This is a genomic window from Ruoffia sp. FAM 20857 (assembly GCF_045528645.1).
GTDB lineage: Bacteria > Bacillota > Bacilli > Lactobacillales > Aerococcaceae > Ruoffia > Ruoffia halotolerans.
In genome coordinates, this window is record NZ_JBGQRB010000008.1 from 1 (window position 1) to 57,671 (window position 57,671).

The 57,671-nt window shown below is 34.6% G+C and carries 52 protein-coding genes and 1 other annotated feature (1 of these 53 running past the window's edge); of the genes, 44 read left to right on the plus strand and 8 right to left on the minus strand.

All coding sequences use genetic code 11. From position 1 onward, the window contains the following. The first annotated feature begins 202 nt into the window (after positions 1 to 202). The 12 genes from ACEN4N_RS02980 (at position 203) to ACEN4N_RS03035 (ending at position 12,207) form a co-directional block, all read left to right on the plus strand. Complete coding sequence (locus tag ACEN4N_RS02980) at positions 203 to 424, plus strand: YozE family protein (RefSeq protein WP_407090181.1); 222 nt, start codon at positions 203 to 205, stop codon at positions 422 to 424. Between the two features lie 14 nt (positions 425 to 438). Beyond that, positions 439 to 1,158 carry a purine-nucleoside phosphorylase gene (gene deoD, locus ACEN4N_RS02985; protein WP_407093644.1) on the plus strand — a complete coding sequence of 240 codons (720 nt, stop codon included), beginning with the start codon at positions 439 to 441 and terminating at the stop codon, positions 1,156 to 1,158. 20 nt (positions 1,159 to 1,178) lie between these two features. Further along, positions 1,179 to 2,636, plus strand: a complete 1,458-nt coding sequence (locus tag ACEN4N_RS02990; RefSeq protein WP_407093645.1) for a S41 family peptidase — start codon at positions 1,179 to 1,181, stop codon at positions 2,634 to 2,636. Continuing rightward, the gene (gene lepB / locus ACEN4N_RS02995) at positions 2,633 to 3,226 is read left to right on the plus strand and encodes a signal peptidase I (protein ID WP_407090178.1); all 594 of its coding nucleotides are present in this window, start codon (positions 2,633 to 2,635) and stop codon (positions 3,224 to 3,226) included. The genes ACEN4N_RS02990 and lepB overlap by 4 nt, the downstream gene beginning before the upstream one ends. 13 nt (positions 3,227 to 3,239) lie before the next feature. Next, positions 3,240 to 4,103, plus strand: coding sequence for a ribosome biogenesis GTPase YlqF (ylqF, locus tag ACEN4N_RS03000; RefSeq protein WP_407090177.1), 864 nt, complete (start codon positions 3,240 to 3,242; stop codon positions 4,101 to 4,103). Continuing rightward, positions 4,096 to 4,893 (plus strand): ribonuclease HII, encoded by a 798-nt coding sequence (locus tag ACEN4N_RS03005; protein ID WP_407090176.1) that lies wholly within the window; start codon positions 4,096 to 4,098, stop codon positions 4,891 to 4,893. Before ylqF ends, ACEN4N_RS03005 begins: the two co-directional genes overlap by 8 nt. A gap of 68 nt (positions 4,894 to 4,961) precedes the next feature. After that, positions 4,962 to 5,867 (plus strand): DNA-processing protein DprA, encoded by a 906-nt coding sequence (dprA, locus tag ACEN4N_RS03010; protein ID WP_407090175.1) that lies wholly within the window; start codon positions 4,962 to 4,964, stop codon positions 5,865 to 5,867. Positions 5,868 to 6,054: 187 nt separating this feature from the next. Next, entirely contained in the window at positions 6,055 to 8,115 is a 2,061-nt protein-coding gene (topA, locus tag ACEN4N_RS03015) for a type I DNA topoisomerase (RefSeq protein WP_407090174.1), read from the plus strand. 274 nt (positions 8,116 to 8,389) lie between these two features. Continuing rightward, positions 8,390 to 9,310, plus strand: coding sequence for a tyrosine recombinase XerC (xerC, locus tag ACEN4N_RS03020; RefSeq protein WP_407090173.1), 921 nt, complete (start codon positions 8,390 to 8,392; stop codon positions 9,308 to 9,310). Between the two features lie 2 nt (positions 9,311 to 9,312). Continuing rightward, complete coding sequence (hslV, locus tag ACEN4N_RS03025) at positions 9,313 to 9,840, plus strand: HslVU peptidase proteolytic subunit (protein WP_407090172.1); 528 nt, start codon at positions 9,313 to 9,315, stop codon at positions 9,838 to 9,840. A gap of 33 nt (positions 9,841 to 9,873) precedes the next feature. Continuing rightward, complete coding sequence (gene hslU, locus ACEN4N_RS03030; RefSeq protein ID WP_407093646.1) at positions 9,874 to 11,295, plus strand: ATP-dependent protease ATPase subunit HslU; 1,422 nt, start codon at positions 9,874 to 9,876, stop codon at positions 11,293 to 11,295. A gap of 21 nt (positions 11,296 to 11,316) precedes the next feature. Continuing rightward, positions 11,317 to 12,207 carry an aldose 1-epimerase family protein gene (locus tag ACEN4N_RS03035; RefSeq protein ID WP_407093647.1) on the plus strand — a complete coding sequence of 297 codons (891 nt, stop codon included), beginning with the start codon at positions 11,317 to 11,319 and terminating at the stop codon, positions 12,205 to 12,207. A 75-nt stretch (positions 12,208 to 12,282) separates the two neighbouring features. Here the strand turns inward: ACEN4N_RS03035 and plsY are convergent, their stop codons facing one another. After that, entirely contained in the window at positions 12,283 to 12,912 is a 630-nt protein-coding gene (gene plsY, locus ACEN4N_RS03040; RefSeq protein WP_407090169.1) for a glycerol-3-phosphate 1-O-acyltransferase PlsY, read from the minus strand. Positions 12,913 to 13,177: 265 nt separating this feature from the next. Between plsY and parE the strand changes: the two genes are divergently transcribed. The 3 genes from parE to ACEN4N_RS03055 all read left to right on the plus strand — a co-directional run bounded on the left by parE (position 13,178) and on the right by ACEN4N_RS03055 (position 18,767). After that, positions 13,178 to 15,277: a DNA topoisomerase IV subunit B gene (gene parE / locus ACEN4N_RS03045; protein ID WP_407090168.1), complete on the plus strand. Its 2,100-nt coding sequence runs from the start codon at positions 13,178 to 13,180 to the stop codon at positions 15,275 to 15,277. Further along, the gene (parC, locus tag ACEN4N_RS03050; protein ID WP_407090167.1) at positions 15,267 to 17,762 is read left to right on the plus strand and encodes a DNA topoisomerase IV subunit A; all 2,496 of its coding nucleotides are present in this window, start codon (positions 15,267 to 15,269) and stop codon (positions 17,760 to 17,762) included. Before parE ends, parC begins: the two co-directional genes overlap by 11 nt. A gap of 75 nt (positions 17,763 to 17,837) precedes the next feature. Further along, positions 17,838 to 18,767, plus strand: coding sequence for a manganese-dependent inorganic pyrophosphatase (locus tag ACEN4N_RS03055; protein ID WP_407090165.1), 930 nt, complete (start codon positions 17,838 to 17,840; stop codon positions 18,765 to 18,767). Between the two features lie 101 nt (positions 18,768 to 18,868). On the opposite strand, the gene ACEN4N_RS03060 is transcribed toward ACEN4N_RS03055, so the two are convergent. Further along, positions 18,869 to 20,575, minus strand: a complete 1,707-nt coding sequence (locus ACEN4N_RS03060; RefSeq protein WP_407090163.1) for an NFACT family protein — start codon at positions 20,573 to 20,575, stop codon at positions 18,869 to 18,871. A gap of 438 nt (positions 20,576 to 21,013) precedes the next feature. On the opposite strand from ACEN4N_RS03060, the gene ACEN4N_RS03065 reads away from it, so the two are divergent. From ACEN4N_RS03065 to nrdH, 5 genes are all read left to right on the plus strand, one after another. Then, positions 21,014 to 22,015, plus strand: a complete 1,002-nt coding sequence (locus ACEN4N_RS03065; protein WP_407090161.1) for an ABC transporter substrate binding protein — start codon at positions 21,014 to 21,016, stop codon at positions 22,013 to 22,015. An 8-nt stretch (positions 22,016 to 22,023) separates the two neighbouring features. Further along, positions 22,024 to 22,914, plus strand: a complete 891-nt coding sequence (locus ACEN4N_RS03070; RefSeq protein WP_407090159.1) for an ABC transporter permease — start codon at positions 22,024 to 22,026, stop codon at positions 22,912 to 22,914. Between the two features lie 16 nt (positions 22,915 to 22,930). Next, positions 22,931 to 23,722, plus strand: a complete 792-nt coding sequence (locus ACEN4N_RS03075; protein WP_407090157.1) for an ABC transporter ATP-binding protein — start codon at positions 22,931 to 22,933, stop codon at positions 23,720 to 23,722. 29 nt (positions 23,723 to 23,751) lie between these two features. Next, on the plus strand, positions 23,752 to 24,609 hold the full coding sequence (locus ACEN4N_RS03080) for an LD-carboxypeptidase (protein ID WP_407093648.1): 858 nt from the start codon (positions 23,752 to 23,754) through the stop codon (positions 24,607 to 24,609). A 134-nt stretch (positions 24,610 to 24,743) separates the two neighbouring features. After that, entirely contained in the window at positions 24,744 to 24,971 is a 228-nt protein-coding gene (gene nrdH, locus ACEN4N_RS03085; RefSeq protein ID WP_407090153.1) for a glutaredoxin-like protein NrdH, read from the plus strand. A 77-nt stretch (positions 24,972 to 25,048) separates the two neighbouring features. Here nrdH and ACEN4N_RS03090 read toward each other — a convergent pair whose 3' ends face one another. Further along, complete coding sequence (locus ACEN4N_RS03090) at positions 25,049 to 26,212, minus strand: AraC family transcriptional regulator (RefSeq protein ID WP_407093649.1); 1,164 nt, start codon at positions 26,210 to 26,212, stop codon at positions 25,049 to 25,051. Positions 26,213 to 26,428: 216 nt separating this feature from the next. Here ACEN4N_RS03090 and ACEN4N_RS03095 point away from each other — a divergent pair, with 216 nt between their 5' ends. The 10 genes from ACEN4N_RS03095 to ACEN4N_RS03140 all read left to right on the plus strand — a co-directional run bounded on the left by ACEN4N_RS03095 (position 26,429) and on the right by ACEN4N_RS03140 (position 39,115). Beyond that, positions 26,429 to 26,890 (plus strand): PTS sugar transporter subunit IIB, encoded by a 462-nt coding sequence (locus tag ACEN4N_RS03095; protein WP_407090221.1) that lies wholly within the window; start codon positions 26,429 to 26,431, stop codon positions 26,888 to 26,890. A gap of 159 nt (positions 26,891 to 27,049) precedes the next feature. Then, complete coding sequence (locus ACEN4N_RS03100) at positions 27,050 to 27,673, plus strand: thermonuclease family protein (protein WP_407093650.1); 624 nt, start codon at positions 27,050 to 27,052, stop codon at positions 27,671 to 27,673. Positions 27,674 to 27,699: 26 nt separating this feature from the next. Continuing rightward, a complete protein-coding gene (locus tag ACEN4N_RS03105; protein WP_407093652.1) occupies positions 27,700 to 31,197 on the plus strand; it encodes a pyruvate carboxylase in 3,498 nt (1,165 codons plus the stop codon). An 88-nt stretch (positions 31,198 to 31,285) separates the two neighbouring features. Beyond that, positions 31,286 to 32,386: a CapA family protein gene (locus ACEN4N_RS03110; protein WP_407093653.1), complete on the plus strand. Its 1,101-nt coding sequence runs from the start codon at positions 31,286 to 31,288 to the stop codon at positions 32,384 to 32,386. A 154-nt stretch (positions 32,387 to 32,540) separates the two neighbouring features. Then, positions 32,541 to 34,157: an LPXTG cell wall anchor domain-containing protein gene (locus ACEN4N_RS03115; protein ID WP_407093655.1), complete on the plus strand. Its 1,617-nt coding sequence runs from the start codon at positions 32,541 to 32,543 to the stop codon at positions 34,155 to 34,157. A 65-nt stretch (positions 34,158 to 34,222) separates the two neighbouring features. Continuing rightward, the gene (locus ACEN4N_RS03120) at positions 34,223 to 34,582 is read left to right on the plus strand and encodes a thioredoxin domain-containing protein (protein ID WP_407093656.1); all 360 of its coding nucleotides are present in this window, start codon (positions 34,223 to 34,225) and stop codon (positions 34,580 to 34,582) included. A 92-nt stretch (positions 34,583 to 34,674) separates the two neighbouring features. Continuing rightward, positions 34,675 to 34,881: a binding site (T-box leader), on the plus strand. A gap of 109 nt (positions 34,882 to 34,990) precedes the next feature. After that, complete coding sequence (locus tag ACEN4N_RS03125; RefSeq protein ID WP_407093657.1) at positions 34,991 to 35,638, plus strand: amino acid ABC transporter permease; 648 nt, start codon at positions 34,991 to 34,993, stop codon at positions 35,636 to 35,638. A gap of 92 nt (positions 35,639 to 35,730) precedes the next feature. Continuing rightward, positions 35,731 to 36,405: a LysM peptidoglycan-binding domain-containing protein gene (locus tag ACEN4N_RS03130; protein WP_407093658.1), complete on the plus strand. Its 675-nt coding sequence runs from the start codon at positions 35,731 to 35,733 to the stop codon at positions 36,403 to 36,405. 693 nt (positions 36,406 to 37,098) lie between these two features. Next, positions 37,099 to 38,454, plus strand: a complete 1,356-nt coding sequence (locus tag ACEN4N_RS03135) for an N-acetylmuramoyl-L-alanine amidase (RefSeq protein WP_407093660.1) — start codon at positions 37,099 to 37,101, stop codon at positions 38,452 to 38,454. Positions 38,455 to 38,518: 64 nt separating this feature from the next. Next, the gene (locus ACEN4N_RS03140) at positions 38,519 to 39,115 is read left to right on the plus strand and encodes a hypothetical protein (protein ID WP_407093661.1); all 597 of its coding nucleotides are present in this window, start codon (positions 38,519 to 38,521) and stop codon (positions 39,113 to 39,115) included. Between the two features lie 10 nt (positions 39,116 to 39,125). On the opposite strand, the gene ACEN4N_RS03145 is transcribed toward ACEN4N_RS03140, so the two are convergent. Continuing rightward, positions 39,126 to 39,635, minus strand: a complete 510-nt coding sequence (locus ACEN4N_RS03145; RefSeq protein ID WP_407093663.1) for a GNAT family N-acetyltransferase — start codon at positions 39,633 to 39,635, stop codon at positions 39,126 to 39,128. A gap of 88 nt (positions 39,636 to 39,723) precedes the next feature. Between ACEN4N_RS03145 and ACEN4N_RS03150 the strand changes: the two genes are divergently transcribed. From ACEN4N_RS03150 to ACEN4N_RS03160, 3 genes are all read left to right on the plus strand, one after another. Beyond that, complete coding sequence (locus ACEN4N_RS03150; RefSeq protein ID WP_407093664.1) at positions 39,724 to 40,398, plus strand: uracil-DNA glycosylase; 675 nt, start codon at positions 39,724 to 39,726, stop codon at positions 40,396 to 40,398. Between the two features lie 70 nt (positions 40,399 to 40,468). Next, the gene (locus tag ACEN4N_RS03155) at positions 40,469 to 40,936 is read left to right on the plus strand and encodes a hypothetical protein (RefSeq protein ID WP_407093666.1); all 468 of its coding nucleotides are present in this window, start codon (positions 40,469 to 40,471) and stop codon (positions 40,934 to 40,936) included. A 64-nt stretch (positions 40,937 to 41,000) separates the two neighbouring features. Next, positions 41,001 to 41,996: an NADPH:quinone reductase gene (locus ACEN4N_RS03160; RefSeq protein WP_407093667.1), complete on the plus strand. Its 996-nt coding sequence runs from the start codon at positions 41,001 to 41,003 to the stop codon at positions 41,994 to 41,996. A gap of 68 nt (positions 41,997 to 42,064) precedes the next feature. On the opposite strand, the gene ACEN4N_RS03165 is transcribed toward ACEN4N_RS03160, so the two are convergent. Further along, complete coding sequence (locus tag ACEN4N_RS03165) at positions 42,065 to 42,214, minus strand: hypothetical protein (RefSeq protein ID WP_407090211.1); 150 nt, start codon at positions 42,212 to 42,214, stop codon at positions 42,065 to 42,067. 184 nt (positions 42,215 to 42,398) lie between these two features. On the opposite strand from ACEN4N_RS03165, the gene ACEN4N_RS03170 reads away from it, so the two are divergent. Beyond that, positions 42,399 to 43,394 (plus strand): ornithine cyclodeaminase family protein, encoded by a 996-nt coding sequence (locus ACEN4N_RS03170; RefSeq protein ID WP_407093668.1) that lies wholly within the window; start codon positions 42,399 to 42,401, stop codon positions 43,392 to 43,394. 55 nt (positions 43,395 to 43,449) lie between these two features. On the opposite strand, the gene ACEN4N_RS03175 is transcribed toward ACEN4N_RS03170, so the two are convergent. Then, a complete protein-coding gene (locus tag ACEN4N_RS03175) occupies positions 43,450 to 44,406 on the minus strand; it encodes a glutathione S-transferase family protein (protein ID WP_407093670.1) in 957 nt (318 codons plus the stop codon). Positions 44,407 to 45,570: 1,164 nt separating this feature from the next. Between ACEN4N_RS03175 and ACEN4N_RS03180 the strand changes: the two genes are divergently transcribed. The 8 genes from ACEN4N_RS03180 (at position 45,571) to ACEN4N_RS03215 (ending at position 53,075) form a co-directional block, all read left to right on the plus strand. Next, positions 45,571 to 45,735 carry a hypothetical protein gene (locus ACEN4N_RS03180; RefSeq protein WP_407093671.1) on the plus strand — a complete coding sequence of 55 codons (165 nt, stop codon included), beginning with the start codon at positions 45,571 to 45,573 and terminating at the stop codon, positions 45,733 to 45,735. 613 nt (positions 45,736 to 46,348) lie between these two features. Continuing rightward, on the plus strand, positions 46,349 to 47,386 hold the full coding sequence (gene aroF, locus ACEN4N_RS03185; RefSeq protein ID WP_407093672.1) for a 3-deoxy-7-phosphoheptulonate synthase: 1,038 nt from the start codon (positions 46,349 to 46,351) through the stop codon (positions 47,384 to 47,386). Beyond that, positions 47,386 to 48,486 carry a 3-dehydroquinate synthase gene (gene aroB / locus ACEN4N_RS03190; RefSeq protein ID WP_407093674.1) on the plus strand — a complete coding sequence of 367 codons (1,101 nt, stop codon included), beginning with the start codon at positions 47,386 to 47,388 and terminating at the stop codon, positions 48,484 to 48,486. Before aroF ends, aroB begins: the two co-directional genes overlap by 1 nt. After that, complete coding sequence (locus ACEN4N_RS03195) at positions 48,464 to 49,345, plus strand: shikimate dehydrogenase family protein (protein WP_407093675.1); 882 nt, start codon at positions 48,464 to 48,466, stop codon at positions 49,343 to 49,345. Before aroB ends, ACEN4N_RS03195 begins: the two co-directional genes overlap by 23 nt. Before the next feature lie 24 nt (positions 49,346 to 49,369). Beyond that, positions 49,370 to 50,578: a chorismate synthase gene (gene aroC, locus ACEN4N_RS03200; protein ID WP_407093677.1), complete on the plus strand. Its 1,209-nt coding sequence runs from the start codon at positions 49,370 to 49,372 to the stop codon at positions 50,576 to 50,578. Further along, entirely contained in the window at positions 50,571 to 51,866 is a 1,296-nt protein-coding gene (aroA, locus tag ACEN4N_RS03205) for a 3-phosphoshikimate 1-carboxyvinyltransferase (protein WP_407093678.1), read from the plus strand. The genes aroC and aroA overlap by 8 nt, the downstream gene beginning before the upstream one ends. A gap of 21 nt (positions 51,867 to 51,887) precedes the next feature. Further along, the gene (locus ACEN4N_RS03210) at positions 51,888 to 52,379 is read left to right on the plus strand and encodes a shikimate kinase (RefSeq protein ID WP_407093680.1); all 492 of its coding nucleotides are present in this window, start codon (positions 51,888 to 51,890) and stop codon (positions 52,377 to 52,379) included. A gap of 75 nt (positions 52,380 to 52,454) precedes the next feature. Continuing rightward, on the plus strand, positions 52,455 to 53,075 hold the full coding sequence (locus ACEN4N_RS03215; RefSeq protein WP_407093682.1) for a carbonic anhydrase: 621 nt from the start codon (positions 52,455 to 52,457) through the stop codon (positions 53,073 to 53,075). A 52-nt stretch (positions 53,076 to 53,127) separates the two neighbouring features. Here the strand turns inward: ACEN4N_RS03215 and ACEN4N_RS03220 are convergent, their stop codons facing one another. Beyond that, entirely contained in the window at positions 53,128 to 53,973 is an 846-nt protein-coding gene (locus ACEN4N_RS03220; RefSeq protein ID WP_407093683.1) for a cytochrome b5 domain-containing protein, read from the minus strand. Between the two features lie 750 nt (positions 53,974 to 54,723). Here ACEN4N_RS03220 and trkA point away from each other — a divergent pair. Together trkA and ACEN4N_RS03230 are read left to right on the plus strand one after the other, a co-directional pair. Next, complete coding sequence (gene trkA / locus ACEN4N_RS03225) at positions 54,724 to 56,076, plus strand: Trk system potassium transporter TrkA (RefSeq protein ID WP_407090200.1); 1,353 nt, start codon at positions 54,724 to 54,726, stop codon at positions 56,074 to 56,076. Between the two features lie 10 nt (positions 56,077 to 56,086). Next, positions 56,087 to 57,538: a TrkH family potassium uptake protein gene (locus tag ACEN4N_RS03230; RefSeq protein WP_407090199.1), complete on the plus strand. Its 1,452-nt coding sequence runs from the start codon at positions 56,087 to 56,089 to the stop codon at positions 57,536 to 57,538. Positions 57,539 to 57,646: 108 nt separating this feature from the next. Here ACEN4N_RS03230 and ACEN4N_RS03235 read toward each other — a convergent pair whose 3' ends face one another. Further along, on the minus strand, positions 57,647 to 57,671 hold the final stretch of the coding sequence (locus ACEN4N_RS03235; protein ID WP_407093685.1) for an FMN-dependent NADH-azoreductase. 623 nt of this gene lie beyond the right edge of the window; 25 of the gene's 648 nt are visible here — the last part of the coding sequence; the start codon falls outside the window, past its right edge — the gene reads right to left on this strand; its stop codon occupies positions 57,647 to 57,649.

The following is a 57,671-nucleotide window of genomic DNA, read 5'->3' on the forward strand; positions in this document are numbered from 1 at the left end:
TTAACCCGAAGCCACCGCGGTTTCCAGCAAGCTGAAGCAGAGCTATGGGAAATGTTTGGAACACTAGCAGAGAGCTGATTTTTTTACAGAAGGAATTCTTTATTTACACAAACTTCTTGACGCTCCCTTGTTTTGATTATTTAAATACGATGTTATAATAAATTCATGACTTATTAAGGATAAATTGAAAGTAGGTAAATTAATGCGACCTTCGTTTTACGAATATATTCTTAGATATGTGAATCATGATGCTAATGATCCAGTTAGTCGTCTTGCAAATCGCATACATTCCGATCAAAGTTTCCCAAAGAAGAGTGAAAGCTTTGACGAAGTATCAACATACTTGGAATCATCGCCAGAGTATAGTAAATTATTAGTCATTTTTGATGATACTTGGCAATCATATCAATTTGATAATTTTTAAGGAGGAATAATATAATGAGTGTACATATTGGAGCAAAAAAAGGTGACATTGCAAAAACAGTTCTATTTCCAGGAGATCCATTAAGAGCGAAATTTATTGCGGAGACATTCTTAGAGAATGTAACACAATACAATACCGTTCGTAATATGTTTGGTTATACAGGAGAATATAATGGAGTAAAAATATCAGTTCAAGGATCTGGTATGGGTATCCCTTCTGCGATGTTATATGCCGAAGAGTTATATACTGAATATGAGGTTGAAACTATTATCCGTATTGGTTCTGCTGGTGGTATGAAAAACGAAGTTAAAGTTCGTGATATTGTATTTGGTCAGGGAGCAACGACAGATTCAAGTATCTTACAAAATATCTTTAACGGACAAGTACATTATTCCGCCATCGCTAATTTCGATGTTTTAGATATTGCTTATCATTTAGCGACCGAATCATTAAGTGAAGATGATATCCATGTTGGAAATATCTTATCAAGTGATCGTTTCTATAATGAAGAGATGGACAAGAAAAAATTAGCAGATTACGGTGTTTTAGCGGTTGAAATGGAAGCAGCAGGACTTTATGCTGTTGCAGCAAAACATAACCGTAAAGCTTTGGCTATGTGTACAATAAGTGATCATCTAATCACAGGTGAGGAAACAACAGCTGAAGAACGTCAAAATACATTTACACAAATGATGAAAATCGCTTTAGAAACTGCAGTGAAACTAGATAAATAGAAAAAAACTGAGGTGAGAATATGAAAAAAAGCTTTAAATATGGGTCTATTGCCTCGATCGTTGTTATTTTCGCCTTTGTATTTTTCAGTTCATCTTCATTGACAGAAGTTCAAGGTTTTGAATGGTTGTTTGGTGATGAAGAAGCGAATGTAGAGGAACTGAGTGACGAAGATATTCAAAATTTTATGGATAATTACTATGCCATTCAACAATTTTATATTGAGGATGTAAGTAAAGATCAATTAATGGAAGGTGCACTGAAAGGGATGGTAGATTCTATCGAAGATCCTTATTCAGAGTATTTAAATGCCCAAGAATCGGCGGATATGAATGAAACTGTTGAAGGTTCTTTCCAAGGTGTCGGAATTCAAATTATGGCGAGCGATGACAAAATTGTCATTGTAACGCCTATTGATGGGACACCAGCCAGTGAAGCCGGAATTCAACCAAATGATATAATTCTTGAAGCGGATGGTACTGAGTTAACAGGGATGGATACGAATGAAGTAGTTGATTTAATTCGTGGTCACGAAGGAACCACAGTGAATTTGTTAATTCAACGTGGTTCTTCGGAATTTAATGTTGAATTAGAACGCGCCGAAATTCCAATCACAACAGTTACAGGTGAGTTGGATGAAGAAGATGCTACCATCGGAAATGTTCAAATTACTCAGTTCAATGGTACGACCTATGATGAATTAGTATCAGCTGTTGAAGATTTACGAGAACAAGGTGCAACCTCCTTTGTATTCGATTTAAGATATAATCCTGGTGGATTATTAGATCAAGGATTAGCTATCAGCAATATGTTCTTAGAAGACGATGAAATTATTATGCAAATGGAAGAAAGTGGGACAACAACTTCCACGTATGTTGCGAATGATTCAGAATACGGAGACTTCCAAATTACTGAACCATATGTCTTGTTAATTAATGAAGGTAGTGCGAGTGCCAGTGAAATTTTAACTGCTGCAATTAAAGAAAATACTGACGCACCTATTGTAGGTACAACTAGTTTTGGTAAAGGTTCGGTACAAACTATCTTAAATCCGACTGATTTCGGAGAGTTAAAACTAACTTTTGCGCGTTGGTTAACACCAAGCGGTGAGTGGATTCATGAAGTAGGGGTTGAACCTACGGTTCAAGTAGAAGGTCATCTAATAGAAACGTCAATTATACTGAACTCTGAAGAAGTACTTGTTTTAGGCGATGGCTCTGATCAAGTTGAATCGCTTACAAATATGTTAGATGCGTTTGGCTATGAAGTGAATGTCGGAACATACTTTGATGAATCAATACAAACAGCTGTCGAGCAATTTCAAGAAGATAATGATTTAGAAGTCACTGGCGAAGTGACGGGAGAAACTGCCACGACTTTAAATACAAAGGCTAGAGAATATATTCAAGAAAATGACGCTCAATATGATGCTGCCGTGGATGTGTTAGTTGAGTTAGTTTCTAAAGGTGAAGCAGCATGAGCTTGCTCAAATATCTAATTAATGAATTAGTGAGTATCATATTTGCCGTATTGGTTGCAGTGCTAATATTTTTAGCACTGCGCCATTATGTTTTACAGCCGTTTCAAGTTGAAGGTAGTTCAATGGAACCACAATTACATAATCAAGATCAAATGGTTATGTTGAGAAATAAAGACATAGAACGCTACGATGTTGTAGTATTTCCAGACCCTAGAGGTTCGGGGGATTCATATGTGAAACGGATTATTGGAGAACCTGGAGATGAGATATACTTTTCAAATGATACATTATATTTGAATAATCAACCGGTTGAAGAACCGTATTTAGAACCCCTCAAATCAGAAACTGAGGGGAAATTTACTGAAGATTTCAGTTTATGGGATACTTTAGGTTTGACGGAAGTTCCAGAAGATTATTACTTTGTAATGGGGGACAATCGACCCTATTCGGGTGATAGCCGTCAGTTTGGACTCATTCAAGCCGAAGATATTCAAGGTGTAACTAATTTTGTCTACTTTCCTTTCGAGCGATTTGGTAAGATAGAAGAGTATAATTTAACAGAGGATGGAACAGTAAACATTTTAGAATAGAGGTGGATATTTTATGTCATCAAATATTATACAGTGGTTTCCCGGACATATGGCGAAAGCAAGGCGTGAAGCTACAGAAAAAATGCATCTAGTTGATGTTGTTATTGAATTAGTTGACGCTAGAATTCCAGAATCAAGTCGTAATCCGATGATTAATGAGATTGTTGGAAACAAACCAAGAATTATTGCATTGAATAAAAGTGATTTAGCTGATAGTGAAGTAACGAATCTATGGTTAGACTATTATGAATCACAAGATATACCTGCTGTCGCGATTGACTCGCAACACAATAAGGGTTTACGAAAACTTCAACAAAGAATCCAGGCAATTATGGCGGATTACTTTGAGAAGCAAAAAGAACGCGGCGTTAAACCAAGGGCTATTCGTTTGATGATTCTTGGAATTCCCAATGTTGGTAAGTCTACTTTGATTAATCGTTTTGTTGGGAAAAACCAAGCGCAAACAGGGAACAAGCCAGGGGTCACAAAAGCCCAACGTTGGTTAAAAATTAATAAAGACTTTGAATTATTAGATACACCTGGTATTCTATGGCCTAAATTCGAAGATCCGAATGTGGGAACTAAATTAGGTATTACAGGTGCTATCAAAGATACATTATTATATATGGATGATCTTGCTTTATTTTTACTTGCATATTACCAAGAGAATCACGTAGATCTTTTAGTAAACCGATATAATGTGACTCAAGACGATGTATTAAATAATACACCGGTTGACTTATTAATTAAAATAACAGAAAAAATGAACTTGAGAGATGACTACGAAGCTGCAAGTCAACGAATTATTTTTGATTATCGAAAAAATAACTTAGGTTCAGTGACATTAGATAAAGTAGAGCAAGTAACAAATGAGTAAAATGACCATTAAAGACATCAAGGAATTGTTATCTAATGAAGAATTGACTGATGCTCAATTGACTGAGTTAAAACTCGACGAACGCAAAGGTGTTCAGAAATTATTAAAGCAATTCGAAATTAAAAAACAAAACTTAGCAAAACAATTACTTGAGCATCAGACAAGATTAGAATTCGAACTTGATCTTTATGACAAGCAAAATCTAACGTATATTGCGGGAATTGATGAAGTTGGTCGAGGTCCACTTGCTGGACCGGTTGTTGCGGCCAGTGTTATATTACCTCGAGATATGGACAAACTTGTTGGAATCAATGATTCAAAATCATTATCACACGCTAAACGTGTTGAATACGCAAAATTAATTAAAGAAGAGGCTGTTGCTTACAGTATTATTGAAATAGATAACTCTGTTATTGATAAAGTCAATATATTGGAAGCTACTAAGATAGCGATGTTAAAAAGTGTAAGTGAGCTGCTAATTAAGCCACAACACTTGTTGATTGATGCACTTAATTTGAACACTGATATTCCACAAACTAAAATAATTAAAGGTGACGAACGATCGATTTCTATTGCAGCAGCAAGTATCATAGCAAAAGTACATCGTGATGAACTAATGTTAAGTTATCATCAGTTATATCCGGAATTCGAATTTGATAAAAATATGGGTTATGGGACAAAAAATCACTTAGATGCCTTACAACAATTTGGCTATACTCCGATTCATAGACAGTCATTTTCACCCGTAAGTCATACGACATCAATATATAATAGAAGAAAGACGAAATAATTTAAATTATTTCGTCTTTTTTTAATGGATTTGTCTCTTTTTTTTGTATATATATATGGAGGTGTAATATGAAATTAAAAATTAAAGAACAACTTATTTTTCTAAAAGCAAAAAATGTATCGCACAAAGTTTTGGCGACCTACTTAGAAGTTATTATGGATTATCGATTATTAAGAGAAGAACTTGAACCCCTAGAGTGTCAAAAAATATTGATTGAGGTTAGACAAACAAAACAAGTAAAACTAACAGTGGAAGCAAATTTTAATCATATTCGTTTAGCCGATTTAACGACTTTAACTCAATTAGCACAGTATTCCATTATGATCGGTGAATATCATTATCCGATGTTATGGTATCATACGGCACAGCCACCTATACTTGTCTTTTACAGAGGAGACATAGGGCTTATAAGGGAACCGAAAGTATCTGTCATTGGAACACGACAAATGACTACTTACGGAAAGACAGTCACTCGTGAGATTATAAATGCCTTGTCAAAAGAAACATGGGTGAGCGTATCAGGATTAGCCTTAGGTGTAGATGCTTCAGTTCATGAGTATAACCTTGAACATCCCAATGGCAGAAGTATCGCGATCATTCCTTGTGGCTTAGACTATTATTACCCAAGAGCGAATAAATACATTCAAAAAAGAATGGAACAACAGGACCTCATTCTAAGTGAATATATGCCAAATATAAAGCCAATGAAACATCATTTTGTATTGAGGAATCGGTTAGTTGCCGGCATATCCAAAGCAACCATTGTCATTGAAGCAGCACAAAGAAGCGGTAGCTTAATTACTGCTAATTATGCTTTGCAGTATAACCGCGAAGTCTTTGCTGTACCTGGACGTATCACAGATGATCAATCAAGAGGTTGTAATGACTTAATCCAAATCGGAGCGACACCCGTATTGGATATTCCATCGATGATTGATGAATTAAAGGAAATCTTTCAAATGCAAGGCTATTAATTTAATGACACGTATATATATAAGAAAAAATTCATTTAAACTTTAATTTATTGTCTATATAATGGATAGAAAAATATAAAGTTGAAATTTAATATTTGACATCAATATCAGAATGGACTAATATGTTTACGATTTTATAAATTAAACATATCCAAAAATAAAAATAATTTAAAGGAGTTGATTGAGGGTGGCATATAAATACTTAGTCATCGTCGAATCACCAACCAAAGCTAAAACAATAGATAAATATTTAGGAAGAAACTATAAAGTTGTAGCGAGTAAAGGTCACTTAAGAGATTTACCAAAAAGTAAGATGGGGATTGATTTTGAAAATAATTTTGATCCTCAATATATAACTATACGTGGCCGCGGTGATACCGTTAAAGAATTAAAAAAATTAGCCAAAAAAGCTGAAAAAGTCTATCTCGCAGCCGATCCGGACCGCGAAGGGGAAGCAATTGCTTGGCATTTAAGCTATATTCTAGGCTTAAAAGAAGGAGACAAAAACCGCGTTGTATTTAACGAAGTTACTAAAGATGCTGTAAAAGATGCATTTAAAAATCCGAGAGACATCAATCAGGATTTAGTTGATTCACAACAAGCACGACGTATCTTAGATCGTATTGTTGGTTATTCAATTTCTCCTCTATTATGGAAGAAAATTAAAGGTGGATTAAGTGCCGGACGTGTTCAATCAACGGCTTTAAAATTAATTATCGATCGTGAACACGAAATCCGTGCGTTTAAACCGGAAGAATACTGGTCAATTCCTACTAAATTCAAAAAAGGTCGCTCGAGTTTTGAAGCACAATTCTATGGTGAGAATGGTAAAAAGGTTGAGTTAACTTCTGAAGAGCAAGTCAAAGGGATCTTAGATAAACTCGATCAAGATAAAGACTTTAAAATTGTTGATATCGTAGAAAAAGAACGTCGTCGAAAATCACCAAAACCATATACGACAAGTACACTTCAACAAGATGCATCAAACCGAATTAATTTCCGAGCTGGGAAAACGATGATGATTGCACAGCAATTATATGAAGGGATTGCGATTGGGAAGAATACGATTGGTTTAATTACTTATATGCGTACAGACTCAACACGTATTTCTCAAACCGCTAAAGCAAGTTCAAGTAATTATATTAAAGAGAAATTTGGTCAAGAGTATCTTGGACAAGGTACAGCGGTGACAAATTCTGCAAACACACAAGATGCCCATGAGGCGATCCGTCCTTCAGATGTAACTTTAGCACCTGATGACATAAAGGAATATCTATCCCGCGATCAATTTAGATTATATTCATTAATTTGGTCACGTTTTGTAGCGAGCCAAATGACAGATGCTGTGTATGATACCATTCGAGCTGACATCACTCAAAACGACGTGAATTTCCGTGCGAATGGCTCTCGAATCAAATTCGAAGGTTTTTTAAGAGTATATGAAACTAAGTCTAAGAAAGATAATTACTTACCAGACTTATCTGTAGACGATTTAGTTAAACTTGCAGAAATTAATCCAGAGCAACACTTTACACAACCACCTGCGCGATACAATGAAGCAAGTTTAGTGAAGGTTCTTGAAGAATTAGGTATTGGACGTCCGTCAACTTATGCACCAACGCTTGAAACATTAAGAAAAAGATACTATGTGAAAATGGTCGCTAAACGATTTGAACCGACAGAACTAGGTGAAATTGTTAATAGTGTGATGGTAGAATTCTTCCCAGATATTGTTGATACTGACTTTACAGCCGGTATGGAAAAAGGCTTAGATGAAGTTGAAGATGGTAAGCAAAACTGGGTTAAATTATTAGATGAATTCTATACTGGCTTTGAAAAAGAAATAAAACAAGCCGAAGTTAATATGGAAGAAATCGAAATTAAAGATGAACCTGCTGGCTTTGATTGTGATGTCTGCGGCCACCCAATGGTTATTAAAATTGGCCGTTATGGTAAATTCTATGCATGTAGTGCTTTCCCAGACTGTCGAAATACGAAAGCCATTGTAAAAAAAATCGGCGTTACTTGTCCAACTTGTAAAGAAGGCGAAGTAGTTGAACGTAAATCTAAGAAAAATAGAATTTTCTATGGATGTACTCGCTATCCTGAATGTGACTTTGTTTCATGGGATAAACCAATTGCACGCTCATGTCCAAAGTGTGATCACTTCTTAACTGAAAAAGTAACAAGAAAAGGTAGCCAAGTAAAATGTAGTAACTGTGATTATGCTGAAGAATTAGTGAATTAATCAAATTTGCGATAACTACTCAATCGAATAGTTATCGCATTTTTATTTATACATTTCATATTTAGTTTATGAAAACGTGTTAAACTTAGAAAGTACTATAAAAATGATGCGGTTTTCATATTAATCAGACCTTGGAATGATTACAAAATGCATATTAATTGATAGAATATTATAAGGCACTGTAAAATAGTATGAATCACTTTTATAGGAAAAATTTAAAAATAAAAAATTGCGGTAGATGCATGAAAAGCTTATAGTGGAAATGAGGGATAGAATGGAAGATTATATTAGTCAATTTCTAAATCATATCGAGAATGAACGACGTTACTCTAAACAAACTGTCCTGGCCTATTCAAAAGACTTGAATGAATTTCATAAATTTTTAGAAAGTTCCGGAGAAACAGACATTACAAAGTTAGTTTACCAAGATTTTAGACTATTTTTAGCTTTTTTAAACGAGAGAGAGTTGGCTCGAACGACCATTTCTAGAAAGTTATCAAGTTTACGAGTATTTTTTAAATACGCTTTAAGAATGGATTGGATAGATAGTAATCCAATGGAATTAATTCAATATAATGTTAAGAAACAACGATTACCGGACTTTTTTTATGAAGACGAGATGCGAGAACTATTTACCGCGATTGAAGTATCAGAGTCATCCATACAATTGTTACATAGTGCATTGGTAGAGTTACTCTATGCAACGGGAATGCGAGTTAGTGAGTTAACTAATTTGACACTCCAGCAAGTTGATTATGATATGTCACTAGTTCGAGTGATTGGTAAAGGGAATAAAGAACGTATTATACCTGTAGGTGATCTTGCATTAAAAAGCCTAACAAAATATATTCAAGAATTAAGACCTGAACTTGCTGCCAAAAGTAAGCCAGAAGACAGGAACTATGTGTTTCTATCAAAAACGGGATTACAACTAAGTCCAACGCAAGTTAGAAAGATACTTAATTCTATCGTTAAAGAAGCAGGGCTAAATCTTTCAATACATCCTCATAAACTTCGGCATACATTTGCGACGCATTTATTGAATAATGGGGCGGATATGCGAAGTGTGCAAGAATTATTAGGACACGAAGACTTAAGTTCAACACAAGTTTATACTCATATAACAAAAGATCGTTTAAGAAGCACTTATTTAAATGTGTTTCCAAGAGCAAAACGACAACATAAGGAGGAATAATAATGACAACAATATGTGCAGTCAAAAAAGATAATAAAGTAGCAATGGCCGGAGACGGTCAAGTAACTATGGGTGAAAGTGTTATTATGAAAGGTGGCGCGAAGAAATTACGCCGCATCTATAATAATGATGTTATCGTTGGCTTTGCTGGTGGAGTCGCTGATGCGATTACCTTATCAGAAATGTTTGAAGCAAAACTTCAAGCGCATCAAGGACAATTAGCTCGTGCAGCTGTAGAGGTTGCTAAACAATGGCGTACAGACCGTTCGCTTCAAAAATTAGAAGCATTATTAATCGTTATGGACCGCAATAACATCTTATTAGTAAGTGGGACGGGTGAAGTCATTGAACCAGATGATGGCGTCTTAACGATTGGATCAGGTGGTAACTTTGCCTTATCTGCAGCCAGAGCCATGTTAAGATATGGAGACTTATCTGCTGAAGAGATTGCAAAAAACTCTTTACAAATTGCAAGTGAGATTGATGTATTTACAAACGATAATATTATTGTCGAATCGTTTAATGACTAATTTATACAAGTAAAAATTTACTAGGAGGATATTATGGATAATTTAACACCAAGAAAAATTGTGGAAGCTTTAGATCAATATATTGTTGGTCAAAGTGACGCAAAACGCTCTGTTGCCATTGCATTACGAAATCGAATTCGCCGACTAAAACTCGATGATGAATTACAAAGAGAAGTAAAGCCCAAGAATTTACTTATGATTGGCCCTACTGGGGTAGGTAAAACTGAGATTGCAAGACGTTTAGCTGACATTGCTCAAGCGCCATTCATTAAAATTGAAGCAACGAAATTTACAGAAGTAGGTTATGTGGGTCGAGACGTTGAATCAATGGTACGTGACTTAGTTGAGAATAGTATTCGTCTACTTAAGAAACAGAAACAAGAAGAAGTTAAAGAAACAGCAGAAGCGAAAGCGATTGAACGCATTGCTAAAGCATTGAAACCTGGGGAAAAACCTGCCAAAGCTGAATCAACTTCACAACAAAACCAAGCAAATCCATTTGGAAACTTCGCGGAAATGTTTAAGCAAATGAATCCCGCGGCCAATGACGTCGAGGAAGAAGAAGAGGAAATTGTCACTGAAGAAGTGGCAGCAACGCGTCGTGCCATTCGTCAACAAATTCGTGAAGGTAAATTAGATAATCACGAAGTGACGATAAAAATGGAAGAGAAAAAACTTCAATTAAATAGTATGAACCCAGCTATGGAACAAATGATGGATATGCAAGAAAGCTTAAATGCGCTAAAACCTAAAAAGAAAATTGAACGTACAATAACTGTTGCAGAAGCAATTAAATTACTGACAGAAGAAGAAGCAGATAAATTAATTAATCAAGATGACATTAATCAAAAAGCTTTAGAACTTGCACAAAGTAATGGGATTATCTTTTTTGATGAAATTGATAAAATTGCATCAACAAACCAAAACAGTGGTGAAGTCAGCCGTCAGGGTGTTCAACGAGATATCTTACCAATCGTTGAAGGAAGTCAAGTTCAAACTAAATACGGTATTATCCAAACAGATCATATATTATTTATTGGATCAGGTGCTTTTCATGAATCAAAACCATCGGATTTAATCCCTGAGTTACAAGGACGATTCCCAATTCGTGTGAATCTGAATGATTTAACTGGAAGTGACTTTGTAAGCATCTTAACAGAACCTAAAAACGCTTTAATTAAGCAATACGAAGCAATGTTAGCAACAGAAGGTGTAGAAATTCATTTTACTGAAGCTGCGATCGAAAAACTAGCAGAATATGCGGTTCGTTTAAATGATACAACTGATAATATTGGAGCAAGACGCCTCCATACAATTCTAGAAACAGTCCTAGAAGAATTATTATTCGAATCGGCTGAAATGCAGATGGGCGAAATTGAAATAACAGAACAATACGTTGAACAACGATTAGAGAAAATCGTTGAAAATAGTGATTTAAGTCACTATATCTTATAATAGAAGCTGGGAGGAACCTAAATGGTTACTTTAGAAAATGACTATTTAATCGTTAAAATTAAAGAAGAGGGTGCCGAACTCGTTTCCATCGTTGACAAGAAAACGGATTATGAATTTTTATGGCAAGCCGATGAAAAGTATTGGGCAAGACATGCACCGGTGTTATTTCCGATTGTCGGAAAGTTAAAAGATGATTCTTATCAATTTGATGATAAAGAATATCATATGTCTCAACATGGTTTTGCTAGGGACCTGCCGTTTCGCGTTCAAAATATTACGAGCAATTCAGCAAGTTTATATTTAAAGAATACGGAGGAAACGCATGAAAAATTTCCTTTTGAATTCAGCTTACAAATTAATTACATCTTGCATTACTCCAGTATTACAGTAAGCTATGAGATATTAAATCCGTCTACAGATAAGACTTTGTATTACAGTATCGGTGGTCATCCTGCTTTTAATGTAAGTCAATCTACTTCAGGTTCTAAGGAAGAATTTGATGATGTCTCTTTCAGATTCGAACCTGCAGGCCAATACTTGCAAATACCGCTTAGTAAAGATGGTTTAACGATACCAAATAAAGCGAAATATGTTGAAGTTAATGAAGTTCCATTAAAACATACAACATTCAAAAATGACGCCTTAATTTATCAAATTAGTCAACAAACTGAGATAGTGTTAGAAGATAAGACCAATGATGTAGCGATTAGAATGAAACCAAATCGGATGGACTTCGTTGGGATTTGGTCACCATATCCTAGACGTGCGCCATTTGTATGTATTGAACCCTGGTCTGGTATTGCAGATCCTGATAATACAACAGGCCATTTAGCTGAAAAATATGCAATTCATGAATTACGTGCATCGCAATTGATGACTCATGATTACACTATGTCATTTAGAAAAAATTAACCGATAAAAAAACCGCCGATTAACTGATAAGTGCTATTTTTAAAGTAGCACTTATCGCTCAGGCGGTTTTTTGATTTATTTTTTTGGTTTATTCAATCCCCAATTAATACGACTTTCGTTCCCTTTTAAAAGTCTCTGGATATTTGTACGATGACGATACAGAAGTAACAGTGCAATAAGTACGAAACCTACTTTGTAAACAGGATCCGGATTTGTAATCGCAATATATAGTGCTATGATAGAATAGCTTGTCATCGACGACAGACTGACTGTACTTGTTAAGAATATCAGAAGACCTAAGATTAAAACTAAAGCTAATCCGAGATAAATATTAAATGCGACTAATACGCCGATTGAAGTTGCGACAATTTTTCCACCGCGAAAGCCTGCCCATAAAGGATAGGAATGCCCAATAACACAAGCTAAAGCAGTCGCCATTATAATTAACGGAGACTCAGGGAATAAATTTTTTGCAATGAGTACCGGAATTAAGCCTTTCAGTACATCAACAATCGTTACCATTACTGCTGCACGAAAACCAAAATTTCGTCCAACATTGGTTGCGCCACTGCCTCCACTCCCTAAAGAGCGGACATCTATATCATGGCGTGTTCTAGAATAGAGTACGCCTGTTGGAAATGATCCAATACAGTATGCTAAGATGACCCATATGATAGGCCAGATATTATTCATTATTGTTTCCATAGCAACCTCCTAATAACTGGCTTTATTTTACCATATAAATTTTAATTAATATAGATAATTTAAGATAGTAAAACAATGTGAGTAATCATTTAACGGCAATAGAAATGAAAAGAGTTTGCAATATCCAAGTTCTTTATATAAAATTCAAAAGGTCAAATGCAATTAAATCGTGACAAATAAACATTTTAAAATTTAATACAGAAAAACAGAAAAATTTTTGATATGATAAAGTAGTTGATTATTAATAGAAAAAAGAGGTGTAATATTGGCACAGAAACCAAACCTTACAAATTATAATGATGATGCCATTCAAATACTCGAAGGACTAGACGCAGTACGTAAGCGTCCGGGTATGTATATTGGATCGACAGATCAAAAAGGCTTGCATCATTTAATATATGAGATAGTAGATAATTCAGTAGACGAAGCGTTAAGTGGATTTGCTGATAAGATAAATATAACGTTAATGGAGGATGGCAGTGTCCTAATCGAAGATAATGGTCGAGGGATGCCTATTGGTTTACATGACAGTGGTATTCCAACAATTCAAGTCATCTTTACAGTGCTACATGCCGGAGGTAAATTCGGTCAAGGTGGCTATAAATCTGCCGGAGGGTTGCATGGTGTTGGAGCGAGCGTTGTTAATGCTTTATCAAGTTGGTTAGAAGTAACCGTTTATCGTGATGGTTACAAATATACAATGCGCTTTGAAGATGGTGGTAAACCAGCGACGAAACTGAAGAAAACAAAGGCACCTTCGAAATCCATGACAGGGACGACGGTGCATTTTATGCCGGATGATAGTATTTTTGGTAGCTCAAAAATCAATTATAGCACGATTAGCGAGCGATTCCGTGAATCTGCTTACTTATTAAAAGGCTTAGAAATTACCATCGAGGATAAAATTCATGAAGAAAGCGAAACATTTTTATTTGAAAATGGTTTACATGATTTCATCAATTACCTAAATGAAGAAAAAGATACAATGGGTGAGATTGCGAGTTTTTCAACTGCTGTGGATGAATTCGAGATTGATTTTGCTATGCAATACAATGATGGCTATTCTGAAACAATTCTTTCTTTTGCTAATAATGTCCGCACTTATGGTGGGGGAACGCATGAAACGGGTATGAAGACGGGAATTACAAAAGCGTTTAATGAATATGCACGTAAATCAGGCTTACTAAAAGAAAAAGACAAAAACCTTGAAGGATCAGATGTGCGTGAAGGGTTAGCAGCCGTCATATCTATTCGTGTACCTGAACAATACTTACAATTCGAGGGGCAAACTAAAGATAAACTGGGTACACCGAAAGCGCGTCAGTTAGCTGATAATGCTGTGAATGAATTTTTATCTGCTTACTTAAATGAAAATGGTAACTTCAGTCAAATGATTTTACGTAAGGCGATTAAAGCGCGTGAAACACGTGAATTAGCCAGAAAAGCCAGAGATGCAGCACGTACCGGTGCTAAGAAATCTCAACAAGAAAAACTAATTTCTGGAAAATTAACCAAAGCACAATCAAAAGATGCTTCGAAAAATGAACTTTATTTAGTCGAGGGAGATTCAGCTGGTGGGTCAGCTAAATTGGGACGTGACCGTCGCTATCAAGCAATCTTACCATTACGAGGTAAAGTCATTAATACTGAAAAAGCCTCGATGGCTGATATTCTAAAAAACGAAGAGATTAATACGATGATTTATACCATTGGTGCTGGGGTTGGGAAGGATTTCAATATCATTGAATCTAACTATGATAAAGTCATCATTATGACCGATGCGGATACCGATGGGGCTCATATTCAAGTATTACTACTTACGTTCTTCTATCGTTACATGAAACCTTTATTAGAAGCCGGGAAAGTATACTTAGCGATGCCACCACTTTACAAAGTAAGTAAAGGAAAGGGTAAGAAAGAAGTGATTGAATATGCTTGGACAGATGAAGAATTAGAAGAAAAAATTAAACAAGTTGGAAAAGGCTATATCTTACAACGTTATAAAGGTTTAGGTGAGATGAATGCTGATCAATTATGGGATACAACGATGAATCCTGAATCACGTTTATTAATCCGTGTAACCATTGATGATGCTGCCATGTCTGAGAGACGATTAACAACTTTAATGGGAAGCAAAGTAGAACCAAGACGTAAATGGATTGAAAGCAATGTCCGCTTTACCTTGGATGAAGAGGATACACTGCTTAAAGAATCTGATATCAGTACGAGTCAAAAAGACGAGGAAGCAAGTATCGATGTCAAAGAAAAGTTAGAAAATCATTCTGAACCCGAGATTGATTTAAATCATGACAATGGTGAATCTCAGATAAATTTATTTAGTGAGGATGATATAAATGGTCGTTAATCCAAATGAACACATTGAAGAACTGACGTTCGCAGACGTCATCGGTGACCGATTTGGTCGCTATTCTAAATACATTATACAAGACCGTGCCTTGCCTGATATAAGAGACGGATTGAAACCAGTACAACGTCGTATACTATATGCGATGCAACAAGACCGTAATACGTCTGAAAATGCTTATCGTAAGTCGGCTAAGACCGTTGGGAATGTTATAGGTAACTACCACCCTCATGGGGACTCATCAGTTTATGAAGCGATGGTCCGATTAAGTCAAGACTGGAAGTTGCGAGAGCCATTAATTGATATGCACGGTAATAACGGGAGTATGGACGGGGATCCAGCTGCAGCGATGCGTTATACGGAGGCTCGTCTATCACCTATAGCGTCAGTACTATTAGAAGATATAAACTACGAAACAATTGATTATGCGCTTAACTTTGATGACACGATTGAAGAACCGATAGTCTTGCCAGCAAGATACCCTAACTTAATTGTCAATGGCGCGACAGGGATTTCAGCCGGTTATGCGACCGAGATTCCGCCTCATAATTTAGGTGAAGTCATTGACGCTGTTATTTATATATTGAAACATAAGAAATATGAACTCTCTGATTTATTAAAATTCATCAAGGGTCCAGATTTTCCAACCGGCGGGATTATTCAAGGAGCGAAAGATTTAAGTAACGCCTATGAGAACGGGAACGGAAAAGTCGTTGTTCGCTCTAAAATTGATATTGAAACACTTAAGGGTGGTAAGTCACAAATTGTTGCGACCGAACTCCCTTATGATGTAAATAAGTCTAAACTCATCCAACGTTTAGATGACATTCGTTTACAAAGAAAATTAGAGGGGATTTCAGAAGTCCGCGATGAATCGGACCGTGATGGAGTCCGCCTTGTAGTTGAATTAAAACGCGATGTCGATGCCGATGCTGTATTGAACTATTTACTAAAAAATTCCGAATTACAAGTAAATTATCACTTTAATATGATTGCCATTCATAACAGACGTCCTGTATTAGCGAATTTAAAACTAATTCTTGAATCTTATATCGATCATCAACGTGAAGTAATTACTAGACGTACGAGATTCCAATTAGCTCAAGATAAGACACGTTTACACATTGTAGACGGGTTAATTCGAGTAATGTCAATCTTAGATGAAGTGATTGCAAGCATCCGCCAAAGTGAAAACAAATCCGATGCGAAAGCAAATTTAGTAAAAGAATTTGATTTCTCAAATGAACAAGCAGAAGCGATTGTTTCATTGCAATTATATCGTTTAACCAATACTGATATTACCGCTTTACAAAATGAGCGTTTAGAATTGAATGAACGTATTGGTATGTATGAAAATATCTTAGCAAATGATGATATTTTAAATAAAGTATTAATTCATGAATTAAGCGATGTGAAAAAGAAATTTGCAACACCACGTCGGACTGAAATTGAAGCTGAAGTTGAAGAAATTAAGATTGAATCAACACTTTTAATTCCACAAGAAGATGTCGTTGTATCCGTAACGAATGAAGGTTATGTTAAACGCACAAGCCACCGTTCATTTAATTCGTCTGATACATTGAATTTGGGGCGTCGCGAATTTGATTATGCAATTTATGTTGAGAAGTTAAGTACTTATGATGCGATCGTCATGATTACTAACAAAGGAAATTATATTTACATACCAGTCAATGAATTACCTGATATCCGTTGGAATGATATGGGAATGCACATCTCACAAAAATACCGTCTTAAAGAGGGTGAGCAACTCGTTGCTGCCTTTAAAGCCGTTCAAGGTATTGGTGAACCAGATTCAAGTATTGCTGACGATAAGATACTTCTTGCCACACGTTTAGGAATGATTAAACAAACTAGGCTCGATGAATTTGTAACATTTAGAAGTTACAAAACAAAATCAGCTGTTGCTATGAAATTGAAAAAAGACGACGAGCTTATCTCAGCAATACCTATCAAAGATAAGACTAACTACCAAGTCGTATTCTTAACACATCGTAGTTATAGCTTAAGATATCCGATTAGCGAAGTGTCTAGTTATAGTTTACGAGCACAAGGGGTTATTGGTATAAACCTTAAAGAAGAAGATTATGTTGCTGCTGCCTTAATTATCGAAGATGATACGAATACACAAATTGTTGGATTAACTCAAAGAGGGAATATTAAACGATTTAAACCAGGTATTGTTGGATCAGCTTCTCGTGGTAGCCGTGGTATTCTATTATTAAAAGAATTGAAGTCTCAACCACATCGTCTAATCAATGCGTTAGCAATTACAGATGCCGATGCACCATTAGTCGTATATGGTGATACTGGCTTTGAAAGTGAGATTCAACCGAATGATTATCCAATATCAGAACGATTATCAAACGGTTCTGCTGTTAAGGAAATTGAAAAACTAGGGAATATACTTGATATACATCTCGCTCAACTAAAACTAATTAATCAAGAATCTAAAAATGATGAATAGTTAGAAAAGGTCATTCATTTTTTAGTAATATAATGATAAACTATATTAGAATTAACCGTAAGGAGGAATATATTCATGTCAAAATATTTAGTTTTTGGACATAAAAATCCAGACACTGATGCGATAGCATCAGCGATTGCATTTAGTTTTTATTTAGAAAAAATCGGTCATGAGTCAGAAGCTGTGGCTCTTGGTACACCAAATGAAGAAACTCAATTTGCATTAGATTATTTTAACGTTGAGAGACCACGTGTTGTGTCATCTGTTTCAAATGAAGTAGAACGCGTCGCTTTAGTTGACCATAACGAAGCTACACAATCAGTGAATGATTTAGATGAGGTTGAAGTTGATTTCGTTATTGATCACCATAGAATTGCTAATTTTGAAACATCTAATCCATTATTCTACCGTGCAGAACCAATTGGAAGTACAGCAAGTGTTATTTATAAACTATTCAAAGAAAATAACATTGATGTTCCAAAAGCAATCGCAGGCTTAATGTTATCAGCGATTATCTCTGATACGTTATTATTCAAATCACCAACAAGTACATCACAAGATGAGAAAATTGCGAATGAATTAGCAAAAATTGCAGATGTAAACATTGATAAGTATGGTCTTGACTTATTAAAAGTAGGAACAAAATTAAGTGCTAAATCTGCACTTGAGTTAGTTCAATCTGATTCAAAAACATTTGATATGAACGAACAATCCGTCCGTATTGGCCAAATCAATGCGATTGGGTTTGACGAGATGTTAGGACGTAAAGATGAAATATTAAATGCAATGCGTGAAGAAATTGCTGCAAGTAACTTTGATTTATTTGTCCTATTGATTACAGATATTTTAGAGAGCGATTCAATTGCCTTTGTTCTGGGCGAGAATATTATTCCTGTAGAAAAAGCATTCAAACAACCAGTGGTTGAAGAGGTAATTACTTTACCTGGTGTTGTATCACGTAAAAAACAAATTGTACCTCAATTAACTGAAGCATTTTCAGACTAAGCAAATGAAACTGGTGAAGATTTCTTTACCAGTTTTTTTTATGAAAACTAAAAAACAACCCGCTAACGAGTTCGAAAACTAGACAGCGGGTTGTTTTTTGATTAATCGTTTATTTTTAATTCGCTAATTTTTTTCTCAACGGGTGTGACAAACAGAGTATTTTGACCTTCATAAATCACATAGCCAGGTTTAGCACCATTGGGTTTACGTAAGTGCTTCACTTGAACAGTATCAACAGGGACATTGGCAGAATTTTGAGATTTAGAATAGTAAGCGGCTATCTCAGCTGCCTCTGTCATCGTTTGATCACTTGGTTTGTCTGATTCAACAATCACATGGGCACCAGGAATATCTTTAGTATGTAACCACCAATGGTTTTTACTTGCTTTACGCATACTTAATTCATCATTTTGTTGATTATTACGGCCAACATAAATCATTACACCATCGCTTGATTGGAAGCGACGCGGTTTAGATTTTGATTTAGCTCGTTTTTTATCAGATTTATTACGTTTTCCACCATAACCCTCTCGAATTAACTCGGCTTTAATATCTTCAATGTCTTCAATTTCTGCTTGTTCAAGCTGCACAAGAACTGAATCTAAATATTCTATTTCTTGCAGGGCTAATTTTTCTTGTTTTTCAATAAAGCGTAACGAGTCACGATATTTGGTATAGCGTTTGAAATAAGCTTGACTATTCTCAGATGGTGTTTTTCTTGGATTTAATTCAATGGTATAAGGTTCATTGTTATCGTAATAATTAGGTACAACCGTAGAAGCTTGACCTTTTTCGATTTGATACGAAAAGGCATTGATTAATTCACCTTTTAGACGATAAGTATCCGCATCTTGGGCGACTTGTCTGTCTTTTTCTAAGTTTTCTAATTTATGATAATTTTTCTCAATGATTTGTTTGATTCTTTGAATTAAATCGCCAGATAATTGCTTAACTCGATCAAAACGAACTTTTTGATTGTAGAAAACATCTAGTGATTTACTTAATGATTCATAATAATCTCGTTCGCCTTCAAGATAGGGCAGATCCATCGCGTAAAATTTCATTTGGTTATCAGTTCTAAATATGACGGGTTGACCTGTTTTTAACTCATGTAAGTATTTTTCTAAGGCTTGATAAGCTGTTAGTTGGTCATCATTTATCCATGCAGTAATTTGTTTACTCGCAAGACCTGACATTCCTTGAATTACTTTAGATGCTTTACCTGTTGCAAGTAATTCTTGGTTTTCGGTGGCAAATTCGTTTAATTGCGTATCACTCAGTGTCAAGATATTTTCTTGATTTTCATTTCTTGGTGGTAGGATATATTTTGCACCTGGTTGTAAACTTCTAAAACTATTCATACTTGGTGGAATATGTTTAATACAATCAATAATTTTATCCGTAACGGGATTAACTAATACAATATTACTGTGGCGACCCATTAATTCAAAGATAAGTAAATAACTTTGTAAATCACCTAATTCATCCCGGCCACTTAATTCAAATGTGATGATTCGGTCATTTTCATATTGACGAATATCCAATACTGTTGCATTTTCCAGATGTTTTCTTAATAGCATGCAAAACATTGGCGCTTGCTGTGGATTATTCGATTTCTCCTCTGTTAAGTGCAAGCGGTAGTAGGTTGGATGAATTGAAGCGTCCATCCGATAATTGGTACGATTTGCTCGTATAACAAATTGTAATTCTTGTTCAAACGGTTGATAAATTTTGTGTATGCGTCCATTTTTTAGTTTGGAAGTTAGCTCTTCTGTTATTTTGTGTGAATAAAAGCCATCAAATGACATCAACCAAACCTCCTTTAATAACATGATTTTACTAGACTATTATTGTACATTAAATAGGCTGAAATTACTAATTATCAGAACGTAGCCGATTATTAAAGAAAGATTAAAAAAAGAATAGAAATGGTTGACATATATTTAACGAGGTTGTATCATTGTATTAACAAATAAGAAAGGGGCCAATGAATATGACGAACCAAGTTAACAACAAAATTAATTTAATCTGGCAAAGCTGGCGTAGATAGGTTGTAGACTTGGAATCCGTTCCATGGATACAGCCCAGTTTGAATTTAACTGAAACTGTATCTATGTGGCTCTTAATCCAGTTTACCACATAGAGTTTGTAGTCTTACAATCTATGTGGTCTTTTTTTATGCTTTATTAAGCTGACACATAGATTGTATGTGTCGGCTGTTTTTTATTTAAAAAAGGAGAATAAAAATGAAAAAATTACAAAAATTTATCTTAACAATGGTTGCACTGGCATTAGTAATTGTATCAAGTACGACAACAAAAGAGGTTTTCGCTCAAGAAGATTCACTAGATGTAGCGGTTGTTCAATTAGTTACACATAGTTCACTCGATGATATCCGACAAGGGGTTTATGATGGTTTAGCGGAACACGGGTACACTGAAGGAGAAAATTTAACAATTAATTACCAAAACGCTGAAGGAGATTTAAACATCCTCTCAACGATTGCTCAAAGTGTTGTTGCTGAAGAACCTGATATGATTTTCGCCATTACGACACCGGTAGCGCAAGCATTTCAAAATGTCACATCAGATATACCTATAATTATGACAGGAGTCACTGATCCTGTTTCAGCAGGAATTGTTGATGATTTAGAGAACCCAGGTGAAAACATTACAGGCGCTAGTGATGCTGTACCTTATGAAGATCAATTTGAATTATTATTACAATTAAAACCGGATGTACAAAAAGTTGGAATGATTTATACAACAAGTGAAGATAATTCATTGGCAGAGACTGAACAAGCAGCAGCAGTTGCTGAAGAAATGGGCTTAGAAGTTCAAATTGAAGGAATAGCTTCAACTATGGACATGCAATTAGTAGCTCAAACTTTAGCTAGCGAAGTTGATGCGATTTATGTTGGATCAGATAATACTATTGCAAGTGCCTTTGAAACATTATTAGATGCTACAGATGCAGCAGGAATTCCAGTTTTTACAACGGTTGACGTGATGGTAGGACAAGGGGCATTATCAGCTGTCGCAATTAACCAAAAAGATATTGGATTATTAGCAGCCGATGTTGCTAAAGAGATTATTGATGGTGCAAACCCAGGAGAAACACCGGTTCAATTTTTAGAAGAATTACAACCTGTGATTAACTTTGAAACAGCAGATCGTTTAGGTATTGAAGTGCCAGAAGAGCTCGCTTCTGAAGTGATGGATATTAAGGAGCGTTTAGGTGAGGAGTAGTTGTTAGTATGAGTATTTATTTTAGTGCAGTTTATCAAGGTATATTATGGGGAATTATGGGATTGGGACTTTATATTAGTTTCAGAATCCTACGATTTGCCGATTTAACTAGCGAGGCATCATTCACTTTGGGTGCTGCTTCGGCGGTTACATTAATTACAATGGGTGTCAACCCAATTATCGCCACATTTGCATCAATTATCACAGGAATGTTAGCTGGTTTAGTGACTGGGTTATTAACAACGTATTTTGATATCCCTGCCTTACTTGCAAGTATCATCTCACTGACCGGATTTTATTCGATAAACTTACGGGTAATGGGGAGTCCAAATTTAAGCTTACGTGGTTTTGATACGATATATAGTTACTTAAGTGAAGTTGTTGAAAGTGTCCAATATCAAAGAGCTATTGTTGGCTTAATTGTTGTTTTACTTGTTATCCTTTTTATGACTTATTTATTTAAGACCGATTTAGGACAAGCGATTATTGCAACGGGTGATAATGAAATCATGGCAGCTTCCTTTGGAATTAAAACTAATACAATGAAACGATTAGCATTAATGTTTGCCAATGGATTTATTGCACTAAGTGGCGCATTAGTTGCCCAAGATAATGGATTCTCAGATGTTCAGATGGGTACAGGAACGGTAGTTGTTGCAATGTCTTCAATTGTTATCGGAGAAGTTATCTTTAGAAAACAAATGAAATTATCTGGACGTTTTATTTCAATTGTTGTCGGATCAGTGATTTATCGCTTAATTATTGTATTTGTACTTCAATTAGGCTTTAATCCAAACGACTTTAGATTAATCTCAGCCTTAGTATTAGCTATATTCCTAGCATTACCAGCTATCTCTAAGAAAATGGGCTTAAATAAAGCTAAACTAGGGAAATTATAGGAAGGAGAGTGTAATCATGACGGAAAATTATTTAGAATTAAACCATGTATCCAAAGTTTTTCAACGAAGAACTGGAGATATTGTCAAAGGGTTAGAAGATATTACTCTCTCTGTAAAACAAGGTGAAATTATTGCTATTATAGGAACAAACGGAGCAGGAAAGTCGACGTTATTTAATGCACTTACAGGGCATATCGAACCCGATGAAGGAAGTATCTTATTAAATAATACGGATATTACACAAATCCCTCAAATTAAGCGTGCCAGTATTGTAGCAAGAGTGTTTCAAAATCCAAGTATGGGGACGGCTCCTCGAATGTCTGTATTGGAGAATCTAATGTTAGCAAGTAAACGTGGTAAAAAACGCGGTTTGTCTTTATCATTAAATGCTGAAAATAAAGCTGAAATGGCAGAGTATATTTCTCAATTTAATTTAGATTTAGAGAAGCGCTTAGACTTACCCATAGAATATTTATCTGGTGGACAAAGACAAATCATCTCATTAGTGATGGCAACGATTCAAAAGCCACAACTATTATTATTAGATGAGCATACATCAGCGTTAGATCCACGTACTGCTAAACAAGTCATGGAAATGACACACAAAATGGTAACAGAAAACAATTTAACTACTTTAATGATTACCCACCATATGCAAGACGCAATTAAATATGGTGACCGAATTGTTGTCCTCCATCAAGGAAAAATTGCGAATGTATATAGCAAAGAAGAAATTGCTAGTTTAGAAATTGGACATTTGCACGAACTTATGGAAAAATTAGTAGAGATTGAAGCAAATGCTTCTTAAAAGAACTTGATATAGAAAGTGATGATAATATGCACCTGAATTCTGATGATGAAGTCATCTTGCTTGGCTGTTCAAACGGACTAGACTTAGATGAACAAGTAAGATTAAAGATAACATCTTTATATGATTGTTTGGTTAATGAATTTAATCTCAAAGTTAATATAAGCCCTACTATATACATAGATCCGATTAATAATGAAACACATGACGCTACTTACCGAAAAAAAGAATTATACAATGCCTTGATAGAGCCTAATATCAAAGCTATTTTCGACTTATCAGGAGGAGACTTAGCGTTAGAAGTATTAAACCAATTTACTGAAGATGATTGGCGAGCAATTGAGTCTATCTCTGATAAATTTTATTTAGGTTATAGTGATAATACAGTGATTATTAATGCATTATTATTAAAAACAAACGTTAAAGCTGTAAACTTTTTAGCAACTAATATTGTCAAAGACAAATCAGGCATTGCAAAAGCTAGTTTTAAACGTGTGTTATTTAATAATGAACGGATCGATAGAGGAAGTACAACACCAAACAAATTAGATGAAAGTGCAATTATTATAGGTGGAAATATCCGATGCTATTTAAAATTAGCCGGGACACTTTATTTTAACCTTGATAATGCTGAAGGATTACTACTTGAAGGTCAGTCTGGTGATATTAATAAAATGCGCAGCTACTTTTCACAACTTGATTTATTGAATATTTTGGATAGAATGAAGTTTGTAGTTATTGGCCAGTTCAGTGAAATAAAAGAAAAAGGCCAAGAAGACGAATTATACAAATTAGTCCAAACTTATCAGAATAAATATAATTTTAAATTATATTTTACGGATTATGTCGGACACCATGAAGCCGTATATCCATTTATAATGAATTAGTTTCAGTGTCATCATTATTGTGAAAAATAACTATATATTGTGTCGTATTTAACGAAGCGATCAATATGTAATTGTTTTTTGTTTGGAAATAAAGTATGATGAGTTTATTAGTTCAAAGAAAGAAGGTCATATCCATGTCAAAAATTACTGTTTATTCAAAACCAAATTGTATGCAATGTAACTTTACGAAAAAATATTTAGATGATAAAGGTGTCGAATATTCTACACTCGATGTGTTTGCTGATGAGGAAGCACTTAATTATATTAAATCATTAGGCTTTCAATCCCTTCCTGTAGTTGAAATCGATGGGGAAGATCCTTTTAACGGTTTCCGTCCAGATTTATTAGCAAAATTAGCTTAATCAAAAAAATTCCACTCTTTAAAGTTAGTCAATAACTTAAGGAGTGGATTTTTTTGATTAGTGTAAGTTCAACTTGTTCAAACAATTGATTTAGCATAGCTAGAAGGGCTTAAACCAAATTCCTTGCTAAATGCTCGAGAGAAGTACTGAATCGAACCATAGCCAAGATAATCCGCTATTTGCGATAAGGTCATTTGCGTTTCTTGAATCATTTGTTTGCTTCGGTTTAATCGAATAGTATTTATATAATTTTTTGGTGTTGTATTTGCGTATTTATTAAATAACGATTGTATGGTTGATCTTGATAATGAGAAATGTTCTACTAAATCACTCACTTGATTTTGGTCTTCAACATGTGCATCAAGGAAATCGACCATAGCTTGGAATAATTCATTTTCATAATTTTCACGCATCGATGTGGTTGGCTTTTCGGTATGATTCGCTTCACCTTGAACAATTTTAAGTAGAATTAATTTTAAGTTTAATAACACTTCATCATCTGTATATCTATCATTGGTTGTAATGTTCGATAATTCAATGATTCGTTCAATTAAAGCTGTGTTTTGAGAACCTAAGTGTATGATTTGATTTGTTGCTGTAGGAGTTAAACCCTTTGCATCAAATATAATAGATAAATAAGACGTTATTCCATCTTTTGTAATACTTTGTTTTCTTACTTGTCCTGGTTGATAGATAAAGCAATCATTCTTTTTAGCAACATATTCCTCATCATCAACATGATGAATTAACTCACCTTGATCAACAATAATAAGTTCGTAATAATCACCTGGAATTGATAGACTTTCGAAAGGCGCCATCTTAATTTGATAGAACAAAGTATGTAGTTTTTCAAGTGTTAGTTTTGGTTCGTATTTTCGAATCGCAATTTTTTTTGCTGTAGGAACTGTCTTAGGAGAATCTTTCCCAAGAGGTTCCATAAAAATACTACATTCTTCTGTGATAGCGAGAGTGTTAAAATAGACACCTGGGACTAAATCAATACTATTAGTTAAAATAAATTCTTGGTAACTTGTCTCATCTTCAGGTGTTGTAGTTAACACAATTAATGCAAGTCCTATATCAGAAGTTAACCTCACTGATTGATTAAAACAGAAAAATAGCTCAGAATCACTCTTTTGAATTTGCATCCGTCTATTTATCTTTTTAGATTTTAAAATGGAAGACTCATCCATAATTGTATAAAACTCAGAATGATTATTCGACGTTGTTTTCAAGTGCATTTTTTCACCTCTACCCATTCTACTTGTTAGTTCAGATAACATTATACCTTAAATATTAATTCTTTACTAATAATTATCTAAATTAGTGATTTCTTTTTGTTGATTTAATCAAATTGAATCACAGTTTTTTTGTGTGTTAAAGTAAAAGTGTTGAACTTATTTCTTAAATGGCGTAACATATCGGCTGAATGTAAATTTAGAAAGGAAAGGGATGCGATGTCTAGTGTAAGAATGGCTCTAATTGACGATCATTTTCTCCATGGGCAAGTTGCCGAACTTTGGTGTAGCGAAGTCGAGAGTAATCTTATTATTGTCGTGAATGACAAACTTTCAGAAAATAAAATGCAACAAGGTCTTTTAGATATGGCAGTACCGGATGGGATTACATGTCGTTACTATAGTATGAGTAAAGCTATAAAAATGTTAAATAAATTGAATCCAGAAAAACATCCAATATTAATCTTTGAAACAATAGCAGATTTGAAAATTATTATGAATCTTGGCTTTTCTATCCCATTAGTCACGTTAGTGAGTGTACCTCCTTCAGGTGGAGGAAAAACAATCGCACCTGGAGTCTCATTGAATAGTCAACAAATTAATTGGTTGTCATCAATTTCAGAACAAGGAACAAAGGTAGAGGTGCGCCAAACGCCGGATGAAGAAAGCGTTCTGTTATAGTTCATTTTTATGTGCCCTAACAATTATTTTGTTGGTTTTTTTGCTATATCAAACTTTAAACACTTTAAGATTAAAATTTACTAATAAGAGCGTAAACTAGTCTAGTAATTATGATATAATAGCTTGTGTATATTTAACTTAATAGAACGGAGGGCTTGCTTGAATAATAAATCACTCTTACGTCGATTATTAAAGCAGTTAGGGAATCGGAATAATAAAATGGGCATTGGCTTATCAACCATCATTATTATTTTGGTTATATTCTTTGCACCTGATTTATTAAATTTTGATTCATCCAATACGGTCATTGATAATCAGGACGCCGAAGTAATTTCAAGTGAATTTAATGGAGATAATTTTGAAGTATTACCGACATTAAAAAAGATTCCAGTGGAACTTGTTTCTGTAAATGATGGAGATACCATGCGAATTGCTTTGAATGGATATGAAATTCCCGTTAGATACTTAATCATCGATACACCAGAAATGAATTATGACAGTGACGATCCCGCACCATTTGCTCAGGAAGCTAAAGAAATGAATGAAACTTTACTTGAGGAAGCGGATCAAGTATATATCGAACTAGATGTTGGTCCACCTACAGATAATTACAATCGTATATTAGCCTATGTGTATAGTGATGATGTGTTAGTGAATGAAGTATTATTAGAAGAAGGATTAGCTCGAGTGAGATATGTCAATCCGCCTAATAATTCATATGAGAAACTTTTAAGAGAAGCTGAGGATCATGCTCAAAATGAATCATTAAATATTTGGAATTAAATAGTAAATAAATTGGAGTTGAGTCAATGAATAAAATTAACAAGATATTAATAGTCAACCGCGGTGAAATCGCCATTCGAATTATCCGTGCGTGTAAGGAATTAGGCATTGAAACTGTAGCGATTTATTCCAAAGAAGATATCGGATCGCTCCATAGACAAAAAGCCGACCAATCGTATTTGGTAGGCGAAACATTAAGTCCGACGGGGGCTTATTTAGATATTGAAGGTATTATTGCTTTAGCTAAAGAGAAAAACATTGATGCCATTCATCCAGGTTATGGTTTCTTAAGTGAGAACTATGAGTTTGCGAAACGTTGCCAGGAAGAAGGGATAATCTTTATTGGTCCAGAACTACGTCATTTAGAAATGTTTGGAAATAAAACGCGTGCGCGTGAAACAGCCATCGTTGCAGGATTGCCAATCATTCCAGGTACAGTGACAGATGACAATTCATTAGAAGACGTGAAAGCTTTTGCCAAAGCACATGGTTATCCGATTATGTTAAAAGCTGTTAGCGGTGGTGGCGGTAAAGGAATGCGTATTGTTTCGTCTGAAGACGAGATTGAGAGTGCGTATGACCGTGCAAAATCCGAAGCAAAAAACTCTTTTGGTGATGACCGTATGTATGCTGAAAGATACATTAATGAACCAAAACATATTGAAGTACAGATTTTAGGAGATACACATGGCAACGTCGTACATTTATATGAAAGAGATTGCTCGATTCAACGTCGTCATCAAAAAGTTGTTGAAGTGGCGCCTTCTTTTAATTTAAGTCCTGAAATGCGTGAAAAATTAACAGATGCTTCACTACAATTAATGAATCATATCGAATATCTTAATGCCGGTACTGTAGAATTCCTAGTTTCAGGAAATGAATTTTATTTCATCGAAGTAAATCCACGTGTTCAAGTTGAGCACACAATTACAGAATTAGTTACTGGTTTAGATATTGTTCGTACACAAATTTTAATTGCGGATGGTGAATCATTATTTGATCAAGCAATTGGTTTCCTAAGCCAAGAAGACATTCGTTTAAATGGTTACGCTATTCAAGCACGTGTCACGACAGAAGATCCTTTAAATAATTTTGCACCTGATTCTGGTAAGATTATCGGTTACCGTTCTCCAGGTGGGATTGGTGTTCGTTTAGATGCTGGTGATGCTTATAGTGGGGCGAATATCACCCCTTACTATGATTCATTACTTGTTAAAATTTCAACGTATTCAATTCACAAAGATGGTGCGATTGCTAACTTAAGACGATCTTTAGAAGAGATGAGTGTCGTGGGTCTAAAAACTAACATTCGTTTCATTGAAAACATTATTAAACACCCACAATTTATCTCTGGTGAATATGATGTATCGTTTATTGATACGCACAAGGAATTATTCGATTTTGTCCCACCAAGAAACCGTGGGAATAAACTATTGAAGTATATTGCGAATGTTACTGTCAATGGCTTTCCTGGAATTGAAAAAACTGAAAAACCTCACTTTGAATTGAGACAAGTGCCTAAATTCAAAGGTCACCGTACAAATATTCACCGTGAATCATTCAGTACACCAGGAGAAATTTGGACAAAACCGCACGATGAGAAGACTTTATCATTTAAACAAATATTAGATCAACAAGGACCCGAAGCTGTCTCTAAAGCAATACTAGAAACGGAAAACACATTGCTCACAGATACAACCCTGCGTGACGCACATCAATCTGTTTTAACGACACGTTTAAGAACGACAGATATGCGTGAAATTGCGCCGTTTATGAATGAAACAATGCGTGACTACTTCTCTTTAGAGATGTGGGGGGGAGCAACATTTGATGTCGCTTATAACTTCTTGAAAGAAAGTCCATGGCAAAGATTACGTGACTTACGTCAATTAATCCCAGATATTCCATTCCAAATGTTATTACGTGCTTCAAATGCGGTAGGTTATAAAAATTATCCAGATAATTTAGTAAGACAGTTTATTAAAACGAGTGCTCAAGAGGGCATCGATGTCTTTAGAATTTTTGATTCACTTAACTGGTTAGAAGCGTTAAAATTCCCAATTGAAATAGCGTTAGAGACTGGAAAAATCGTTGAAGGAACAATCTGTTATACAGGCGATATCCTAAATCCACAACGTTCAAGTTTATACACATTAGATTACTATGTAAATATGGCAAAAGAATTGGAAGCACTCGGTGTCCATACGATTGCGATTAAAGATATGTCAGGTGTCTTAAAACCTGAGGCAGCTTACCAACTTATCTCTGCATTGAAACAAGAAGTGTCGTTGCCAATTCATTTACATACACATGATACAACAAGTACTGGAGTGGCTATTTACTCAAGAGCGATTGATGCTGGAGTGGATATTGTAGATACTGCTAATGCAGCTCTATCGGGTCAAAATTCACAGCCAGATGCGAATGCCTTGTACTATACACGTCTAGGCCTTGACCGTAATATTAACGTGGACGTTGAAGCGAATGATATCATGCAAAATTATTGGAAAGAAACACGTAAGTATTACACGCCGTTTGAAAGTGATTTAACAACTGCTTGGACAAAAGTCTATGACTACGAAATGCCAGGGGGGCAATATAGTAACTTACGTATGCAAGCACAATCCTTAGGGTTAGGTGATCGCTATGATGCAGTCTTAGACATGTATCACCGAGTAAACTTCTTATTTGGTGATATTGTTAAAGTGACACCATCATCAAAAGTTGTCGGAGACATGGCATTATTCATGGTTCAAAATGATTTAGACGAAACCTCTGTTATTGCTCAAGGAGAGACGTTAGACTTCCCACAATCTGTTATTTCTTTCTTTAAAGGAGAGATAGGTCAACCGGCGGGGGGGATGAATAAAGAATTACAAAAAGTAGTCCTTAAAAATGACACAGCGATTTCAGACCGACCAGGGAATCACTTAGCACCTTTTGACTTCAAAGAAGCGGAAGAAGAATTGAATGAAAAGCTATATAAAGCTGTGGATATGAACTCAATATTGAGTCTGGGAATGTATCCTAAAGTATTTAGAGAATATTTAAACTTTATTGAAGATTTTGGTCAAGTTGATATAATTGACACACCAACCTTCTTTTACGGTATGAAGTTAAATGAACGTATCGTCGTTGATATTGAACCAGGTAAAACCCTCTTAGTAGAACTAACAAGTATTGGACCACTTAAAGAAAATGGTACACGCATTGTTTACTTCAATCTAAATGGCATGCATGAACAAGTAGAGATTATTGATAATAATGTTGATTTATCTTCAGTAGCTCGTCCAAAGGCAGATCGTTCAAATCTGAATCATGTCGGAGCGCAAATGCCTGGTTCGGTATTTAAGGTAAATGTTAAAGAAGGTGATCATGTGAGACAAAATGATGTATTAATTATTACTGAAGCAATGAAAATGGAAAATGCGATTCAAGCACCTAAAGCTGGGGTAATTAAAAGGATCTATGTGAAAGAACAGGATCAAATTACAGCAGGAGACTTACTGATAGAATTCGAATAAGGATGCGTGAATGTTGAAAAAGAGATTAAATAATATAAAATTAATAAGTTTATTTCTCGGTATAATACTTCTCCTTTTAGGCTGCCAATTGGCTAGCCAAGAGGGGGAATCAATTGCTGAATCTGAGGAAGTTGGCAGTGAAGAAGTGGTTGACACTTCCGATGAGAATGAATCGGGCAGTGATTATGAAGTGGTGGATTCTGTAACGATTCGCTCTATTGGGGATGTTTTAGTTCATGATACGGTTTATTATGATGCGGATACTGGGGATGGTTATAGTTTTGATCATATGTTTGACGGGGTTAGACCGTATTTAGAGAATGCGGATATTACTACAGCGAATCTAGAGATGATCACAGCGGGGAGTGTATTTGGACCTTCAACATACCCAGCTTTTAATTCACCTGAAGAGATCATTGATGCACTTCAAAACGCAGGTGTTGACATCGTTAATAATGCAACGAACCATTCACTTGATTTAGGGTCAGACGGGGCACATGCTTCAATTAATGCCTTACAAGAGCGTGATATGATGTATGTTGGTAGTTATGAGTCATGGGACGATTATAATACATCTCGCATCATCGACGTAGGAGATATGTCAGTTGGTTTTCTGTCGTATGCGAATGATGCGAATGGAAACTACTTACCAGAAGATCAAGAATACTTATTATCACTCATTGATTTGGATTTAATCCCACTAGAAGTTGAGCAATTGAATACGGAAGTAGATGTATCAGTTGTCATGTTCCATATGGGGAATGAGTATGATTACTTACCTAACACATGGCAATTAGAAGTTATGCAAACAGCGCGTGATGCTGGAGCAAACTTTATTCTAGGCGGACACCCGCATGTCTTACAACCATTTATTAATTATAATGAGAGCCAAGCAGGAATGTTCTCACACGGGAACTTTTTAACTGGACAGTATGAAATTGACACAAAAGTCGGAGGTATTACCGAATATACATTTAATAAACTTGGTAATGGTGAAGTTGTCTTAGATTCAATGCGATTCATGCCGACCTTTAATTTCGGTATGCCAGAGACTCCGGTATACTCTGTAGTTCCTTTAGCAGATGCTGATGAATATGGCTTAGCTCAAGCCAGTGAGTTGTATGCTGAATTAGAACAAAGAATGCGATATTATACTAATAAAGTAGAAGTAGTTGAATACTTAGACTAATAGAGATAGTTTAAACAGTTAGTGAAAGCAAATCGATTTCACTAACTGTTTTTTTGTTGTCTAAAATAGCAATTTGAAAAGTTGTTAATTAAGTCAATAAATAAAATAATGGAAATGATACTTTTTTACGTATTTATATATGGAGGTGTTATTTATGAAAAAAATAATCATATCAATGACGTTATTAAATTTATTACTTAATTCTTTTGGTTCAATATTCGCACAGGAAGCACCAGCCCCTTACATTATTACTCAAGACATCAATTATGAATCGATTTCACTAGAAGATTGTTTAAACATATTACAAAACCCAACAGATGAAAGTCTTGAATCCGAATCAATCAAAAAAACAATTGAAGAGGTTGAGGCGGAATTACAGTTAGTACAAGAACAGTATAATGAAATTAATAATCATATTGCTTTGTTAGAAAGCGGGGAGGTGGACTCTCTTGACTGGGCAAATTCACAACTACTCATCGTTATCGAAGAGGTATATGCACTTCAAGCTGAATTGGACCCTGAGTTTATGTATTTAAGTGAAGAAGAACAATTAAATCTTGTAGCAAATCACGAATCAGTGTTGGAATGGCAAGCTTATATCCAAGAAATTCAAGTTGCATTAAATCAATTAATTGCCGATCGTAATGTCGTAGAACAGAACTATTCTAATTTGAATTTTACACTAAATGACTTACAAGCTAGTAAAGAAAACACGAGTCAATCTAAAGCCGCCTACAATGAGTGTCAGTTATATCCATATTCGTCTGAATATTTATCGAATGATCAAATATTACTGAATAACCAAACTTCATTAAACGATTATCTTGTTCAAATTGATTCGTATTTAGAAAAGATAATTGCTAAAGCTTATCGGAAAGTTGCTTTCGAAGACATCTATCGATTATATAGTGGCCAGTTAGATCAACAAGCTTTAGAAAATGCTTTAGCGGATAAACCAAATATCGTATTAGATAATCTAGCTTATGAAACATATAGTTACGCAAAAGAGTTAAGTTTGATTGATATAGAAACTTTGGCCCAATATGCTCAAAGAGCTTATATAAAAAATAATAACAAAGACGAATTTATACAGAGTTATCAAAAAGTAATCAACTTAAAAGAGAATCAATGGAATTATATTTATAGCATTAACACTGAGGCTTTTGAGCTCATAAAGAGCGAACTCGTTAATTATTTAAACTTAAATATGCACACAAATGAAGAAGCCATTGATTTAGTTCGCAGTATTCACCAAAGATATCAAGTGAAATTAGTATTTTTTGATGATAGTTCGCAACAATGGGTTACAAACTCGATGAGTTCGTCGGGTTATTATGATGAATATGTTCAGAATGATATTTCACCACAAACGTTAGAAGAATCTTTAAGTGATGAGTCGATTTCAGAATCAGAATTACAAAGTATCGATGACATTACTCTAGATGAAACGTTAGATGAAGTCCCTGATAACTTAGCTGGTCCTAATGATCATTTAGAATCATTAAAAGATCAACTTTCAAACGTTCGTAGTAATACAAATATAAAAGACCTTCCAAAACCAAATGCATCAAATTCGATGAATAATAAAAATAAAGAGAATACAAGTGAAAAAACAAATAAAGGCAATATCGAATTACCATCAACTGGTGAGAGGAGACCGATGACAATTATCGCTATAATCATCTTAGTTATTGGCTTAATTTTGTTATTTACGACCCTTCGTATAAAGCGTAAAAAAAGAGAAACGCTTCAAGATATCGAATTAGATTGAGCAATAAAATTGTTTTAAAGGTTAGATTTAAGGTAATATTTACTTATGAAAGAGAGGTTTTTAAAATGACAGCAGAAGAAAATGTGTTTTTAGAAATTGTAAAAGACTTTACGGAGCTTTCTCCGACTGAAGCAGATGAATTACTATCTAATGAAGAAGGTACTGTGGTATTTATCGGACGTCCCACATGTCCATATTGCCGCAAATTTGCACCTAAACTTCATAAAGTAAGTACAGAGCAAAAAGTTAAGGTGAATTTTGTAAATTCAGAACATCCTGATTATACTGATGAATTAAAAGACTTCCGTGAAAAATACGGTGTCCCGACAGTTCCAGGTATCCTATATGCTTATGGAAACGATGTAAAAGTCCGTTGTGATAGTTCTATGACCGAAGAAGAAATTGCATCGTTCGTTAATGCCTAATAAAAACGGATTAATCTAATAATATTCTTAGTATTAATAAGAATTTAGGTTGACAAACATTTCTCATTCTTTTAATATTATTCTAAATTAAATAGTCGTCGAAGATTTAAGAGAGTAAGTTTGTGTGAACTAAAAGCGATGTAGCAAACGGTGAAAGGCTGCAAAGATTCACTTTACTGAACCGCACTTAATAGACATATTAGTGAACTTATAGTAGCTAATATCGCATTCGCGTTATAAGTAAGTGAATTGATTATGTCAATTAAACAGAGTGGTACCACGGATATTTCGTCTCTATTTTTAATGTTATGCATTAAAAATAGAGACTTTTTTTGTATATTTGTATACACACAGACAGTTTAATTATTAGTTTGATCATTATTATAAAATTTAAGAGGAGAGATACTTATGGATATTATTCAAGAATATTACCCGCTATTTTTAAATGGAGCATGGTACACAATACAATTAGCATTCGTTACAGTCGTTTTATCATTACCTTTCGGAGCGGCCTTAGCTTTAATACGTATTTCATCAAACAAAATACTTAGCACGATCGCGCGTGTTTATGTAGAGATTATTCGTGGGACACCGTTACTTGTTCAAGTTTATTTAGTTTATTACGGACTTCCAATGTTCAATATTTATTTGGACGATTTCGTCTCTGCAGTATTAGCTGTAACCATTAACTCTACTGCTTATATGGGAGAAATCATGCGTAGTGGTATTCAATCAATCGATACAGGTCAGACAGAAGCAGCCAGAGCTCTTGGTCTGCCAAAATGGGTAGCTTTTAGAAAAGTACTTTTACCACAAGCGATTAAAAATATCTTACCAGCGATTGGTAATGAGTTTGCTGTATTAATTAAAGAAACATCAATTGTGTCAGTTTTAGGAATCAAAGACTTAATGTTTGCTTCGGATACTGTAAGAGGGGCAACTTATACAACTTTTGTTCCGTTATTATTCGCGGCGTTATTATATTTCATTTTGACATTCACAATATCACAACTAATGAATCTACTTGAGAATCGCTTTGCTAAAGCAGACAATTAATCTATTAATATTTGTAATAAATCTAATCGTATTTGTAATTGAAACATGCTACAATTGATATATCTATTACAAAATTCTAAGGAGTGTTCATTTTGGAGAGAAAATTAATGCGCAAACGTAAAGGGGAATGGATTACTGTTTCGCTTTCATTAGCAGCGCTTGTTGCCATTGGTGGATCACAATCAATCGTAGCAGCTCAAGAAATTTCATCGACTTATGTTGTACAATCTGGCGATACTTTATATTCAATTGCCAGCCGACATGGCCTTTCATTGGGGCAACTTAAAGAAATTAATGGTTTAAATAACGATATTATACTTCCTGGTCAAAGTTTATTAGTGAGTCAAAGTGCACAAACTGAAGAAATTTCTACTCCTTCAAATGACACACAAAGTCCTGATAACACAGAAGTTGAAACAAATACGTCACCAGTTGTAAATAACAACGCAAATACCGCAACAGCAACGGGATCAACTTATACTGTAAAATCAGGTGATTCATTATACGCCATCGCTGTTAAACATGGTGTATCAGTACAAAACATTAAAGATTGGAACGGCTTAACTAGCAATTATATTTATTCTGGTGACGTTCTGAATGTTTCTAAAGCAGGAACACCTGCACCAAAACCGACACCAACTGAAAAAGATAATAACCAGACTTCTGGAAATACTTCAACGACAAATGTGCATATTGTTAAAGCTGGAGAATCAGTTAATTTAATTGCACAAAAATATGGTGTGTCAGCAGCTCAAATTAAATCTTGAAATAAATTATCATCAAACTTAATCCATCCTGGAGATCGATTAGTTGTTTCTACTTCAGCTAATAATGGTGGAAATAATCATTCTGGAAATTCTAATAATGAAGCTGGAAACACAAATGAGAATTCAGGAAACACAGAATCAGCGAAAACTTATACTGTAAAATCAGGCGATTACTTATACTCAATCGCTAGTCGTTTCGGTGTAACTGTTCAGAACTTAAAAGACTGGAACAAGTTATCTAATAACTATATTTACTCTGGCGATGTTTTAAACGTTGCAAAACCAGGTTCAAACACATCGACACCTGCACCTAAACCAGACGATAATAACAATAACAGTAATGAAAATTCTGGAACTAAAAAAGTTCACGTTGTAAAAGCAGGAGAATGGGTAAGTAAGATTGCAGATCAGTATGGAATTACTGACCAACAATTAAAATCATGGAATAACTTATCATCTATCGTAATCCACCCAGGCGATCGTTTAGTTGTTTCAAATCCTAATAGTTCAGGAAATTCAAACACTGGTAATGATAGTGACAACGAAAGCAATAAACCAGAGACGACACCTGCTAAAACACATACGGTTAAATCAGGCGACTACTTATATTCAATCGCTAGTCGTTATGGAATTTCAGTTCAAAACTTAAAAGGCTGGAATAAATTAACAAGTAATTATATTTATTCAGGTGATGTGTTAATTGTTTCTAAACCAAACTCAACAACACCAGCTCCAAAACCAGATGATAAAGAAGAAGAAAAAGAAGAAAATAACAATACAAATAAACCTTCTAAAGTTCATGTGGTTAAATCTGGTGAGTGGGTAAGTAAAATTGCTAATCAATACGGCATTACTGAAACGCAATTAAGAGAATGGAATAACCTTTCATCTAACTTAATTCACCCAGGCGACCGTTTAGTTGTTTCTAAACCATCTAATTCTGGAAATAATTCAGGAAACAATGGTAATAATGACAATAACAACAAACCATCAACACCAGCAAAAACTTATACTGTTAAATCAGGCGATTACTTATACAAAATTGCATCAGCACATGGTATCACTGTTCAAAATCTAAAAGATTGGAACAAATTAACAAGCAATTACTTATATTCAGGAGACGTATTAATTGTTTCAAAACCAACAGGTTCAAATAATGGTGAAAACAATAATAACAACTCGGGATCTAGCAACCAATCAATTCCAGATTTATCTGGCGTAACTCCAGTATCAGTAAACTACGATGTGAAGTTAAATGGTACAACACAAGCATTAAGAAACACTTTATCTTATGCAGGTCGTACTCACGATGTAGTTGATTATTTTGGTCAACGATTTACAGTTAAACGTGAATTTGTTAAAGGCGGAACGAAATATATTGAATTATTAAATTCAAATGGAAGTATCGTAGGATATGTGCCTAAATCTGCTTCTGTAGATGTGCCACAAGGTAAGAATGTTGTATACCTAGATGCAGGTCACGGTGGAACTGAAACAGGTTCAGCTGCGAATAATCGAAAAGAGAAAGATTTAAACTTAAACATCACTTCTCAATTATCAACAATTTTACGTAACCAAGGATATATTGTTTATGAATCAAGAACTTATGATGAAACAATTCCTTTACATGAACGTCATTTAGAACCAAATAGCATTATGCCAGATGCATATATTAGTGTGCATCATAATGCAATGCCGATTCCAAATACGGCTCACGGTATCGTAACCTTATATCATGATCAATCTATCGATGAAAAAGGCTATGAGACAGTCGATCACAATATTGGAACAGACATTATTCCAGAAGGAAAACGTTTAGCAAATGCTATTCAAAATAGCTTAGTTGCTATAACTGGAGCGAATGATATGGGAACTCGTGCTAAAAACTTACACGTTACACGTAAGACAGACGTTCCGGCTACATTAGTAGAGTTAGGTTTCCAAGATCATGATGCAGAATTTAGGAAATTAATTAACCCTTCATATCAGAAGAAATTAATTAATGGACTTGTTAACGGAATCAATGCATACTTCGGTTTAACTCGCTAATTAACACATTTTAAATAAAAAATTTAAACGGGCTTCTTGCCCGTTTTTTAATTCAGGTGATTAAATGAATAACCAAGAATGGGACAACTTATTAAACATAGAAACGACTAATGAACGTGACTGGCAAGCAGCAATCTATGATTACCATCGCTTAGAATCAACGGATTATGAAGTATTAAGTCTATTATTTGATAATTTAACTGTTTCAAAAGAGGATGTGTTTGTTGATATGGGCTGTGGAACGGGAAGAGCTATGTTCTATGTTTACTATCGATTTGGTATTACGGTTAAAGGCATAGAACTTCATCCAATGACGTTTGAAGAACTAGAGAACAACAAAAAACAGTTTCGAAAGTGCTTTAAAATACCAAATAATGACATATATATCAAACATACTTACGCAGACGACTATCTAATTGAATCAAACGACTCAATATTCTATTTTTTCAATCCATTTGCATTCAAAATTTTTAAAAATATAATTAATAATATCTTGTACTCGGTTAAATTTGTTCGACGTCCAGTGAAACTCATCTTGTATTATCCAGAACGGGCTGTAATTAAATATTTGAAAGAAGAAACACCTTTTGAACTTATAAACAAAATAAAAATCCCCGGAACCTATGATTCCCGAGATTTTTTACATATATTTAGTTTATAGAAGGGCATTCTTAAGTATTAGACTGAATTGTTTTTGCCATCCATAAAATGTCATGCCATTCATCAAATTTATAGCCGAATTTAGGCATTTGACCCACTACTGTATAATCATTTTTTTGTAAGAAACGGTAACCAGCAATATTACTTGCAGTTAAATTCGAATAAAGTTGAACAATTCCAATTTGTTTTAATTTCTGTTCTAAGTTCTCATATAATTGCTGGCCTAAACCAGTGCCATAGTAAGAGGGTTTGATGTATAAATTGATAATACAAGTGTATTTATACGCTTGACGCTTTTCTTGAAAGTGATTAGCAAAAGCATACCCAATTATCTCATGATCTATTTCAGCTACTACAAAAGCCAAATGCTCAATAATCTTTTGCATAACTTTTTTATAATTTTCAATGGTAGGCACTTGGATGGCCATTGTTACAGTTGTATTCTCGATATATGGTTGGTAGATTTGTAAAATTTGATTTGCATCCTCTAATGTTGCATTTTTAAATGTTATTTTTGACAATGGTACACCTCTATATTTATATAATGCTTTAAGTTTAACAAATAGAGTAAATTAATGTAAGGTATAGAATAATATTAAGGAGGAGAAAATGATAAAAATACAAAATGATTGGCAACCTATTATCGAAGAAGCTACTAACACAGAATCTTATCAATCTTTAAAACGATTTTTAATCGATGAGTATGAAGAACATATCGTTTATCCGCCAATAGAAGAGATTTGGACTGCCTTTGAGTGGACACCCTACAAAGATGTTAAAGTAGTCATCATCGGCCAGGACCCTTATCACGGTCCAAATCAAGCACATGGATTAAGTTTTTCAGTTAAAGAAACAGTTAAAATTCCGCCTTCATTAAGAAATATCTATAAGGAATTGGAAAATGATTTAAACTATCCTCCAGTAAATCATGGTTATTTAAAAAAATGGGCAAAACAAGGTGTCTTAATGTTAAATACAGTTTTGACAGTGAGGGCACACACACCAAATTCCCATAAAAATATAGGCTGGGAAGAGGTTACTAATCATGCTATTGAAGCATTAAATGATTTAGACCATGCGGTTGTTTTCCTGCTTTGGGGAAGACATGCGCAACAAAAGAAAGATTTAATCAATACTAACAAGCATTTCATTATAGAGTCGTCACACCCGAGTCCATTTTCGGCTAGACATTCTTTCTTTGGATCCAAACCATTCTCCAAAGTAAATGCTTTATTAAAAGCAGATGGACAAACGCCAATTGACTGGAAATTAGACAATATTTAATGCTAATTATTTGACCTTATTTCATATGTATCATATGATAACGCTATCAAGACAATCTAGGAGGTACTCTATGAATCAGACAGTATTTACTAATTATTGGGTTAATCGCAGACAAAATATCCGCAAAGAACATGGTAGTTACCAAACCGAAGAAGAAGCAGTCAAAGGTATTGAGACCTGGTGGGAAATCCAAAAAGATAAATATTCAAATATAACTAAAACAAGAACGAATACTGGTGCATTGGAAATAAACTATGGAGATGATAATTATTTCTACAGAGTTGAAGAAAGAACTATCACTGATAAACTTCCCACTCGCTCTTATAAATTAAAATCTAAAGGTGAGATTGAGTCCCTTAGAAAGCAATTAAACCTTACAGACAAACAATTACTTTTTGATGAACTACCAGAGCCATACCGCGATCGATTAATCGTTGCAATGTCTAACAGTATTACACCACGTGAATTTTTATATAGTGAGAAAGGTGCACCATCCGTTAAGATTAATGAGTTAAAAGATTTACGTAAATTAGCATAAATTACTAAAATACTTCTTTTTAGAAGTATTTTTTATTAAGATTTAAAGATAAAGAGGGGTATAAATGAACAAGAATAAACAGATGAGTGCTGTAGTGGTTGAAGAATTCGGAGACTATCATAATTTACTATATAAAGAAGTAACTGAACCAGAAATTGATCGTAATCAAGTAAAAATAAAAATGGAAGCCGTTGGTGTCAATCCTAACGAATCTTATGTCTTAACTGGGAATTATAATTTATATATTCCAGAATTGCCATTTACACCTGGTTTTGATGGGGCGGGAGTCATCGAAGAGATAGGCGATGATGTATCTAATTTTCAAGTTGGAGATAGAGTGTTTGTTGGAACATTCCGTAAAGTGAACCAATCTGGAACGTATGCTGAGAAGGTAGTTGTGGATTCAGATATTGTGTTGCCTTTACCTGATAATGCCAGTTTTGAACAAGGTGCTGCCCTAGGTATACCTGGGTTTACTGCCTTTCATATATTATTCCAAAGAGCGAATCTAAAAGCTGGTGAAACAGTCTTTATCCATGGGGCAACTGGTGGTGTAGGAACGCTTGCTGTTCAGATGGCTAAATCCATTGGAGCAACCGTCATTGGAACTTCAAGCACCGAAGAAGGTTTACAAGCCATCTTAGATAATGGGGCTGACTACGCGATGAATCATTTGAATGACAACAATTTAGATCAGTTAAATGAGTATACAATCGGAGTGGGCCCAGATGTTATTATTGAATTCTTAGCTAATAAAAACTTAGAACTAGATTTACAATCCATCAAAACAAAAGGAAGAATTGTAGTCGTAGGAGCTCGGGACACCATTGAAATCTCTCCTAGACTCATTTTAAGCCGAAATATTAATGTTCTAGGTGCTTCGCTACCAAACTTAACTGAAGAGGATTACACAGAAGCGTCTGCTGGAATTATCGCCATGTTAGAACATGGTGTAATTAATCCTATTATTGGAGAAAGTGTCCCTTTAAGGGAAGTTCAAAAAGTACATGAGGATTTATTAACACGATCTGGAAACGGTAAATCAATCTTAAAACCGTAATATTATTTAAAAGAAATAAGACTCTGCTATGTTAAAAACTTAGCAGAGTCTTTTAGTTTAAAATTTAATTATTCATCTTTGTCTTTGCAGCGAGCAACTGGTTCTGTAGATTCTGGTGTTTCTGTAAGAATATTTGGAGCTGCGTCTTCTTTAACTCTATCAAGTTTCTTAGCTGAAATTGGAGCTTGTACTTCTTCTTTTATTATAAACGTTATCAATTAGTTCATATTTGTTATCAGATGACTATCAGGTTGTGTAGAAATATTATCAGATGAGTTACTTTTTAAAAATTCTCAGCGAAAATTTCATTTTTAGTGTAAAATGAAAATAAGGAGTGTTCTGATTTTATTGTATTTGACCACTCAATTAGCACAAATGAAATTAAATGTATAGGAGGCACATATGACAAGATTATTAAACGAAGAACAAGTGAGGAGTTTAATCACGGTTTCTGAAATTAATGAAGTAGTTGATAAGACGTTCGTAGGATTTGGCTTAGGTGAGATTGTGAATCCAACGAAGGTTACCTTAGATTTAGGTGAAACAGGAAATTGGCCACAAAATGAAGGCTTTATGAATGCTATGCCAGCTTATGTGGACTGGTTAAAAGTTGGTGGACAAAAATGGGTTGGTGGTTTTGCAGGTAAACGAAAAGAAATGAATTTACCATATATTACAGCACTTATTACGTTAATTGATCCTGAACTTGGTACATTTACTTCTGTAATGGAAGGTTCTTATATTTCAAATATGCGTACTGGTTCACAGGCAGCAGTAGCATTGAAATATCTTGGTAAAAAGGATTCTATTACAGTTGGAATGTTTGGTGCAGGTAAACAAGCTAGAACAGCTACCATTTGTATTGCCGATTTGTTTGATATTGATCGATTAGTTGTTTGGAATCATCGACGTTCTACTGCGGAACAATTTAAAGCAGAAATGGAACCTTTTGTTAAAGGCGAGATTATTATTGCAGACCCTGACCATCCTGAAGAAGCAACAGATAATGAAGCATTATTTACATTCACACCGGCACAAGAACCATTTATAACAAAAGAAATGGTTAAACCGGGAACAATCGTTTTCCCTATGGGATCTTTTGAAGAGGTAAGTGAAGATGTTATTATTTCAGCGGACAAAATTATCGTTGACCATGTTGACCAAGCTTTACACCGTGGAGTATTAAAACCTCTAACAAAAGATGGTAAAGTGACTGAAGATGATATTTATTGTACCTTAGGCGAGTTAGCTGCTAATAAAGTGACACTAGAAGATTATTCTAACGAAAAAATTATTTGTATACCTATCGGTACAGGAGCACTAGATGTTGCCGTAGCGGAGGTTGTACGCCGTCGCGCCGTTGAACAAAATATAGGAACGGAATTTGACTTCATCTAAAATAACATTAAATAATAAAACAAAGCCAGCCCTTAAAAGGCTGGCTTTGAGTGTATTAGAGACTAAAATCTAGTTCTGGTCCTTTAGGAACTATTCCTGTTGGATTAATTGTCTTATGACTAATATAGTAATGATCTTTAATATGTTGCATATTTACAGTATCAGCTACTCCTTCAAGATCGTAAATTTCACGTGTAAAACGCCATAGATTTGGATAATCCACGATACGTTTGAAATTACATTTGAAGTGGCTATAATAAACCGCATCAAAACGAACTAGGGTAGTGAATAAGCGAATATCAGCTTCAGTTAACTGATCACCGACTAGATATTTACGGTTCTCTAGGTGTTCTTCTAGCTCATCTAGTACTTTGAACACATTCGTAACTTCTTCTTCATAAACTTCTTGTTTAGTTGCAAATCCAGACTTATACACACCATTATTTACGTTATCGTAAACTCTATCATTCATAGCATCGATTTCGTCCATTAATGCTTCAGGTGAGTAGTCACCAGGTTTAGCACCAATGTCTTCAAAAGCTGAGTTAAGCATACGTAATATTTCTGAAGACTCATTATTAACAATCTTGCCGGTTTGTTTGTCCCACAATACGGGTACCGTCACGCGACCGCTATAATTATCATCTGCAGCTTTGTAAACCTCATATAAATAATGAGCATTATTAACTGAATCCTTAATGACTCCAGGTCCGTCTTCAAATGTCCATCCGTTCTCTAGCATTTGTGGGTTAACAACAGATAGAGATATAAAATCCTCTAAACCTTTTAACGCACGTATAATCAACGTACGATGAGCCCAAGGGCAGGCTAGTGATACATATAAATGATAACGTCCTTTTTCTGCTTTAAAACCACCATCACCTGTAGGTCCAGCACTTCCATCTGCTGTTATCCAATTGCGAAATTGCGAATCTTTACGAACAAAGCGACCACCGGTTTTTTCAGTGTCATACCAATTATCTTGCCATTGTCCATCTACTAATAATCCCATAATCATGTCCTTTCATATTCAATCGATACTTTGATTATAACATGCTTTTTATATTTTACGTAAAATTCACCTTATAAAAATGCGTGAAATACTAGTAATTTCTTCATCGTTCCGATATATATAAATGAATTCAGTTTATACCGAAAGGAGTGAATATATTATGATTAAAATGGCAATCGTTTATTCCGCGGAGACTATACAGACTAAATCCTGTACGGATCCTCCCACAAGTATTGGTAGTCACTGAAGTACATTAATGGAGGAAAACATTGAATACATAAAAAATTAGGGATTAGCAAAGAAATAAATATAGAAGCAAATCAATACCCTGAATTGTTTGTAGGCCGAATTTCTTCACAAACTAAAATATATATAAAGACATGGCAGATGACAATGAATTTACACCAGAAGTATCTGGAAAGTTTCGATATAACATTGATTATATATCTGATTATCCACCTGTTGCCAATTTTGTTAAGATTGATAAGTTGAGCGATAATGAAAGGCATGTAATTATGTATCATGTATTTAGACTTAAAACTACGATAATTTGATTAGCAACTGGAACATCGAATGATGAACAACTGGTAGTTACAAATGTCGATGCTGCATATATTTGTATGTCACTTAACAATTTCCTTTAATATCCGACGAATTGAAAGATACTGAAGTATTGTTTGGTATAGCTGAGCGATACCAGTAATCGTTCTAACAAAAGTAGATTTATGTGACAATTTAACTGAAAAGCTAATTGATTTGGATGATGTTGCGATTGGTGTTGAGGTCATAGTTACCACAACGTTTGATCCTCAATGTCTTGAATACTTAAAAAAAAACGATTATTGGCTGGTACAACTGTTTCATTTATCAGTTCATCTGGAGTTGAAAAAAACAATAATAATTATTTTTTTCTCGGTAAAAAATCTTGGAAACCGATGGGTTAATAAATGATGATAAAGGACGACATATTGTGAATTATTTATAAGTCAAAAGCGTGGATTTGTCATTGATACACCTGGTATACGAGAATTCGGATTTGAAAGTGCCGATATTACACGTACCTTCAATGATATAGATATTTTAGCTCAACAATGTAAATTTAATGATTGTACGCATACAAATGAACCCAAATGTGCTGTACTTAATGCTATAGCCGAAGAAAATATGCCATTGGAAAGATACGATAACTATATAAAATTTAGACGAGAGGCAAAATACGCAGGAATGAGTTCAAAAGAAATCGAACGAACAAAATTAAATGAAATGTTTAGAGATTATAGTGGCATGAAAAATACTCGTAAAATGCAAAAGCAAATGAATAATCAATAATATAGCTATTAGCTATGAAAAAGCCGAGTTATTTAACCCGACTTTTTTGGTATAAAAAATTTTGAATAGTTGTTTATAAAAGTATTCATAATATAGTTTGTATAATGCAAATCCAACAATTCAATTGATTTTTAAATAGTTAATAAACATCAGTAGTAGAAGTTTAGAGGCTAAACATAGGAAACAAGCAGGATAATGTCCATTAATAAATTAATTATTATAAAATGATGATAATTGTTTGACTTAATTATAATTTACCTGTATGATTCTAATCAAATGATATAGGTTAGGAGGAAATATCTTGAAATCTTTAATGAGTGCAACATTTTTTAGTTTTTATAACTATTTTTACTTTTACTTTTATTCAAGTAAGAGTGATTTATGTTGCACTCAAATAGGAGAACTTAAGATAGCATTTTCTAACTAGCTAATTGTCAGCTTAGAAAAGTATATCCAAAGACCTAGCAACTGGAATCACTACTAAAGGTGATTGCAGTCGCTAGGTCTTTTTATATATATTTTTAAATTCTAAGTAGTTTTTAATGAAGGAGACTGTCAAGATGACATTGCATTGACGATAATCTATACTCAACCATCCAAGGAGGATATAAAAATGATTGTAAAATTAAACCCGCAAACAAGAGAAGATGAATTAGATAAATTAACTTTAGCACTTAAACAAATGGAGCTGGATGTTACTTTATTACCACACACTAAAGGAATCACGCTAGAATTACATGGCATCGTGACCGATGACAAAATGGAGTTAATTACTCGATTACCAAAGGTTATTAAAACTGAAAAGATTCAATCCCCATATAAAAAAGCAAGTAAACAACTTCATCCTGACCCAAGTGTAATAGAGGTTGGAAATATTAAAATTGGTGGTGGGCATTTCGCAATGATCGGTGGTCCTTGTTCAATTGAAGATAAAGATCAATTAGAAAAAACAGCTGAATATGTGAAAGAAGCTGGTGGAAATATGCTTCGGGGTGGTGCGTTTAAACCTAGAACATCCCCTTATTCTTTCCAAGGATTAGGCAAGAGCGGGTTAGATATTATGAGTAGCGTTGGGCAAAAGTTGGATATGCCCATCGTTTCAGAAGTAATGTCAATTGATCAGATTGAATTATTTAAAGATGTTGATATGTTTCAAGTAGGAGCAAGAAATATGCAAAATTTTGATTTATTAAAAGCTTTGGGTAAAACAAACAAACCAATTCTCTTAAAACGAGGCATGTCAGCAACAATACAAGAATGGTTAATGAGTGCGGAATACATTATGTCTGAAGGTAATGAGAACGTGATACTTTGTGAGCGTGGTATTAGGACATTTGAAACTACAACACGAAATACTCAAGATCTCTCGGCAATTGCGATAGTAAAAGAATTAAGTCATCTCCCGATCGTGATTGATCCAAGCCATGCAGCTGGACGTCGTGATATTATCGAATCTTTATCTTTAGCTGCAATAGCAGCGGGTGCAGATGGTTTAATTATTGAAACCCATCCTGATCCCGATCACGCTGAATCGGACGGCGCACAATCTTTATATCCAGAACAATTCAAGCAATTAACTGAGAAAGTTTGGAAATTACATGCATTTATGAAGACATTAGAAAAGAACCGTGCAGACCAGGAGATGATTTGATGGAGAGAATTACAGTTCAAGTCAATAAACCTTATGATATTGTGATAGGGAAACAATTAATCGATAATGCGATAAAATATCTGAGTCAATTTATTCAAAAACGAAAAGTTTTAATTATCACAGAAGACAACGTAAACAAACATGGTTATTTGGATAAACTTAAATATTCTTTAGAAAATCATTGTGAAAATATTGAATTTCTTTCTCTACCACCTGGTGAAGCTCAAAAGAATTTGAGAAACGTCGAGCTAATCATTCGACACTTGGCAGATACCCATTTTACTCGAGATGATGTACTTATCGCCTTAGGTGGGGGAGTTATTGGGGATTTAGTAGGCTTTACAGCAAGTATTTATCTACGAGGAATCGCTTATATACAAGTTCCAACAACGTTTCTTTCCGCGATTGACTCATCTGTAGGTGGAAAAACCGCCGTCGATATCACACAAGGCAAGAATTTAGTCGGAGCTTTCCATCATCCTGTCTGTGTTCTGTGTGATACGAGTACATTTCAGTCTTTGCCGGCAGATATATTCGAAGATGGTTGTAGTGAATTAATCAAATACGCTATGATTATGAATCCAAAATTACTAAAAGAATTAATAGAGAGAGAACAGCCATTAAATAAAGAATCATCAGATTTACCTGAAATTATCTACGAATGCGTCAAAATGAAAAGAGATATCGTATTAAAAGATGAATTTGATCATGGCTTACGTCAATTACTCAATTTTGGTCATACTTTAGGACATGCTCTAGAGCAAGGAAGTCAGTATCGAATAAGTCACGGTCGAGGTGTTGCTATGGGTATGGCTGTTTTTACAAAAATGGCAGTTACTCAACAGCTTATACATAAGGATATCTATACTAGCCTTATACAATTATTGAATGAATATCATCTATTAAGCGAAATACCACCATATACGTCTGACCAACTGATAAATATAATGTTAAACGATAAAAAAAGACGGATGCATCAAATGACAATTGTCTTTCCTAATGAATTTGGGCAGTGTCGTTTACATGTTATCGATTTGAACACTTTTCAACAAAATTTTGAAAAGGAGTGGGAGCAATATGAAGTACATCAGAGATATTAGTGCAACCACTGGTTTTGCTGCAGTGATTGGATCGCCACTTAGTCATTCCAAATCACCTTTAATTTATAATACTAGTTTTGAATTGGATAAATTAAATTTAGTCTACCTAGCCTTCGAAACATCGGAAGATGAGACAATTGATCGCATTCAAGCCTTAAAAAGTTTGAATGCGATAGGTATTAATGTAACGATGCCTGGAAAATTCCAAGCACTACAGTGTGTTGATGAATTAGATCAAGCAGCCCAATATGTTCAATGCATTAATATGTTGATACCCAATAATGGAAGATGGATAGGCTTTAATACAGATGGCAAAGGGTTTTGGAATGCCGTTCAACAACAAGATGTCCTTTTAAAGAATCAAACTGTTACAATCTTTGGTTCTGGAAATACAACACGAATCATCTTGGCTCAGGCGGCATTAGAAGGCATTAAACATATCAATATTATTGCCAGAAATATTTACCGCCCATTAGCTATAAAAAATATCATTACTAGTTTAAAAGAAGACTTTCCGAACATCATTATTAATCTGATTGATTCGGCTGTTTCAAGTGAAGTAAAAATAGCCGTAACAAATGCTGATATATTAGTACAAACGACTTCAGTCGGAATGTCTCCGAATACAATGCAAACTGTATTAGAAAATGAAACTTGGTTAAATCCCAACACAGTCGTCTGCGATATTGTTTATGAACCCTTAATGACTCAATTTATCCAACAAGCACAACGCCGAGGCTGTAAGGTAATTACAGGTATTGATATGCTCGTTCATCAAGCAGCATTAAATTACACTTTGATGACAGGTTATCAAATGAATATCGAAACCATACAGAATATAATTAAACGTCATTCATAAAATAAAAGAAAGTTGGTAATGTACATGCTAAGATTTATTACTGCTGGAGAGTCACACGGGCCAAGTTTAACAACAATTATTGAAGGTCTACCTGCAGGTTTACCCATCAATGTTGAGAAAATTAATCATGAATTAGCGAAACGTCAAGAGGGTTACGGTCGAGGAAATCGAATGAAGATAGAAAGCGATACAGTAGAAATTACATCTGGAGTACGATATGGAAAGACATTAGGGTCACCCTTAACACTAATCGTAGCGAATCGTGATAATAAAAACTGGAAAAGTGTAATGAGTATCGAATCGAATGATGACCCGAAAAGTCGACAAAGACGTGCAGTTCAACGACCTCGTCCCGGACATGCCGATCTTGTAGGAGGAATAAAATACCATCATGAAGATTTAAGAAATGTCCTCGAACGTTCGTCAGCAAGAGAAACTGCGATGCGGGTTGCAATTGGATCTGTTGCAAAGCAATTATTAAACGAATTAGACATAGATATTGTTGCCTATGTTTGTGAATTAGGGGGTATTCAAGGTCAAGCTGATATTTCAAAATTATCTCTTACTGATATTCTAAAACTAGCTGATAAATCCCCTGTAAAGATGGTTGATTCAAGTCAAGAAGAGGCCGTTATTCAAAAGATAGATCAAACAAAACGAGATGGTAACACTTTAGGTGGCGTTGTAGAAGTGATTGCAGAAGGTTTGCCAATTGGTTTAGGTAGTTATACACAATTTGATAAAAAGCTAGATGGCAGACTGGCACAAGCTATGATGAGTATTAATGCATTTAAAGGTGTAGAAATAGGAGATGGATTTGAAATAGCACGACGATTCGGTAGTGAAGTGATGGATGAGATTGCTTATACACCAGAGAGAGGTTTCTACAGATTGAGTAATCATTTAGGTGGCTTAGAAGGCGGAATGACAAATGGTATGCCTGTCGTAATCCGTGGGGTAAAAAAACCTATCCCTACATTATATAAACCCCTTCAAAGTGTGGATATCTATACAAAGGAAAATTACGAAGCGAATATTGAAAGAAGTGATACGACTGCTGTTCCAGCAGCAAGCGTCGTTGCTCAAGCGGTAATTGCAACTGAATTAACACAAGCAATCTTAGAAAAATTTCCTCACGATAGTTTCATAGAACTTAAAGAAGCAGTGAATTCTTACAGAGAATACAGTAAAAATCCTGAAATGTGGCAAAACGGAGTGGACAGTCATGGCTAAAATATTAAAAGGTTCATTAAAAAATATTCAGTTTCAATTATCCGTTCCTGGAGATAAATCCATCTCACACCGAGCAATAATCATGGGCTCCATTGCTGAAGGTATGACAAAAGTTACTGGCTTTTTAAGATCAGAGGATTGTTTAAATACACTTCAAATAATGCGACAACTTGGCGTGGAAATTGATGATGATGGAGACACAGTGACTATTCATGGAAAAGGAATTAAACAATTACAAGAGTCGGGTAAACCATTATATGCAGGGAATTCTGGAACGACGATGAGACTATTAAGCGGTCTATTAGCGGGTCAAAACTTTAAAAGCACACTTATTGGCGATGAGTCCCTAAGTAAAAGACCGATGGATAGAATTATCAATCCATTAAAAAGCATGGGTGCAAATATTCAAGGTTTTGCAAATACGACTTTATCTCCTTTAATTATTCAACCCGTTGAAAAATTAAAAGCCATCAAATATGAGATGCCTGTCGCAAGTGCTCAAGTTAAATCAGCAATATTATTAGCAGGACTCTTATCAGAAGGTGAGACCACTATTATAGAGAAGGAAACAACACGAAATCATACCGAAGAAATGCTTGAGCAATTTGGTGTATCTCTTAATATAGAAGGTAAGACAATCATGTTAGAGGGTGGGCAACAACTCATTGGGCAAGATATAGATGTCCCTGGTGATATATCATCGGCAGCTTACTTTATTGCCGCTGGTTTACTATTATCAAATAGTAACATCGAAATAAAAAATGTAGGGATTAACAATACTCGTTCAGGAATTTTAGATGTTGTTAAAGCTATGGGTGGAAAAGTAATTGTTAACATACTGTCAAATCATTACAGTGCAGACATCAGCATTGAAACGAGTCAATTATTGGCTACAAATATTTCTGGATCAATCATACCGCGATTAATTGATGAAATCCCAGTTATTGCACTTTTAGCAACACAAGCTCAAGGGACGACATTAATAAAAGATGCTCACGAACTTCGTGTTAAAGAAACAGATCGAATTCAAGCAGTAGCGAAAGAATTAAGGAAAATGAATGCAAACATTGAAGAAACACATGATGGCTTAATTATTCACGGTCCAACTCCTTTAAAAGGAGCAAAAGTAAACAGTTATGGTGATCACAGAATTGGTATGATGCTACAAATAGCGGGACTTCTCATTCCAGCAAATGAAACTATTGAATTAGAGGATGCTGATTGTGTGAATATCAGCTATCCAACATTCTTTGATGAAATTGAATGTATGTCCCAAGCAGAAAAATAGACAAAAAATGAGGTGTTAACTATGATTCTAATTGGCTTTATGGGAGCAGGGAAGACATCTGTTGCCCAAACATTAAGCAAATCATTGAATATACCATGTTATGATTTAGATAAAGAAATTATCAAAAAGATACAAATGCCTTTGTCTGACTATTTTGATAAGTATGGTGAAACACAATTCAGACAACTTGAGCATCAATTTTTATTAAAATACTATTCAATTCCTGGAGTCATATCTACAGGTGGCGGTTGTATTGAAAACCATGCAAACAGGGCGATACTAAAAGAGACATCAAATGTAGTTTATTTAAGAGCAAATTTTGAAACATTACACTACCGGATAAATAATGACAAAATGAATTTTAGACCAATTGCTAAGAAGCGAACAACAGAGGAACTAAAAGCTTTATACATGAAGCGTTTAGTTTATTATGAAACTTGTGCTACTTACACGATTGATACCGATACACTAAACACACAAGAAGTTTCTGATAGAATCATTGCTATGATATAAATAAATAAAATTTGCATCTCTAATTTAAAATTAGTAAAATTAATATTATTCTAATAAGATTGGATGTTTTGTTAATTGAAAAACTTATATAAAGCACTGAAACAATTTAAAGAACAGGATTACAAAGAAAATAAGGATTTATATGAATCACTCAGTGAAATTCAGACACCCCATACATTATTTGTAGGCTGTTCTGACTCTAGAGTGAGTCCAGAACGCTTGTTGCAAGCATATCCAGGTGAGATTTTTCATATTAGAAATATTGCTAATATTGTCCCGCCAGCGGGGCAGAGCGTGAAATATGCTTCCACTACATCTGCTATAGAATATGCGGTCGAAGTTTTAAATGTAAAAAATATTATTATATGTGGTCATTCAAATTGTGGTGGGTGTGCAGCAAGTATTAATCCTCCTGAAAATAATGAGGAGTTACCATATACTAGTATTTGGATCTCACAATTAGAAAGCTTACGTCAACAAGTATCTAAAGAGTTACCAGATGAAGATATGACAGTTAAGGCTAATCGACTTGAAAAGTTAAATGTAATTCAACAATTAAGCAATCTAATGACTTATGAGAATATCAGAGATCGGGTTGAAAAAAATCAGTTAACGTTAAGTGGTTGGCATTATAGTATTGGTGACGGAGTGATATCAATATTCAACGATAAGGAAAACGATTTCATAGAATTATAAACAAAAAACCCCAGTCTGTAATTAATCGGACTGGGGTTTCTTTGACTTAATTTTATTCAAAACGACCAGCTAATGGTAAGGCATCTAAAAATTCTGAATCATGAGGGGATTCAGATTTAAAAAGATCAGTTGCATCAATACCAGCGGTTACCATATCTTGATGCTCACCATCTGCCCATGCACCAAAGTTTGTAACATTGTATACCGTACCATTTACAGCAATATAGGCTGGATTTCCATCTTTACCATCAAAATTAGCTAATTCATCCTCAGAAAAGACATAATCCACATGTTTTCCAACAATTTTTAAAGTACTTAACAGGTCATCTTCATGCGGTGAATCGTTTTCAAAGTTGTCAGTTGCGTCAGTTCCAGCGCTGATACCGTTATGTTCACCATTTGGCCAAGCTTCTTCATCAGTAACATCATAAACAATACCACGGACAGCAATTAAATTAGGTAATTCTTCATTTTCATTATTAAATTCAGCTAATAGATCATCAGAAACTTCCCAGTCATTATAAACTCCAACTTGATCTAATCCCTCTAAAGTGTCGATAGCATGAGGTGATTCAATGAAAAAACTCGAAGCATCGGTACCGACTTGAGCACCATTATGTTCACCATTTTCCCATTCAGCAATATCAGTAACGTCATATACATATCCAAATACTGCCACATAAGCTGGATTTCCATCTTGACCATTGGCTTCACTTAAATCAGCTTTACTGACTAATGGTAAACCATCCATTTGTGTATCTGTATCAGATTCAGAGTTTTCAACTTGTTCTGAACTGGCTTCAGAGATGTTTTCAGCTATAACCATACGTATGTCAGCGCCAAATAACACGCTAGCGGCTAATGAAACAGTTAATAATTTTTTTAATGATTTCTTCATAGCAAATTTCTCCTTTATAAAATATAAAAGTAACGGAGTGATTATTTTAATGATAAAAAAATTGACGTTATAATACAAATCATATGCCACGATATTAACCAAATAGATTTAGTAATATTAGTATCTTCATTAAATAAGTTCGATAATATATATTATGTAAACTCAATAATAAAAATTAACTTATCCAATATTTTTGCTATTTAATAGTTCATCCCTCTCTTTCCCATTGTCATAAATATATATGTCGATTCTAAGGTTAATTTAGATTATTATGCTTAGTCTTATGCGTAATAATAATCAGAGCCTTTATTTTACATTAGCTAATGATAGAAAATATATAAATATTTCTTTGATCCTGAAATTTTCGACCTATACGTCACTACATTTGTTTAGTGTTTTAAATAAGCACAATTCTTGTAGAAACATTTTATATTTCATCGCAAAAATAGTTTATTGAACTTGGATCAACTTTTACATCCATGATAAGATTTCATAATCGTGTAACCGCCTTCTTTTATCTAAATAATGATTTGTGATATTGCCTCTTGTATTTTCTTTATAAGTTGATGAAACTATTGTAATATTGCTTTAGATAGTTTAAAATGACTGTCTTATTAGTTCTAGAATTTATCCTTATAAACCTTGCAATTATACGCTTTTTATTGCATGTTTATTAATGATCAGGTCAAAGTGCTAATATTCAACTAATTTAAATTTTAAAAATAAATGAAAACGAAGGTGAATCGTCAAATGGATATTGTCATTATAGGTGGAGGTAAAGTTGGTGAAATTCTTTGCCAAGAACTAGCATTGGAGAATAATAATGTCGTCCTCATCGAAGCTAATTCTGAAAGATTGAATCGTATTATTAATAAAAATGATATTACAGGCTTAGTCGGTGATGGAGCGGATTATGATAACTTAGTCGAAGCTGGCGTTGAACAGTGCGATATGTTTATAGCTGTGACTCCTGAAGATGAAACAAATATTATAAGTTCTATTATAGCTAAGCAACTGGGTGCCAAATATACTATTGCCCGGGTAAGAAATCCTAAGTATACGAATCATATTGAATTCGTACGTGATAGCCTAGGTATCGACTTGGTTATCAATCCAGAAATGGTGGCAGCTCGTTATATTACCAAAAGTATCGAATTTCCGCATTCACTCAGTATTGAACAATTCGGTAAAGGTCGAGTCAATTTAGTTGAACTAGAAATTAAAGCCGGCAGTCCACTGGTCGATCAGTCTTTAAATCAGTTTAGAAATGAATATGGTGAAGTATTAATTTGCGCCCTAACCCATGATAAACAAACTATTATTCCCAGTGGGCAATCAGTCTTAAGAGTTGGGGATCGTGTTTATGTTACGGGATCTCGAGAAGATTTAGCAAACTTTTATTTCAAAGCTGGTTACCGTGAAGAGAAAACTAAGTCGGTTTTAATTATCGGCGGTGGCCGTGTGACCTATTACACGCTTCATCTGTTAAGTAAAATGGATATCGATATAAAAGTCATCGAATTAAATGAAGAAAAAGCTTTAGATCTTAGTCACCGCTTCCCACAAGTAGTAGTAATTAAAGGTGATGGTATGGAGCAAGAATTGTTATTAGAAGAACGTATTGAAAGCTTTGACGCAGTTTTAAGTTTGGCGGGTATCGACGAGGAAAACATTATCAACTCAATGTACGCCCTATCTTTAGGTATTAAAAAAGTTATGACAAAAGTAAGTCGAACTGACTTATTAAAAATATTAGGTGATTCAGACTTACAAGCCATTGTTACACCTAAACGATTAATAACAAACAAGATTTTACGTTACGTTCGCTCATTAAGAAATGCAACAGCATCTAATGTAGAGGCTTTGATTCGAATTGCTGATAATCAAGTTGAGACCTTGCAATTTCTTGTTAAAGAAAGTAGTCGTGTTGTGAATATCAAGCTAAGAGATTTAAATACAAAAGACAATTTATTAATTGCCTACATAATACGGGGTTCTCAACTGATTTATCCTACGGGCGAGGATGTTATTTTAGCTGATGATCATGTCCTAATCGTGACCAAACATAAAGCGTTTAACGACATTGATGATATCTTAAGGTAAGGAGGCCCTAATGAATACACAATTTATCCGCTATACACTCGGAAATATCTTAATGATTCTGGCTGGCCTGATGTTATTACCTTTGATCGTCAGTGTAATCTACCAAGAAAGCTGGGTAAATATAGCAAGTTTTCTTGGTACTTCTCTAGTGACTCTTGTTATTGGTTTTGCCCTATCTCGAACAAAATTGCATCGACGTACTTTTTATGCGAGCGAAGGCTTTACGATAGTTTCTCTATCTTGGATTTTAATTTCTTTTTTTAGTGCGATTCCGTTTGTTATTAGTAAACAGATTCCATCTTTTGTTGATGCCTTTTTTGAAATGGCGAGTGGCTTTACAACAACTGGTGCCAGTATTTTACTTGATGTGGAGGCTTTATCGCATTCAATGTTGTTTTGGCGTAGTTTCAGCCACTTTGTAGGTGGAATGGGAGTCTTAGTGTTCGCATTAGCCATATTGCCAAAAGCCGAGTCTTCCTCTGTACATATCATGAAGGCTGAAATGACTGGACCAACCTTTGGTAAACTGGTTTCAAGATTGTCTTCAACGGCTCGAATATTATATTTCATTTATTTTACCTTCATGATGATTACACTAGTTTGTTTGTATCTTGCCGGTTTACCATTTTTCGAGTCGATATTATTGGCTTTTGGGACAGCAGGAACGGGTGGTTTCGGAGTGTTGAATGGAAGTATTGCTCCTTATGATAGCTTTACAGTTGAGATGATATTAAGTATCGGCATGATAATATTCAGTATTAATTTCAATTTGTTCTATCTAGTCTATATTCATCAGGCGAAACGAATTCTAAAAAGTGAAGAACTTCGTTGGTTTCTAGCAATTATTGCGATTGCTGTGCTTTTAATCTCAATAAATTTAATCTCAACATCTTATGGTGTTAGCAATGCATTTCGTGATAGTTTCTTTACGGTTGCTTCCATTATATCGACTACGGGTTATTCAACTGCCCTCTTTGATCATTGGCCTTTATTCTCTCAGTTAATACTCATTCTTTTGATGTTTGTTGGAGGAATGGCTGGCTCAACAGCAGGTGGTTTGAAGGTCTCACGTATTTTGCTTTTAGTTAAAATAGGTTGGGCAGAAATAAAACAAACAATACGACCTAATCGTGTCGTTGCCATCGATTATGAAGGTAGACGTATTGACTCTAAATTAGCCAATACAGTCTTGAGCTACTTGGTGGTCTATATTATTATTTTTATTGTGGCGGTGCTTGTCATTAGTTTAGAAACACCAAACCTACTATCCTCTTTTAGTACTGTGGCAGCAACCCTTAATAACATTGGACCTGGTCTAGGCATTGTGGGACCCTCTCAAAATTTTGCTCATTTTAGTCCATTTATCAAAATATTCCTATCATTCATTATGATCATGGGACGTTTAGAAATATTTCCAATGATAATTTTGTTTGCACCGAATACATGGCTGAAACGCTATTAATCAACAATAAAATTTTAGCATTATAAAAAACATAGTGAGTGCTCTAAATTTCGAAAGAGTCTCACTATGTTTTTTGTTACTTTCATTTTTATGCGGCAGTGTTATAAATCATTTATAAAACTTAGGAAACACA

Coding starts and splice junctions, on each gene's coding strand:
- ACEN4N_RS02980 (WP_407090181.1), top strand. CDS start 203: ATGCGACCTTCGTTTTACGAATATATTCTTAGATATGTGAATCATGAT.
- deoD (WP_407093644.1), top strand. CDS start 439: ATGAGTGTACATATTGGAGCAAAAAAAGGTGACATTGCAAAAACAGTT.
- ACEN4N_RS02990 (WP_407093645.1), top strand. CDS start 1,179: ATGAAAAAAAGCTTTAAATATGGGTCTATTGCCTCGATCGTTGTTATT.
- lepB (WP_407090178.1), top strand. CDS start 2,633: ATGAGCTTGCTCAAATATCTAATTAATGAATTAGTGAGTATCATATTT.
- ylqF (WP_407090177.1), top strand. CDS start 3,240: ATGTCATCAAATATTATACAGTGGTTTCCCGGACATATGGCGAAAGCA.
- ACEN4N_RS03005 (WP_407090176.1), top strand. CDS start 4,096: ATGAGTAAAATGACCATTAAAGACATCAAGGAATTGTTATCTAATGAA.
- dprA (WP_407090175.1), top strand. CDS start 4,962: ATGAAATTAAAAATTAAAGAACAACTTATTTTTCTAAAAGCAAAAAAT.
- xerC (WP_407090173.1), top strand. CDS start 8,390: ATGGAAGATTATATTAGTCAATTTCTAAATCATATCGAGAATGAACGA.
- hslV (WP_407090172.1), top strand. CDS start 9,313: ATGACAACAATATGTGCAGTCAAAAAAGATAATAAAGTAGCAATGGCC.
- hslU (WP_407093646.1), top strand. CDS start 9,874: ATGGATAATTTAACACCAAGAAAAATTGTGGAAGCTTTAGATCAATAT.
- ACEN4N_RS03035 (WP_407093647.1), top strand. CDS start 11,317: ATGGTTACTTTAGAAAATGACTATTTAATCGTTAAAATTAAAGAAGAG.
- plsY (WP_407090169.1), bottom strand. CDS start 12,912: ATGGAAACAATAATGAATAATATCTGGCCTATCATATGGGTCATCTTA.
- parC (WP_407090167.1), top strand. CDS start 15,267: ATGGTCGTTAATCCAAATGAACACATTGAAGAACTGACGTTCGCAGAC.
- ACEN4N_RS03055 (WP_407090165.1), top strand. CDS start 17,838: ATGTCAAAATATTTAGTTTTTGGACATAAAAATCCAGACACTGATGCG.
- ACEN4N_RS03060 (WP_407090163.1), bottom strand. CDS start 20,575: ATGTCATTTGATGGCTTTTATTCACACAAAATAACAGAAGAGCTAACT.
- ACEN4N_RS03065 (WP_407090161.1), top strand. CDS start 21,014: ATGAAAAAATTACAAAAATTTATCTTAACAATGGTTGCACTGGCATTA.
- ACEN4N_RS03070 (WP_407090159.1), top strand. CDS start 22,024: ATGAGTATTTATTTTAGTGCAGTTTATCAAGGTATATTATGGGGAATT.
- ACEN4N_RS03075 (WP_407090157.1), top strand. CDS start 22,931: ATGACGGAAAATTATTTAGAATTAAACCATGTATCCAAAGTTTTTCAA.
- ACEN4N_RS03080 (WP_407093648.1), top strand. CDS start 23,752: ATGCACCTGAATTCTGATGATGAAGTCATCTTGCTTGGCTGTTCAAAC.
- nrdH (WP_407090153.1), top strand. CDS start 24,744: ATGTCAAAAATTACTGTTTATTCAAAACCAAATTGTATGCAATGTAAC.
- ACEN4N_RS03090 (WP_407093649.1), bottom strand. CDS start 26,212: ATGCACTTGAAAACAACGTCGAATAATCATTCTGAGTTTTATACAATT.
- ACEN4N_RS03095 (WP_407090221.1), top strand. CDS start 26,429: ATGTCTAGTGTAAGAATGGCTCTAATTGACGATCATTTTCTCCATGGG.
- ACEN4N_RS03105 (WP_407093652.1), top strand. CDS start 27,700: ATGAATAAAATTAACAAGATATTAATAGTCAACCGCGGTGAAATCGCC.
- ACEN4N_RS03115 (WP_407093655.1), top strand. CDS start 32,541: ATGAAAAAAATAATCATATCAATGACGTTATTAAATTTATTACTTAAT.
- ACEN4N_RS03120 (WP_407093656.1), top strand. CDS start 34,223: ATGACAGCAGAAGAAAATGTGTTTTTAGAAATTGTAAAAGACTTTACG.
- ACEN4N_RS03125 (WP_407093657.1), top strand. CDS start 34,991: ATGGATATTATTCAAGAATATTACCCGCTATTTTTAAATGGAGCATGG.
- ACEN4N_RS03140 (WP_407093661.1), top strand. CDS start 38,519: ATGAATAACCAAGAATGGGACAACTTATTAAACATAGAAACGACTAAT.
- ACEN4N_RS03150 (WP_407093664.1), top strand. CDS start 39,724: ATGATAAAAATACAAAATGATTGGCAACCTATTATCGAAGAAGCTACT.
- ACEN4N_RS03155 (WP_407093666.1), top strand. CDS start 40,469: ATGAATCAGACAGTATTTACTAATTATTGGGTTAATCGCAGACAAAAT.
- ACEN4N_RS03160 (WP_407093667.1), top strand. CDS start 41,001: ATGAACAAGAATAAACAGATGAGTGCTGTAGTGGTTGAAGAATTCGGA.
- ACEN4N_RS03170 (WP_407093668.1), top strand. CDS start 42,399: ATGACAAGATTATTAAACGAAGAACAAGTGAGGAGTTTAATCACGGTT.
- ACEN4N_RS03175 (WP_407093670.1), bottom strand. CDS start 44,406: ATGGGATTATTAGTAGATGGACAATGGCAAGATAATTGGTATGACACT.
- ACEN4N_RS03180 (WP_407093671.1), top strand. CDS start 45,571: ATGCCATTGGAAAGATACGATAACTATATAAAATTTAGACGAGAGGCA.
- aroF (WP_407093672.1), top strand. CDS start 46,349: ATGATTGTAAAATTAAACCCGCAAACAAGAGAAGATGAATTAGATAAA.
- aroB (WP_407093674.1), top strand. CDS start 47,386: ATGGAGAGAATTACAGTTCAAGTCAATAAACCTTATGATATTGTGATA.
- ACEN4N_RS03195 (WP_407093675.1), top strand. CDS start 48,464: ATGAAGTACATCAGAGATATTAGTGCAACCACTGGTTTTGCTGCAGTG.
- aroC (WP_407093677.1), top strand. CDS start 49,370: ATGCTAAGATTTATTACTGCTGGAGAGTCACACGGGCCAAGTTTAACA.
- aroA (WP_407093678.1), top strand. CDS start 50,571: ATGGCTAAAATATTAAAAGGTTCATTAAAAAATATTCAGTTTCAATTA.
- ACEN4N_RS03210 (WP_407093680.1), top strand. CDS start 51,888: ATGATTCTAATTGGCTTTATGGGAGCAGGGAAGACATCTGTTGCCCAA.
- ACEN4N_RS03220 (WP_407093683.1), bottom strand. CDS start 53,973: ATGAAGAAATCATTAAAAAAATTATTAACTGTTTCATTAGCCGCTAGC.
- trkA (WP_407090200.1), top strand. CDS start 54,724: ATGGATATTGTCATTATAGGTGGAGGTAAAGTTGGTGAAATTCTTTGC.
- ACEN4N_RS03230 (WP_407090199.1), top strand. CDS start 56,087: ATGAATACACAATTTATCCGCTATACACTCGGAAATATCTTAATGATT.